Genomic DNA, 57,052 nt, shown 5'->3' on the forward strand with positions numbered 1-57,052 from the left:
AAATTGTCGACGAGCATGAAGTGCTGGTGCACCATGCCGATGCCCAGCGCGAGGGCGTGGCGGCTGTCCGTAATGGCGTGGGGCTGGCCATTGACGCGGATGGTGCCGCTGTCTGCAGTGTAAAAACCATAAAGAATGGACATCAGCGTGGATTTGCCTGCGCCGTTCTCGCCCACGATGCCGTGGATGGTGCCGCGCTGGACTTTGAGGTCGATGTCCTTATTGGCGTGAACCGCGCCAAATCGCTTGTTTATCTTTTCAAGCTCGATCGCCCAGCCGGACGCCGGGGCAGATGCAGCGGCCGTTTCCGGCCGCTGCGGGTTCATGGGGCCACCTTGGCTCATACGTGCCGCTTAGAACGGGCACTTGGAGTCGGTGGTGTAGTCGTGGACGACGATGTCGCCGGCGATGATCTTTGCCTTGTAGTCTTCGGCGGCCGCCGTCATTTCTGGGGTGATCAGGTCCTTGTTGTACTCGTCAACTGCATAGCCGACGCCGTCCTGGGCAAGACCGAGAACGGTCAGGCCTGGCTTGAAGGTGGCATCGTCTGCCGCTTCGGTCAGAGCGTTCTTGACGGCGAGGTCAACGCGCTTGACCATTGAGGTCAGCACCGAGCCTGGCTGCATGTAGTTCTGGTTGCTGTCGACGCCGATGGAGTACTTGCCGGCATCCTTGGCGGCCTGCAGCACACCAATGCCCGAGCCACCAGCAGCAGCGAAGATCACGTCGGCGCCAGCATCGATGGCAGCCTTGGTCAGCTCACCTGCGGTCACTGGATCGTTCCAGGCGGCAGGGGTGGTGCCGGTGTAGTTTTCGATCAGCTTGACGTCTGGGTTTGCCGCCTTGGCGCCCTGGGCGTAGCCGCAATAGAACTTGTGGATCAGCGGAACGTCCATGCCGCCGACGAAGGCGACAGTGCCGGTCTGCGACTTGAGGGCAGCGAGCGCGCCGACGAGGAACGAGCCGGTATGCTCGTCAAACAGGATCGACTGCACGTTTGGCGCATCGACGACGGTGTCGAGCACGACGAAATTGGTATCAGGGAATTCTGGAGCAACGGCGGTGAGCGCTGCAGTCCAGGAGAAACCAGCCATCACGATAGGATTTGCACCCTGACCGGCAAAGCGGCGAAGGGCCTGCTCGCGCTGCGCATCGTTCTGGAGTTCGAGATCCGCGAAATTACCGCCGGTTTCGGCCTTCCAGGCCTGGCCACCATTATAGGCAGCTTCGTTGAACGACTTGTCGAACTTGCCGCCCAGATCGTAGATCAGAGCAGGATCTGCAAAGGCTGCGCCGGTGAGGACCGCGGAAAGTGCGATGCCGCCAGCGATGGCCTTGGTGAACGTGGTGAGTTTCATTGATTAGTCTCCCTGTTCGCACTGAAGCTTGCCTTCCAACGGACAATCTTAGTGCGCTAACAGGGGATACAATCGTGCAAACGGTGCGCCTGCAAGAGGGAATCGCGGATATTTTTCCGGTTGGTCAAAATTTGACCGACCCGCTCACAGGCGCGGCACGGCTTGCCCAAGGCTTGGGCGCCCGCTTACCAATGCGCGAGAATCATTGTGAATATGTGCCCCAGATCAGCGTCGGCATAAAGCACGGCGAGCACGGCCAGCGAAGCGATGGCGAACAGGGCGATGGTGTCGCGGGTGTGGGTGGTCATGGGTAAAATTCAATTCAAAATGGCGGGATGACGTTGGCCATTTCCTAACCCAGGAACGGGGCTCCGATTGTGATGCTTTCAGGGCAGAGAGGGGCGTGGTTAGCGAAGGGTTAAGGGGGGATTGTGCCACGCCCTCGTGGTTCGAGGGTCGCTGCGCTCCCACCTCACCATGAGGGCTACTATTGGTGTGGTGATACAGTAGCCCTCATGGTGAGGAGGGAGTTCTTCACGACCCTCGAACCACGAGGGCGTGGCACTAACCCTCGGCAGCCAGCGGGGTCACCCCTGCCCCCATGGCGTCGCCAAAACGCTCGAAGAAGCCGTCGATGACCTTCTGGGCGGAGTTGCCGATAATGGCTTTGCCCAGTTTCATGATCTGTCCGGAGGCGCCGCCCTGGGCGATGAAGACGAGGAGCGTTTCATCTCCCTGATCGGTCAGGACGATGTCAGCCGACCCCTCGGCCAGACCCAGCAATCCGCCTTTGCCTTTGCCAGTGAGGGTATAGCGGTCAGCGGGTTCGATATTGGAGAGGGTCAGGTCGCCCCGGAAGATGGGATGCATGACGCCCAGATTGACCTTGATCTCGAGATCGAGCGCATTTTCGCCGGACCATTCGATCTTGTGACAGCCCGGAATGGCGGCTTTGAGCACGTCGGCGTCGTTGAGTGCGGCCCACACCGAAAGGCGTGGTGCAGCGATGATGTAGCGGCCCCCGAAGTCCATCAGCGATGCCCGCCGGAAATCATCGGCGAGATCGCCGCATTACGGCCTTGTTGGGCCAACAAACAATTGCCTGCCATGCTGCATTGCTCCGCTCTTTACGTGCGGCTTTTTCGCACCAATATGCTCTAAATAGTTGCCTTGGCGCACTGTTGCAATTGTCAGGGAGCCGGTCAGCAGCGATCTATAGCGCAACACGCGCATCCGCCGGTTCGGCGTCAATATATTGGGAGCGAATAATGGCCAATGAAGTGACCAATGCACCGGCAACCGAAGTGGCGCCAGCCGCTATCGCTGAACGGCCGCTCCAGTATCTCGACAAGGCCGTCACGGCCATTCGCAACCTCGGCGTATGGCCCGAACAGCAGGGCGAACAGCCTATTACCGGGCTTTTGAGCCAGATCACAGAATTGGACGAAACCCGCGTCATTCTGATCGGTCGCACCCTCAGCCAGGCCAGTGCCTTCAATGAAGTGGTGCGCGAGCAGATCGCCGCCATGAAGATCGGCGAGCGCTACGAGGAAATCACCAAGGGTTTCGATTCTATCCGCGACGACGCCAAGATGATGGTCGACCAGCTGGCCGACAACAAGCTCGACATGATGGAGCGCGTCTCCAATGTGTGGATGAAGGTCAGCCGCGGCGATATCGCAACGCGCTTCAACAAAATCCGCGACACCTACCTTGATGTCACCAAGGACACCAAGGACCAGATCGACCGCGAGCAGATCATTCTCGAGGCCTATCGCGATTTCCGTGGCGCGCTCAAGCAGTCCGAAGTGATGGCGCTTGAAGTGCTGCAGACGGCCGAAAAGCGTCTGGAAGAGAAAAAGAACATCCTCAACGCCTCCTCGGCTGCGGTTGCGGCCTATGCCGGCGGCACGCCAGCCGATCGCGCCCGCCTCGAAATGGATCGCGACGAAAAGCTGCGCGACATGCAAAACGAGGAAAAGCGCTACCAGATCGCCAAGGACCTCTCGGACAACCTGACCATTTCCTACAATACGTCGGAAGTGGTGATGGCGCGTCTGATGCAGACGACCAATGCCAAGGAACGTGTCTATCAGCAGTCGATCTCGTTCTTTTCGACCAACGAAACCGTGCTAACCGCCCTTTCGGCTTCGTTCACCGGCATGTTTGGCCTGCATGAATCCACCCAGACGCTGAACGCCATGAAGGAAGGGATGAGCAAGAGCCTCGAAACCCTGTCCGAAATTGGCGACCGGGTGCAGGAAGAAGCCGTCAAAGCTGGCTATGGCCCCACGGTGCGCGCCGATGCGGTCAAGAAGCTGGTCGACTCGGTGGTCAACTTCCAGGAAAAGAGCCGCACGATCATCAACGAGATGCGCGTCGCCTCGACCAAGAATTCCGCCGAAATCCGCGATGCCGTCGAAGATGGCAAGCGTCGCCTGGCAGCGCTGGCCGCTGACGGCAATGCATTGCTGCTCGAAACGAAGAACTGAGAGGCTGATAGAACCACGGGTGATCGCCAACAATGAGTGACGTGACAGCGAAGCCCGCTGCGCCCCTGGATGAGGTCATGCTGGCGATGGATGTGGTGGATACGCTCCGCCATCGGCAGGACCTTGCGACGCGCGAACTCGCGGGGGTGACCCGCGAGCAGCAACTCATCGAGAAGCTGCGCGACATCTATCATCAGCAAGGCATCGACGTGCCCGACCATATCCTCAAAGAGGGTGTGGAAGCGCTGGCCGAGAGCCGTTTTGTCTATGATCCACCAAAGCCCAGCTTTGGCACCAGCGTCGCCCGGCTCTATGTCAGCCGCAAGCGCTGGGGCAAACCTGTCAGCGCCGTGCTGCTGGCGCTGCTGGTGGTGGCCGTTGGCTATTTCGGCGTCTGGCGCCCCTATCAGAACAATCAGGCCGCACAGGCGCGTCTTGAGCTGGCCGAGGGTCTGCCGGCGCAGATGGATGCGCTGTACCAGACCATTTACGAGGAAACCAAGGTTCAGCAGGCGGTGGTGGAAGCCGAAGCGCTGCGCACCCGTGGGCAGACCTTTGCGGCTGAAGGCAATCGCACTGCGGCAGAGGCCGCCGTGCGCAACCTCACCGCGCTGCGCGACCAGTTGCGGCAGGTCTATACTGTGCGCGTGGTCAATCGACCCGATGTGCGGTCCGGGTTCTGGACCTTCCCCGAGGTCAATACCGAGGCGACCAATTACTACGTCGTCGTCGAAGCGATTTCGCCTGACGGCCAGACCCTGTCGCTGCCCATTCTCAATGAAGAAAACGGCCAGACCGAAGTGGTCAACATGTGGGGCGTCCGCGTCCCCGAAAGCGTCTATGACGCGGTGTCTGCCGACAAGCGCGACGATGGCATCATTCAGGGCAATGAGGTGGGTCGGAAGTCGGACGGTTTCCTCGACGTTGAATATAGCATGCCGGTTCTCGGCGGCGCAGTGACCCGGTGGTAGAGCAATGAGCATCCGTGGACCTGAAGCGCTGGCCAGTCTCGACGAGGCGATGCGCGACATTCGGCGCGAGGAAGAAGACATTTCCAAGCGCCTGGCGCGTTCGGCCGAAAAGCTGGGCAAAATCCGCGAGAACGAGGCGGAACTGTTTCGTCAGCTGGCGCGGCTGCGGCTCGATCCGAGCGTGCAGGCCGAACTGGATGGACGCATTTTCGCGGCAGAGGGCAAGGCGCGCGATTTGCTCAAGGCCCATGCCAAGGACCTGAGCAAGGCCGAGCGGGACGCGGCGGCGATCGACGCCAAGCTGGTGCAGTTGACCACCGACCGCACCGAGGCGCTCAAGATTTTCGAGCAGCATCAGGGTGAACTCAAGACGCTTGCCGCCAAGCTGGGCGCCACCATTGCGCGCGACCCCACCTTTGCCGCCAAGCGCAGCGAAGCGACCGAACTGGCGGAAGTCGCCAACCAGTCGATGCGCAAGACCGAGCAGGCCGAAGGCGACCGAGAGCAGAAGGGCAAGCCCTACCGCGACGATCCGCTGTTCATGTATTTGTGGGAAGCCGGCTACGGCACGGCCAGCTATCGCGCCAACAACCTGTTCCGCTATTTCGATAGTCTGGTGGCCAACCTCGTTGGCTTCCAGAAAGCGCGGCCAAACTTTGCCATGCTGAACGAAATTCCGCTGCGCCTGCGCGAGCATGCCGAACGGCAGATCGAAAATGCAAAGGCGGCCGAACTCGAGCTGGATATGCTCGAAACCGAGGCCATCGACAATGCGGGCGGCAAGCCGATCCGCGAGGCGATGGACGTCAGCCAGAAGCAGATCGACGCGGTCGATGCGCAGATCGTCGCCACCGAAGACCAACGCGACGCGACCGCCAAGACGCTCGGACAGTTGTCGCAGGGCGGCAATCCGGCCTTTGAGAGCGCGCTGTCCGAACTGGCGGCGGCTTTGGGCCGGGAGGATATCCAGACGCTGCTGGCCGAAGCACGGCGGACCCGCACCGGGCAGGACGACACGATCGTGGCCCAGATCGATGAAACACGCGTAAGGGCTCGCGAGGAAGAGAACGAAACCCGCGAGCAGAATGAACGGCTCAAGACGCTCGCAACGCGCCGGCGCGAGCTTGAGGACATTCAGTGGGAATTCAAGAAGCAGCGCTTTGACGATCCGCGCTCGACCTTCCGTGAAGACAAACTGGTCGGCGATCTGCTCAATGACTTTTTGCGCGGCGGCATTTCGGCCGCATCCTATTGGGACCAGTGGCGCGGCAGCCAGAACTGGACCGCCGGCACCAGCGACTGGGGCGGCGGCGTCGGCTTGCCAAACAATGGCCGTCAGCGCGCCAGTTCGCCGTGGCCCGATCGTGGTGGCAGCAATATGAGCTGGCCGGACTCGAGCTTTGGTGGCGGCAATTCGGGCAGCGGGAAATCCAAGGGCCGTAGCGGCGGCGGTTTTGGTGGTGGCTGGACCGGTGGGTCGAGCGGCAGTAGCTCGGGCAGCGGTGGCGGGTTCTCGCGGCCACGCACAGGGTCAAGCGGTACGCGCAAGACCGGCGGGTTTAAGACCGGCGGCGGGTTTTAGCTCTTGTCAACTTCGCCTTCCCTTCGCCCCTTAGGGGAGAAGGTGGCCCGCAGGGCCGGATGAGGGGTGAAGTCATAGGGTTTTGCGGAGGGGTTTGCCCCCTCACCCCACCCCTCTCCCCGGAGGGCGAGGGGGCGATAGAGCCAGACGCCTGGCTTTTGCGGCCTGTCCCTATTGCTTGGCCAGCACCGCGAGGAATGCATCGCCGTAGCGGTCGAGTTTGGCTTGGCCGACGCCGGGGAGGTTCAGCATGTCGTGGGGGTGCTTGGGCTGGGCCAGGGCCATGGCGCGCAGGGTGTTATCGTGGAAGATGACATAGGGCGGGACGCCCTGCGCCTTGGCGAGGCGGGTGCGCTCTTCACGCAGGGCTTCGAAAAGCGGCCGCGCATGTTCGGGGATGTTGGCGACGCGTTCGAGCGAGCGGCGGACTTCCACCGATTTGCGCGGACGATCCTTGCGCAGGATGACCGTGCGCTCGTGCTTGAACACGGCGTGGGCGCTCTCGGCAAGCGTGAGCGCGCCGTGATTGGCGTGGTCGACGACAATCAGGCCCAAGGCGGTCAGCTGGCGGATGACCGACTGCCAGACCTTGGCATCGAGATCGGCGCCCTGCCCGAAGACCTTCTGGTGTTGGTGGCCGAAGCGCTCGACCTTTTCGGTCGCTTTGCCCATCAGCACGTCGATGACGTGGGCCGCGCCGAAGCGCATGCCCGTGCGGTAGATAGCGGCCAGCGCCTTGATGGCGGCTTCGGTGCCGTCCCAGCTTTCGACCGGGGACCGACAAGTATCGCAATTGCCGCATTTGCCGTCATAGGCTTCGCCGAAATGGCTGAGGATGGCCTTGCGACGGCATTCGGCGGTTTCACAGACGCCAAGCAATGCGTTGAGCTTGCCGTGTTCGACGCGTTTGATTTCGTCGGGGGCATTGCCCTCGTCGATCATGCGGCGGCGCTGCACCACGTCGGCCATGCCATAGCTCATCCAGGCATCGGCGGGCTGGCCGTCGCGGCCGGCGCGGCCGGTTTCCTGATAGTAGGCTTCGATCGAGGCCGGCAGGTCCATGTGGGCGACATAGCGCACGTCGGGCTTATCGATGCCCATGCCGAAGGCGACCGTGGCCACCATGCAGATGTTTTCTTCCTTGAGGAAGGCATCCTGATTGGCGGCGCGCGTCTCGGCCGGCAGGCCCGCGTGATAGGGCAAGGCGGGTATGCCTTTGCCCGAGAGCCAGTCGGCAACATCTTCGACCTTGGCGCGGGAGAGGCAATAGACGATGCCGGAGCTGCCCTTATGTGCTGCGAGAAAGCTCAACAGCTGATCGCGGGCCTTGTCGCGCTCAACGATGGAATAGGAAATATTGGGGCGGTCGAAACTGGTGGTGAAGACCTTGGCCTGTTCGAGCCCCAGACGCTCAATGATGTCTTCGCGCGTCGTCGGATCGGCCGTTGCGGTCAGGGCAATGCGCGGCACGCCGGGGAACAGTTCGACCAGCTTGATCAGCTCGCGATATTCCGGGCGGAAATCATGGCCCCACTGGCTCACGCAATGGGCTTCGTCGATGGCGAACAGCGCGATGTCGATGCCCGATAACATGTTGGCAAAGCCCGGCGTCGCCACGCGTTCGGGCGCCACATAGAGCAGATCGAGCTGGCCATTGCGCAGCTTGCGGCGGACTTCGGCGGATTCGTCTTGCGACAGCGATGAATTGAGCGCTGCGGCTTCGACGCCGGCTTGCTTGAGCGCTTCGACCTGATCGCGCATCAGGGCGATCAAAGGCGAAATGACGATGCCGACGCCCGGACGGCAGATGGCCGGGATCTGGTAGCACATGGATTTCCCGGCGCCGGTCGGGAAAAGAACCACCGCATCGCCGCCGCCGACGACGTGTTCGACGACGTCAGCCTGCTGGCCCCGGAAGCTTTTGTGACCGAAAACGTCGCGCAGCACGGTCAGCGGATCGCGCGGCGATGCCACGGTGCCGCTGCTGAACATATCCCATGCCGATTCAAGTGTGCTCACCCCGTCCTTGAATCACAGGGTGGGGGTGAGCCGCAAGGCGGCAGAGGTCACCTATCGGTGCTATCCACCGGCTAAGGGCACGGCGTGTTGCGGACTTGGCGCGCCGGTGCGGTTTGGCGGCGCTATTTCAGCGGTTTGCTGAGATAGGGCGAGCCGCGTCGGGCGAAGCGCCAGGGCGTTTCGACGCCTTTGGTGAGGCCGATGCGCGGGCCGGTGCCGATATCGTGAACCATGTCGGCGGCCGTCAGCGTGAACGGCTCGGCGTCGAGCGGCAGGCCGTTTTGCGCAATGGTGACGCCCAGCGCCTGGCAGAGTTTGCCGGGACCGGAGCACAATTGTTTAGCCGCGACGCCACCGCGCCGGTCATGCATGAGGTCGACGCCATGGGTCGGCTCAAGCGCGCGGATCAGCACGGCGCTGCCGGTCTGGCAGACGAAGTTGAGGCACCAGTGGATGCCGTAGATTTTGTAGACATAGGCGTGGCCGGGCGGGCCGAACATGGCGGCATTGCGCGGGGTCGGGCCATTAAAGCTATGCGAGGCCGGATCGCTGGGCTCGTAGGCTTCGACCTCGACTAAGGGGCCGCCGACGCCGTCGACGAGCAGGGTTGCGCCGATCAGGTCGCGGGCGACGTCAAGCACGGGACGGTCAAAGAAGGCGCGGGTGAGTGGCTCGGGCATGGTCGTGATCTCGCTCAGGCGGGCGGCACCCAGTCGCGCATTTGCAGCACATTGCCGCCGAGCTTGGAGAATGCGCGCTGACGGCAGGAGAAGACGAGGATTTGCTGATCCCGCGATTGCTGGTGCAAAGCGTCGAACATGCGCTCAATGCGGTCATCGTCGGAATAGACCAAGGCGTCATCGAGGATGACCGGCGCGGGGCGCCCATCGCGCGCCAGCAGGCGGGCGAAGGCGAGGCGGGTGAGGATCGACAATTGCTCGCGCATGCCGCCGCTGAGGCGATCAACATCCTCGTCCTGCCCCTTGCGACGCACGGTTTGGGGCAGCAGCGTATCCTCGTCAAAGACGATGGAAATGTCGTCAAACAACAGGCCAAGCAGCGGGCGCAGCTCGGTGACGACGGGCTTGAGATAAAGGTCGCGGGCGGCAGAGCGGGCGGCGACGAGGCCCCGGCGCAAACGGTCCAGCACGGCGACTTCGGTTTCAAAGCGCGCAACGGCAGACGATGCGGCGGCGAGCAGATCGACGGTTTCCTGCCAGACTTCTTCCACCGCGCCATCGGCACGGGCGCTGATGGCGCCATTGAGGTCAGCCAGCGTTTCGCGCAGCTGACCGGCTTCCTGCATGGCGGCATCCTGCACCGAGCGAACGCGGCGCAAGGCGGCTTCGGCGGCAGCAAGATCGTGGGCAGACTGGCGCAGTTCAAGGGCGCGCGCGACGGCCGCGCTGTGGTGGGCGTGACGATCGGCCTGGTCTTGCGTGAGGCCTGCCTGTCGGGCGGCACGGTCGGGCTTGGGGCCAAGCGTCGCGTCGAGGCCGGCCAGTTCGGAGACCAGCGCGGCAAGCGCGGTTTCAGTTTCGACCACGGCGCTTGATGCCTGATCGAGCAGTGGCTGCAGTTCGCGGGCGCTGTTGCGGGTGGTCAGCATGGCCTGTTCGGCAGCGGCGTGGGCCTGCCGGACCTGAGAGGGATCGCCCTTGAGTTCGAGGCCGTCGCCGGTCGCCGTGACAAGCTGCGCGATCTCGGCCTGCAGGCGGGCGACGCCTTCGGGGGCAAGGTCGGCAAGGCGTTGGCGGGCGAGGTCGAGCTCTGCGGATTTGGCCTGGGTCTCGGCCTGTCGCTGGCGGGCGGCGGCAAGACTTTCGACGCCCATGCTAGCCAGCAATTTGGCGTGGCGGGCATCGGCCTGTTCGATGGCGGCATCGGCCTGTGCGGGACGATTGGAGCGCAGGGTGAGCGTACCGACGCCAGCGATATCGAGGCGCAAGGCATTGGCAAAGCTGAGGTCTTTGCCGCCATCAAGCGCTGTTCCCGCGGCGCTGATCGCGACAGGGGAACCGGGTTCGTAGTCGACGCGCACGGTCGGCAGCGTTGCGGCCTGGGCGGCGCGGAGGCGGACCAGCTCGACTTCGAGGGCCTGCAACTTGTCGATCTCGGCGGCGGGGATGGCGTTGGCCGCCAAGGCCGCCTGACCATCTTCGACGCTGGCACGAGCAAGTTCGGCCTTATCCAGCCGGGCACGGAGTTGGGCGAGTTTTTCGGCGGCATCGCGGGAGCGGAGGGCGGCGTCGAGGCGGGCCAGCAGGTCGCGCTGCTCGCGTTCATTGGCTTCGGCGGCCTCAATGGCGGTGCGGGCCTGTTGGCTATCGGCGACGAGCGCGGTGCGGCGCTGCAAGGCCACGTCACGCCGTTGCTGGGCGTCGCCGAGACGGAGTTCGAGTGCGTGATGGCGTTGCGTGGCAGCAGTGTAGTCGTCCAAGGCGGTTTTGGCCGCGTCATGGCGATGCAGCGCGAGGGCCGCTTCGGCCTCGGCGATCTTGAGGGCGTCGCTGTGGGTTTTGGCGGACTCAAAGGCGGCTTCAGCGCCAGCAATGGCGGCCTTGCGCGCGGCCTGTTCGTCGGCCTGCTCGATTTCGGCGAGCCGGGCGCGAACCAGACGGCGCTTGTCCAGCGCGGCGCGGAGGCCTTCGACTTCAGCCTTGAGCCTGGCTTCCTCGGCAGATAGCCGTTCGCGTTCCTCGATGGCGGCTGCATAGCGGCCACCGGCCTTGGGGCGCAGGGTGGCAGTGACCAGACGGAACAGTTCTTCTTCGCAGGCGGCGAGGATCTCGGCCATGCGGCGGCCGCCGGTGAGGGCTTCAACTTCCCCCTGCACCGAGGTCAACAGGGTTTCGCGGACGCGCTTGTCGCTTTCTTCTTCGCTATTGCTGCGGCGCTCCATGCCGGTAACGCCCTGGCGCACCCAGAGCAGGCCGGCCGGCCCCGCGCTGCCGCCGCGCGTCAATTCGCTGATAAAAGCTTCGGCTTCGTCGGCCTGCGCCACGAGGCGACCGCTGGCCAGATCAAGCACGCTGGCGCGCTTGCCGCCATAGAATTGCTTGGTCAACCGGAAGGCGCCCGCATCGGTGACAATATCGGCCTCGACCAGCGGATTGCCGCCGCTATAGGGGCGCAGCAATTGCACGATTTTGGACGTGCTGGTGTGGGGCTGAAAGAACAGGGCGTGCAGCGCTTCAAAGGATGTGGACTTGCCGTGTTCGTTGGCGGCCGTCAGCACATTGACGCCTTCGCCAATGCCTTCAATGGCGACGCCGCGTCCGCCGAAGCGTTTGACATTGTGGAGGCGCAGCGCAGTGAGTTTCATGGCGCCACTTTCTCGCAATAGCTGAACAGCCGCACCAGTGCTTCGCGGGCGATGTCACGTTCGTCGGCGGAACGGTAGGCGTCGTCGCTTTCGGCCAGTAGGGCGTCTGCGGTGTCGCGCAGGGCACCGGCACGGTCGATCAAGTCCAGATCGCTGATTTCGCAGTCGGTGGCGAGGTCGGTGGTGTTGAGTTCGAGGTGGGCAAAGTCGTGTGACAGATGCTCGATGGCCGAAACCAGCGCCGTGTGTCCGGCAAGGCGGGCGCGGCCACTGGCCACGACCTGCAGCAGGGTCTGGCGGCGCTGCAGCGCGGGCGGCAACAGGGCATCGAGATTGGCGACGCCATCTTCTGTCGAAAGCAGATCCAGCGGCAGGGTGCGCCAAACAAAGCTGGCGGTTTCGACGGGTGTTACCTGTGGTGGCGCGCCGGGGCCGTCGAAGGTGACCAACAGGGCCGAGCCGGGCTTGTCATGCTTGAAACGGTCGGGTTCGGGCGCGCCGCTATACCAGGTGCGGTCGTTGACGGCGATCTGGCCATGCCAATCGCCCAGCGCCAGATAGTCGAGCCCGGCCAGCGTGGCGCGGTTGGGCGCGATGACGTCGGAGGCGGCGGCGTCTTCGCTAAATTGCTGGATCGCGCCATGGGCGAGGCCAATGCGCAGCGAACCGGCGGGTGTGGCGGCTCCGTCCATCCAGGCGGTCAGGTCGCGGCCGGGGCGACGGGCGGTGCAGGGCGCGGGCAAGAGCACAACGCCGGGGGCGAGGTCGATCAGGTCGGTATTGGTGGCGAGGATCACATTGGGCGGCAGCGTGGCGCGGGCAGCGTCCCAGAGTTGGTCGGCCAGGAGGCTATCGTGATTGCCGGGCAGGATGACCCAGAGCAGCGGTGCGTGATGGCCCATTTCGGCCAAAGCCTGCCGCAGGATTGTCGGGGTCGGGGTTTCGGTATCGAAAGTGTCGCCGGCCACTAGGATGACGGTGGCGCCGTGTGTTCGCGCCTGCGCCGCAATGCGGGTGATGGAGCCATGGCGCGCCTCGCGCAGACGGCCGCGCAAATCTTCAGGCAGATTGCCGAAGCGTTTTCCCAGATGCAAATCAGAGGTGTGAACAAAACGGAACATTGCACCACCCAAACCTCAGTCGCCGCACAAATGCAACTGCGGTGCGTGGTGAGGCCTCCAAATGAAGGATGCGGGCGGGGCGAAGAAAGCTCATGCTGAACTCTCCATTCAGTGGCGGTTCATCGTCAGGATGGTGATTATGACTGCACAAACAACAGGAGCCGCGACCGATGCCTTCCTCGTTTTCCCACCTGCTGGCCGGAACGTCCCTTATGGTATCTGTCGCCCTGTTTTCGGGCGCGGCGCTGGCCGACCCCATCGATGACAGGGCGCTGGCCTTTGTCAGCACCGAGCATGCCGAAGTGCTGCCGCTGCAATATATCAATGAGGCGCTGGACGACATGGTGGATGCCGATCCCACCGCCATGATCCCGGCCGATGCCGACATTTCGCCGATCGAAAAAGCGCTGCTGCTGATCGATACACAGGAAGAACCCCTACCCCGGGCGCGCTATGTGCTGCGTTATAATCGGGAGATCGTGGACGGGGTGGAACTGTCGCTGGTTGCCATCGATCGCTACAATCTTGGGCCGGCTATTCGCGCGGAAACGGCACTGTCCTATGGCGAGGAAAACACCGCAAACGCCGAGGAATTCGGCATTGGACCGCATGTGCGCTGGCGCTTTGCGACACAACCAACGGCCAAACTCGCCGCGCTTTTGCTGGCTGCAAGCCGCGAGGAAATCAGCGAAAAGCAGGCCAAGCGCGGCAATTGTTTTGGCCGCACCTGCCTGTCGCTTGATCCGCTTGATGTGGTGGCGGACTGGGCCGAGTGGACGCAGTATGAAACGCCCCTGCCCGAGGTCGTTTACCCCACCGTTCTGAGCAACCTGTTCAATGGCGAAGCGACTGAACTGGCGCCAGCTTTGGTGGCGCTCGAAACGGCGCAGGCGGCTGGGCTGGCGGATGGATTGGCCTGGACCCTGCCCGAAAAGCAGGGGGGCGACAACGACACGCCGTTCATCGTCGTCATCGTCGACCGGAATCTGGGACAGGAAGTGATGTCGGACGTGGCGCTGGGCGTCGCCAAGATGGGGCTGGATAGCGAGGAACACTGGACCCGCATTTCGGGCGGGATTTTCGATGGCGTGCCCACCCAAAACCTCACTACCGCGGAAGGACCGCTGAAATGAAAACCACAGCTCGGACGTTTCTTATCGCATTGGCCGGCCTGGGGCTGGCTGGCTCGGCACTGGCTCAGACTTTCCCGGTACCGAGCGTCGATCCCCATGCGTCGGCCTGGGGCGTGCGCGGCTCGTTCACGCTCTACTATTATGGCCAGCTCAAGGATGGCACCGCCTGCCCGGCGTCGCCCAATGCGCTGCAATATGCCATTGTCGAGGGTGACGGAGAGCTGGAGTATCTGCACAATTACGGCCTGCGGCCAGACGTCGATCCGGCGCTCGCGCAGGCCTTTGAAAAGGGGACGTTCTGTTCGCTGGCCTTTGATGGCGAGGCCCGTTTTCTGTTCCATCACGGCAAGGTGGCGACGCTCGCGCCGACTGCCGTTTCGCCGCCCGAGCCGACGCCGTGGAGCGCGACACAGTTCGAAGGGCAGATCAAAATTGGCTACGCCCCGATCAATTGCATCCAGGCGCCCTGCATCGGAGGGAGCTACAGATTCAGCATCGATGGCGAGCAGGTGGGCGCGAGTGGGTCGCTGACCGTGGTCAATGGAGCGGGCGGAACACCGCTGGTTTACAATGGCGAAATGCCACCCTTCGACACGCTTTCGGGCACGTTGCGGATTGATGGTTTCCAGGCGGTCATCACCGCTCGGTGAGGCGCATAAATCTTGACGATTTTGCGTTCGGGACCAAGCGCTTATGGGGCTTTTGGCATTGCGCCCCCGATGGCCCGATCATAGACTAATCGGGCGCCTGAACGGGGCGTGCTCGCAAGAGCTGACTGGTCACAAGAACCAGCACCTGAGGAGGACCTATGGCGACCACCACAAAGCCGCTGATCATCAGCGCGCCTGAGCCGCGCAGCATTGATCTGATCTTCACCGACGTAGCCAAAGAGGCGCTCTACGACCGCTATCGGATCGTTGAAGTCGAGCAGCACAAGGTCGACGAACTGCCCGAGGAAACGCTGGCGGAAGCGCGCTATATTCTGGGCCAGCCACCGTTATCGCCTGAGCTTTTGGCTCGGCTGCAAAACCTGCGCTGCGTGCTCAATGTCGAGAGTAACCTGATCAACAACATGCCCTATGAGACGTTGTTTCAGCGCGGCATTCATGTGGTGACGACGGGCGCGGTGTTTGCCGAACCGGTAGCCGAGATCGGGCTGGGCATGGCGCTCGATCTGGCGCGCGGCATCAGCCAGTCGGACGCGGCGTTTCGTACCGGCACCGAACTGTGGGGCGGCGATGGCAATAGCACGGCGCGACTGCTGAGCGGGGCCGAGGTTGGCATTATCGGCTTTGGCGATCTGGGGCGGACGCTCAACCGATTGCTCACCGGCTTCCGTTGCACCATCCGCGTGTTCGACCCCTGGTTGCCACCGAGCATTTTGACCGATCATGGCGTTGTTCCGTCGTCGCTGGACACGGTGCTCACCCAGAGCGACTTCATCTTCGTAATGGCGGCGGTGACGGCGGAGAACAAGTCGTTCCTCGATGCCGAGGCCTTTGCCAGCATGCGGAAGGGCGCCAATTTCATCCTGCTCAGCCGGGCCGATGTGGTGGATTTCGATGCGCTGCTGGCGGCGGTGCGGAGTGGCCATATTCAGGCGGCGACCGACGTATTTCCCGAGGAACCGCTGGCGGCAGATCATCCGGCGCGCAGCGTGCCGGGCTTGTTGCTGTCGGCGCATCGGGCAGGTGCGCTTGATATCGCGTTCAAGCGGATGGGCGACATGGTGCTCGAAGACATGACGCTGATGGATCGCGGTCTGCCGCCGATGCGCTGCAAGCGGGCCGAGCGCGAAACCGTGGCGCGGATGCGCTCGAAACCGGTCGATCGCAATTGATCAGGCAGGGTGCGCGATGAACCCAACGGAGTCGCGCACCATCAATTCGGGCGGCAGCTGAACCGCCTTGGGCAGCGGCGTGTTGGCCTCGAGATGGCTGATGATGGCCTCCGCAGCACGCCCGCCCATATCGACCGATGGCTGGCAGATGGTGGTCAGCGGCGGCAGGGTATGCGCGGCAAAAGCGATATCGTCATAGCCCACCACCGACACATCTTCGGGCACGCGCAGACCCGCCTCATGCAGACCATGCAGCACGCCGATGGCCATGATGTCGCTGAGGGCAAAGATGGCCTGCGGGCGCGGCCGCCCCGATGACAGAATGGCGCGGGTGGCTTCGAGTCCGCCGTCCATGCTGATATCGGTACGCACCATCCAGCCGGGCGGCAGCGCGATGGCGCGTTCGGCGAGCGCAGCCTGAAAACCGGTCAGGCGATCACGCATGCGGGGGTGCTGTTCGGGTCCGGTGACGACAGCGATATTGGTGAAACCACGGTCGGCGAGGAATTCGGCAACGATGCGGCCACCGGCGATAGAATCGTCGGAAAACACCGAGCCGACAGAGCCGGGCGGCGCATCGATGGCGACCAGCGGCACGCGCTTGACCTGCCCGACATGATCGAAAAACTCTGGGCTGGCGTTGGAGGTCATCACCACGATGGCGTCAACACGCTTGATCAAGAGGGCCTGCAGATAGACCACCAACTGGCTGGCCACATCATCTGTATTGCAGATCATCAGCGCATAGCCATGCTTGAAGCAGACGCGCTCGACACCCCGGATGACCTCGCCGAAAAACGGGTTGGTCGTGGTGGTGACGATCATGCCGATGGTGCGCGTGCGGTTCGATTGCAGCGCCCGCGCCACGCCGGACGGCACATAGCCCAGCTCGGCAATGGCGGCGAAGACGCGCTCGGCAGTTTCTTCGCTGACAGGGCGCGACTTGTTGATGACGTGCGAGACGGTGGTGAAGGACACCTCGGCCCGGCGCGCGACGTCCTTGATGGTGACCATCGATAGTGACCGGGCGTGTTTCTCAGGTGCCCGCTTTTGACTTCAGCCAGCGGTCGAATGCAACGGCTATGATCAGGATCAGGCCAATGACAATGCTCTGGGTGTAGGAGGAGACATTGTTGAACTGCAGCCCGTTTTGCAACACGCCGATCAGCGCAGCGCCAACCACGGTGCCGCCGACGCTGCCAATGCCGCCAAACAGCGATGTGCCGCCGATGACCACAGCCGAGATGACTGTCAGCTCATAGCCCATGCCCGCCACCGCTTCTGCAGAATTGAGCCGTGCGGCGAGGACGAAAGCTGCAAGACCGGCGAAAAAGCCGACGATGACATAGACCGAGACCAGGATGCGGTCGACGCGAATCCCAGACAGACGCGCGGCCTCGGCATTGCCGCCCACCGCATAAACGGCGCGGCCATAGCGCGTGTAGCGCAGCACGATGTGGCAGAGCACGGCGGCGACGGCGAAGATGATGACCGGCACCGGCACCGGGCCAATAAGGCCCGTACCGAACCAGCGCATTGAGGCATCGAAACCCGAGATCGGGCCGCCATTGGACAGCGTCAGCGTCAGGCCGCGCCAGATGGTGAGACCGCCCAGCGTCACGACGAATGGCGGCACCTTGAGTCGGGTGATGGCGACGCCCTGTGCGCCGCCGGCGATAGCGCCGACGACGACAGCTGCCAACAGCGCGGCGAACCAGCCAAAGCCCTGCCCTGCACCGGCCGATAGCGACATGGAGTTTGCCGTGCCGCCCTTGGCGACGATGGCCGCAACCATGCCGCAGAAGGCGAGCAGCGAGCCGACGCTGAGATCAATGCCGGCGGTCAGAATGACGAAGGTCATGCCCAACGCGATCAGCCCAGTGATCGAAATCTGGCGCATGATGTTGAAGACGTTGATCGGGTCGATGAAGGTGGGCTTTAGGGCCGTGAAGATGACGATCAGAGCCAGAAGGAAGATCAGCGGCGCAAAGCGCTGCACCAGTGTGAACAGGCCCGGATTGCGCTTGGTGGTGGTCGGGGTGGTGCTCATGCCAATTCTTCCTGCTTTTGTCCAAGTGCCATCAATGCCATCAACCTTTCCTGTGTCGCCTCCTGTGCCGGAACCTCGCCGGTTAACCGCCCTTCGCGCATGGTGACGATGCGATCGCTGACCGCCAGAACCTCGGGGAGTTCGGATGAAATCACGATGATCGCGATGCCGCGTGAGGCGAGTTCGACAAGGATCTGGTGGACCTCGGCCTTGGCGCCAACATCGACACCGCGCGTGGGCTCATCGACGATCAGAAGCTTTGGATCGCGCGCCAGCCATCGGGCCAGAATGACCTTTTGCTGATTGCCGCCCGAGAGGCCATCGATGCGCTGTTCCTGGGTGGCGAGGCGGATGCTGAGCTGGCGTTTGTAGTCTTCCAGATCGTCGCGCTCCTGCCGCTCATTCATGAAGCCAACGCCGTTGGACAGTTTCTTGAGGATCGCCGAGGAGAAATTGCTGCGAATGCTGAGTGCCGGGAAAATCGCCTGATGCTTGCGGTCTTCGGGGACAAGGCCAATGCCCGCTTCGATGGCGTCGGCAGGACCAGCGGGCGCATAGGCGGCACCATCGAGTGTCATAGTTCCGGCGGCAATGGTATCGGCGCCGAAGATGGCACGGGCCAGTTCGGTTCGACCGGAGCCGACCAGTCCAGCAATGCCGAGGATTTCGCCGCGGCGTACATCGAGATCAATACCCTGCAGAACGATGGCATGGGGCGCGTCTGGATCGGGCGTGGTGCGCAGGCCGCGAATGGTCAGCAGCACTTCGCCGGCCTGATGAATGTCGGTGGTGCGGGAATAGAGATCGGAAGCGGCGCGACCCACCATCATTTCAATGATCGGGGGAATGGGAATGCCATTTTCCTGCCGCGTCAGCGAACCGACCAGCTTGCCGTCGCGCAGCACCGTCACCCGATCGCAGACCGCCGAGGCTTCTTCGAGCCGATGGGTCACGAACATGATCGAGACGCCTTCGCTGCGCAGCTGCTGCATGATGCCGAGCAATTGCTGCACTTCGGTCTCGGTGAGCGCCGAGGTGGGCTCATCCATAATGATGAGGCGGCTTTCGAGCGACAGGGCGCGCGCGATTTCGACCAGTTGCTGTTCGGCCACCGAGAGCGCGGACACCGGCGTATCGGTGGGGATGTTGAGATTGACGCGGCCGATAATGGTGGCGGCCTGTTCGCGCATGGCGCGCCAATCGACAAAGCCCAGGCCATTGAGCGGCGCGCGGCCGATAAAGATGTTTTCAGCCACCGTCAGGGTCGGGATCAGGCTGAGTTCCTGATAGATGGTGACGATTCCCGCCGCCTTGGCCGCGTTGGGGCTGGTGGGGCTATAGGGCTCGCCGCCAAAGGTGATGGTGCCGCTCGACGGCGGCTGCACGCCGGAGAGGATTTTGAGCAGCGTGGATTTGCCAGCGCCGTTCTCGCCGAGCAGGCCGAGGATTTCGCCGCGCCGCACGTCGAGCGTGACGTCGCTGAGGGCGGTGACGCCGGAAAAGTGTTTTGAGACGCCCGTGACTTCCAACAGCTTCTGGCTATCGGACACGACGGTTCCGCTGGAGACGACCATGCGCTCCTCCCGGTTACGAGATGGCAGGATGGGTGCGGTCGGCCGCGCGGGCGGCCAACCGCTATGTCCTCAGGACTAGCCGGCTTCGCCGATGCGTTCGGCCTTGTCGAGATTGTCCTTGCTGATGACGATTGGCGTCAGCAGCACGAGTGGCTCGGCAGGCTTGGTGCCATTGCGGGCAAAGTCGAGCGCGATGCGAACGGCGGTACGGGCCTGTTCGCCGGGGAACTGCTCGACCGTGCCGGCCAGAAGGCCATCGCGAACAGCGGCCAAAGCTTCTGGCAGGGCGTCAAAGCCATAGATCTTGACGTCGGTAAAGCCACGCGCGGCGCAGGCTTCGGCAGCGCCGAGGGCCATATCGTCATTGGCGCAGATGATGGCGTCCGGCTTGCCGGCAGACGCCAGGCCCGCCTCGGTGACCGAAAGGGCTTCAGCGCGGGCGAAGTTTGCCGTCTGTTCGAAGACGATCTGGTACTTGTCCTTGATCGGGTCGATGACGTTGTGGACGCCGAGGTTGCGGTCGATGGCGGGACCGGCGCCGGGCTGGCCCTGCAGGTGGAACACCTTGGCGCCATTGGGGAAAGCATCTACCACGGCCTGGGCCTCGGCTTCGCCGCCCTTGACGTTGTCGGCGCCCACATGGGCGAGCACGCCTTCGACACCATCGACGCGACGGTCAACCGTGACCACGGGAATACCGGCCTGCACAGCCTGTTCGACGGCTGGCGCCAGCGCGTTCACATCGAGCGGCGCGATGACGATGGCATTGACCTTCTGCACGATGGCCGCTTCGACGTCGGCGGTCTGCTTGGGTGCGGAGTTCTGACCGTCGCTCTCGATCAGGTTGACGTCTTGGGTGGCTGCCTCGTCCTTGATCTGGTTGAGCATGTGGACGAAGAACGGGAAGCCAAGGCTCGGCACCGAGCCCAGGATCGTTAGTTTGTCCTGTGCCAGGGCAGCAGGCGCGGCAACGGCAAGCGCACCAAGCGCCACCGTAGACATCAGAAAACTGCGTCTATCCATGGGGTTCCTCCTCAGGAAACGATATCGCGCGACCCTCGCATTTTCTGCTTTTTTGGCCTGCGCAAAAAGTAGCCTAGCCCGAGGCAAACGTTTGCGCAACAGGGTAGGTGGGGTGGGAGAAGACGAGAGGTGCCGCCCTGAGAAATCGGTGCTTCCCCAAAGGTCGCAATGGATACGGGCTAGGTGCGATGCGTTTCCAAGCTGATTGCCTTGGCATGCGCTGACGCACCTCAACTCCCCACAAAATTGCCTCTGCCGATTTTTCGACCGGCGGGCTATGGCAACTTTGTGGATGGCATCCGTCGCCATGCCATGGTCAGTTGCTGGCGACTCACGACAAGTGCCGGGGCTATCCATCTTGGTGCGTGAGCTTTCCAAGACCTGTGGCACTTTGCCTTCACACTCGAGAACCTGCGCGGAACAATGTCGGATTACTTTCAGAACGCCAGCAGTCTGCACACTCATCTGCTCAATGAGATCGGCAAGGCCATTGCCACCGGGGCTTATCCGGAGGGGACCGTGCTACCGCGCGAGGCGGAGTTGCAGGAGCAGTTTCAGGCGAGCAGGCAGACGGTGCGCGAGGCGATCAAGGTGCTGTCGGCCAAGGGCATGGTTTATGCCCGCAAGCGTGCCGGCACCTTTGTGCAGCAGCGGGACAAGTGGAACCTGCTCGATCCAGACGTGCTGGGCTGGCACGCAACTGGGGCCATTCCGCACGAAATACTGGCCGATTTCGTCGAGATGCGCCGCCTGATCGAACCGGCTGCGGCGCGATTGGCAGCGCAGCATGCGACCGATGGCGATGTGGAGCGAATCCGCGTTGCGCTCAAGGACATGCAAGATTTTGTGTCGGACACCGAGCACTTTTATGAGGCCGACATCGAGTTCCATATGGCTATTTTTTCGGCCAGCAAGAACCGTGTCATCGACAGGATCAGCGCCATTCTGCGGCCGCTGCTGGAGGCCAGCTTCAAGCTGCAGAGCGAAGCCAATCGGTCCGAGGGGCTCGATGCGGGCTATGATCTGCACGAGGCGGTCTATCTCGCGATCTCGGCCCATGATGGCGAAAAGGCGCGATCAGCCATGGAGCATCTGCTTGAGCGCGCCATGAAGGAAATTTAGCGCAGGTATCTTGCGCGATCTGAAATGCCTCCATAATATGTCCGACATATTATTTGACTCAACGGCGGACGCAGATCTGCCTTAGTCGGGAGGTCGGCATGGAAAAAGCTCCAGCCCCGCGATTGCCAAATCAGAGTATCGGCTCCGTCGTCACCGCTATTGGACCGGTCTGGGTTGCAGTTATCGCCCTCTATGTGATCTCGGCGATTATCTCACCGGCAATGTTCCAACCGTCGCAGGTGATGAACATCTTGCAGGTTGCCGCCTTTGTTGGGCTGATTGCATGCGGCCAGACGCTTGTATTGCTGATTGGCGGCATCGACATGTCGCAGGCCGGCGTCGTCACCCTGATCAACATCATCGCGACCTCGATGATGATGGGCAGCGATGCCAATATCGGCTTTGCCGTCGTCGCCTGCCTCGGGCTGGCGTTGGCCATTGGCGCGGCCAATGCGTTCCTGATCGTCATGCTGCGCATCACGCCGCTGATCGCGACACTGAGCACCAATTCGATCCTGTTCGGCATCGCGCTGATCTATACTGGCGGCGCCCCGCACGGCTCGTCGGCCCCGTCGTTCAACTGGCTCGGTCAGGGCAATATCGCAGGCTTTCCGGTCTCGGCCCTGTGCTGGCTGGCAGTCGCGCTGATGCTGGCCTGGGTGACGCGCGCTACGGTCTATGGCCGCTGGCTTTATGCGACCGGCGCGAACCCAGTCGCAGCCCGCATGATGGGCATTCCGACCCGTGCCGTGCAGGCGTCAGGCTACATTGTCAGCGCGCTGACGGCGGCGCTCGGCTCGCTGTTGCTGACGGCCTATGTGGGTTCGCCCAGCCTAGGCATCGGCAATCAATTCATGTTCACGGCCGTCGCGGCCGTGGTGGTGGGCGGCACGGCGCTCAGTGGTGGCATTGGCGGCGTCATGGCGACCGTTGGCGGCGCCATTTTCATCACCGAGCTCAACAGTTTCACCAACATTATCCGCATCAACACCGGCACCCAGATGGTGCTTCAGGGCGCGATCATCGTGGCCAGTGTGGTGCTGTATCGAGCGGTCGCACAGAAGCGCCGCTAACCGTAAGCCAAGCTTACATTTGTGGAGGAAGTAACATGCAGTCGTTTGATATCGGCCTCACCCGTCGCAGGCTGTTGAAGTATGGCATGGCAGGTCTTGGCCTTGCCGCCACCACGCCATTCTTCGGCGCTCTGGCCGACACGATCAGTGACGCCACCCAGACGTTCTCGGGTCCGCTGATTTCGGGCAAGAAGAAAGACGGCCCCTATCGCATCGGTTTTGCCAATGGTTTTTCCGGCAATAGCTGGCGCGCCATGGCGATCCGCGCGCTCGAGCTGGAAGCCGCGCAGCACCCAGACATTGCAGAGCTGATCGTGGTCGATGGCCAGAACGACATCACCAAGCAGGTCAACGATATTGAATCGCTGATCAGCCAGCAGGTCGATGCGATCCTGGTCATCGCCAATTCGGGCGCGGCCGTTGTTCCCGCGCTTAACAATGCGCGTCAGGAAGGCATCATCGTTGCGCCGTTCAACCTGCCAATCGATGGCGAAGGGTACGACGTTTACGTCGGCACCAATCCAGAGATCAAAGGGCAGTCGTCGGGCACTTGGCTGCGCAATGCGCTGGGTGGCAAGGGCAAGATCGTGGCGCTGGGCGGCATTGCTGGCAACTCCTACACGGCAGCCGGTTGGGCTGGCGCGCAGAAGGCGTTTGAAGGCAGCGAAATCGAAGTGCTGGCCTATCGCGACACCGACTGGTCGGAAGACAAGGCCAAGGTAGTCATGAGCGATCTGATCGCGGCCTATCCTGAAATCGACGGCATCTGGGCCGATGGCGGGCAGGTGACGGCAGGCGCGTCCAACGCGCTGCTGGCTGCTGGTCGTCCGCTCGTTCCCGTGACCGGCGATGACTATAACGGCCTGCTCAAGCTCTATGCCGCGCAGAAGGACAGCCAGCCCAAGTTCGATATCGGCCTGATCTCCGAGCCGACATGGGAAGGCGTTGTGGCGCTTCGCAATTCGTTGGCGCTGCTGCGCGGCGAAGAACTGCAGCGCGATCTGGTGATCACGCCAAAGCTGATCACCAAAGACAATTACACGTCCTACATCCGCCCAGAACTGGCTGATGGCGTGTTTGTCGATACGAACCTGTCCACCGAAGAACTCGAAAAGATCTTCGGCTGAACCTAGCGGCGGCGGACCATGGCACAGCAACAGCAATTGCCCCTCGCGGTTGAGGGCATCGTTAAAACCTTTCCAGGCGTGAAGGCCTTGGGCGGCGTGTCGTTTGACTGCCGTCCAGGGGAAATCCACGCGCTGGTGGGCGAGAATGGTGCCGGCAAGTCGACGCTGATGCGCGTTCTGACCGGGGTCTATCGCCCCGATGCGGGGACCATTCTGATCGACGGCAAGCCCGTCACGCTGACCGGACCCGCCGACTCCGCCGATCACGGCATCGCCATGGTCTATCAGGACACCAATCTGGTGCCCGACCTCGACGCCGTGCAGAACATCTTCCTCGGGCGCGAGCCCGGGGGAGCCATCATCGATTACGCTGCCATGCGCGAAGCAGCGCGCAGCGTTCTGGCGCGGCTGGGTGAAGACATCGACCTGCGTGAGCGGGTTGGCGACAAGCCGCTGGCGGAAAAACAGATCATCGAACTGGCGCGCGGCCTGTCGCGCAATGCGCGGGTTCTGATCCTTGACGAACCCACCTCGGCGCTGACGCCGCGCGAAGTCGACAAGCTATTTGCCATCCTGCGCACGCTGCGGGCCCAAGGCACGTCGATCATCTTTATCTCCCACCGCCTGCCCGAGATTTTCGCGATTGCTGACCGCATCACCGTCCTCAAGGATGGGCAGATGGTAGGATCGGTCGATGCAGCCACCACGAGTGCCGACCAGATTGTCACCATGATGGTTGGGCGCGAGCTATCTCTGACCTATCCGCCGCGCGCCACGAGCGTCGGGGAAACCGTGCTTGGCGTCTCGCACATTTCCGGCGTTGGCGCGTTCAAGGATGTGAGCTTTGAGGTGCATGCCGGCGAAATCGTCGGCCTGGGCGGCATTGCCGGCAGCGGTCAGCAGGACATCGTGCGCAGCATTTTCGGCCTGACGCCGGCGAGCGGCAGCATCACCATCAATGGCGTCAAACAGAGCTATTCGACACCCTCCGATGCCATCAAGGCCGGCGTGGTCTACCTGCCGTCGGATCGGCGTGGCGAGGGCATGTTCCTTCCGCATTCCATTTCCAGCAATATCGTTCTGCCGCATATCAAAGACTGGTCGCGCTTTGGCGTGCTCGACAATGCCCGCGAGCGCGAGGCCGTCGCGGCGCAAGTCGCTGCGCTGCGGGTCAAGACCCCAAATGTGCAGCAGCCAGTGGAGCTGCTGTCAGGCGGCAACCAGCAGAAGGTGACCTTTGCGCGCTGGCTGCTGGCCAATCCGAAAATCTGCATTTTCGACGAGCCAACGCAGGGCGTCGATGTCGGCACCAAGGCCGAGATTTACACCCTGATGCGCCAGCTGGCGCAGCGCGGGATTGCGATCATCGTGGTGTCGTCCGACGTGCAGGAACTGATCGGGATTTCCGACCGTATTCTGGTGGTCGCCAATGGTAGCATTGTCGATGAAGTGCCCGGCGCCACGGCGACGGAAGAACGTATCATTGGCAGCGCCGTCAAATCGGTCGAGGCTGGCGTCGTGCCGGAGAAGCCGGTCTCCATCCGCAAGCCACCGGCAACGCCGGCTGCGCGCCTGTTCGGGCGCTATGGTGCGACGTTGCTGCTGCTCGCCATCACCGTTGGCCTTTGTGCCTATGCATCGCTGGCCACGCCCTATTTCCTGACACCGCGCAACTTCGCATCGCTCGCCGTGCAGATCGCGCCGCTGGTGTTTGTTGCACTGGGGCAGTTTGCCGTAATCGCGCTGGGCGGCATCGACCTTTCGGCGGGCCCCAATATCAGCCTCTCGACCGCCATCGCCTCGTTCCTCTTGGTGGCAGGCGCGCCATTTGGTCTGGCTGGCGGGCTGGTCATCGTGCTGGCGGCAGGACTGCTGGTGGGGCTGCTCAATGCCATCCTCATTCAGGGGTTGAAACTGCCCGATCTGGTGGCAACGCTCGCCACCTATTCGGTGGTAGCGGGTCTGGCGCTGATCGTGCGCCCGGCCCCCGGCGGGCTGCTCGATTCCAGCTTTACCGATCTGGTGCTCATACGCGTAGGCAATGTGCCGGTGGTGTTCATCGTCGCGGTGCTGGCCGTGCTGGCCTTTGAATTATTGCTGCTGCGCGGCAAGCTGGGTCTGCGCCTGATGGCGACCGGTTCCAATGCCAATGCGGCCTATGTCGCCGGTGTCAAAACCGGTCGCGTGCGCCTGGCCGCCTATATGTTCTGCGGCTTCATGGCGGCCGTCGCGGGCGTCATCATCGCGTCGCGCATCGGTAGCGGCGATCCGCAGGCGGGCACCGTTTTTACGCTGATGTCGGTGACGGCCGTGGTGCTTGGCGGCACCAGCGTGTTTGGCGGCAAGGGCACGGCGCTCGGCGTGTTCGTCGCCGCCTGCCTGCTGATGGTCATCCAGAACGCCATGAACCACCTGCAGATTTCGGCCTATTGGCAATATGTGCTGACCGGTGGCCTGACGCTTGCAGCTGTCGCGATCTATGCGGCCCGCAGCGATGGCAAATGGCGCGACTGGCTGACGACCTTCGCCCGTCTCAAGCGGACAGATTAGGAGCTCGCCATGACCGATGTCGTGCGCTGCGTGGTCGACGCTGCCAACATACTCGGCGAAGTGCCCGTCTGGGACGTGACCGAGCAAGCGCTTTATTGGGTCGATATCGAAGGCAAATTGCTGCAACGGTTGACGCCGGCCACCGGCAAAGTCGATCGCTGGGAAACGCCCGAGCGCATCTGCAGCGTTGCAGTGCGCGAGCAAGGTGGCCTGATCGTCGCCTTCGCCTCCGGGCTTGCCTTTTATGATCCAGATAGCGGCGCTATCGAGTGGATCGCGCGCCCCGAAGCCCATCTGCCGGGCAACCGTTTCAACGAGGGCAAGGTCGACCGGCGTGGTCGCCTCTGGGCCGGCACGATGGACGATAGCCTGACCAGCCACACGGCAGGGCTGTATCGGCTCGACCCGGACAAGAGCCTGCACAAAGTGCTGGGCGATGTCGGGATTTCCAACTGCTTTGTCTGGTCCGCCGACAATACAAAATTCTGGTTTGCCGACACGCTCGACAAGCAGATTTCGCGCTTTGACTACGACCATGCCACGGGCGCGCTGTCTAATCGGCAGGTGTTCGCCGACACCACGGGCACCGGCTATGGCCCCGATGGCGGCGCGATGGATGTCGAAGGCTATCTCTGGGTCGCGATGTGGGATGGCTGGAAGGTCACCCGCTTTGCCCCCGATGGCAGCATTGACCGCGAGGTCAAACTGCCAGTGTCCAAGCCCACCAGCTGCATGTTTGGCGGGCCAGACCTCAAAACCCTCTACGTCACCAGTGCGGTGTGGGACCTCAAGGGCGACGCCCTTGCTGCCCAGCCGCTGGCTGGTGGGCTTTTTGCCATCGACGTCGGCGTCGCTGGCCTCCCCGAAACGCGCTTCGGCGGCTGACTTCCTCTCTTTCCTTCCGAGATCCGCATGAAAATCACAGCTATCAAGACAGTCGTCGTCAACGCAGAAATGCGCAACTGGGTCTTCGTCAAAGTGGAGACCGATGTGCCCGGCCTTTATGGCTGGGGCGAGTCGACGCTGGAGTGGAAGACGCGCGCCGTAGTTGGCGCCGTGGCCGATCTAGAGCCATTGCTGGTGGGCCGTGATCCACGCGATATCGAGCAGGCCGTGCGCATCATGCACAAGCATGGCTTCTGGAAGATGGGCTCGATCGGCGCCTCGGCCATTTCGGGCATCGAAGTGGCGTTGTGGGATATTCTGGGCAAGGATCTGGGCGTGCCGGTGTGGCGTCTGCTCGGTGGCAAGACGCGCGAGAAGGTGCCGGTCTATACCCATCTGGGCCTTGGCGACATGAAGTCAGTCTATGAGACCATGCAGGTCGAGCAGCTCAAGGATCGGGCGCTCGAAGTGGTCGAGAAGGGTTATAACGCGCTCAAGGTCGTGTTCATCCCCTATACCCATTACACGACCACCATTCGCGCTGTGGACCATGTCCAAAAGCTGATGATGGGTCTGCGTGAAGCGGTTGGCGACGATGTCGAGATCATGGTCGATTTCCATGGCCGCCCCGCTTCGGCTTCGGCAGCGCTCGATTACATCAACGCTCTGGCGCCCGGCCGTCCGCTGTTCGTGGAAGAACCCGTCCCACCATACGATCCGCTGCTGATGGCCGAGGTCACCGCGCGCTCGCCGGTGCCAATAGCGACCGGCGAACGCCTGATAGGGCGGGCTGAGTTTGATCCGCTGTTCCGCGCCCGCGCGCTCCATATCGCCCAGCCCGACATTGCCCATACCGGTGGCCTCAGCGAAGCGCGCAAGATTGCCGCGGCCGCGGAGACCGCAGGCGTTGGCATTGCGCCGCACAACCCGCTCGGCCCGATTGCTGGCGTCACCGCGCTGCACTTTGACATCGCGACACCGAACTTTGTGATCCAGGAAGAAATGACGGGTGCCGTGCCGTGGTACGATGAGGTGGTCGATAGCCCGATCCGCCGCGTCGATGGCGCCTGGCAGATCCCGGAGCGCCCGGGCCTTGGCATCGAAGTCAACGAAGCGCTTGCCGCCAAGCACCCCTTCGAGCAGGAAGTGTTCCACACGCTCAATGCGGTGCTGCCGGACGGGACCATCGTCGACTGGTAGGCCGCAAATCTGTCAGCGTGGCCACGGGCTGGTCACGCTGATGCCCGCCCGCAAAACGTCATGCAATAGCCGCCTGAGCGGCCCCCAAACACCCCATTGCCAGTGCCCCGTAGCGGGAGCATACTCGGCATAGTTTAGATATGAACTGTATTGCTGGGACCGAAATTGGCTCAGGTGGCAGACGGCTTCACTGCAGGGAATACCGAGCGTCCGCTCGCCAATTTCGCACGCTTTTCAACGACTGATGTGGACGATGCCCGCGAGCGCGTGGCGCGGGTTTATTGCGACCATCGGCTGGAGCTTTCTGGCGGTGGGCGCAAGCTCGATGCCTGGCAGAATATGGTTAGGCTGGGCTCCATCTCGGTCGGTGCGATGGGCTATGGCGCCGATGTCGTGATCGATCCGGGTGCGCTGGGCGAATTCTACCTTCTCATGCTGCCCTATTCGGGCAAGGCGAGCATTACTCATGGCCGCGATGCCATGGTGAGCGATGCGCAATCGGCCTCGGTACTGGGGCCTGAAGCCAGCACGCTGATGGATTGGTCCGCCGATTGCTGCAAGACCATGGTGCGCATCGACAAGGCGGCGCTCGAACAACAGCTATCGCGCATGCTGGGCGGCGCGCCGGCGCAGCATCTGACCTTTGATCTGGCCATGCCACAGGTTGGTGCGGCAAGCCGCTGGTGGCGCACGCTGCGGCTGTTGATCGAAGAGATCGAGGCCGATGGCGATGCGCGCGAGGGCATTGCGACCAACCTGCATGAAACGCTGCTGCTGGTGAGCCTGTTGGAACATCAGCCCAACAATTTCAGCGCACGGCTGGCCTGCCGCCATGGCGCCATTGCCCCGCGCCATGTGCGCAATGTGGAGGCCTATATCGAGGCCAACGCCGACAAAGCGCTGACGCTCGACGATCTGGTCGAAGTCAGTGGCGTTAGCGGCCGGGCCTTGTTTGAAGGGTTCCGCCGGTTTCGCGGCACGTCGCCACTGGCCTATGTCCGCACGGTGCGGATGGGCAAGGTGCGCGACGGATTGCTGGCCGCCGAGGACGGGGATAGCGTTACCTCCATCGCCACCCATTGGGGCTTTTATCAGCTCGGGCGCTTTGCGGCGCAGTACAAGGTGATGTTCGGCGAAGCGCCGTCTGAAACCTTGCGTCGTCGCTAGGAACCGGGCGCAGTTTGCGCCCGGATCAGTGCTTGGATCAGCGCACGCTGGCGCTGCCACCGGTCAGTTCGGCAATCGCCTGTCCCGCCTGTTCAGGGCCCATGGCGGTATAGCCGCCGTCGACCTTGAGTTCGGAGCCAGTGGTGAAGCTGGCATAGTCGGAGCACAGGAACAGCACGCCATTGGCGACTTCCTGGCCCCTGCCGACGCGGCCGAGCAGGTGATATTGACCGCCAACGCGGTCGGCCTTTTCCTTGTCATTGCCCGATAGACCCGCAATCGGATCACTCCAGGTCCAGCCCGCGATCAGGCTATTGGAGCGGATCCCGTCCGGGGCGTAATCGAGCGCCTGGCTGTGTGTCAGGTGCAGAATGGCGGCTTTGGACACCGGATAGGTCCAGCGACCCGATTGGGCGGCATAAGCGCTGATGCTCGAAATATTGACGATGGCGCCCTTGGTCTTGGCCAGATGCGGCCGGGCTTTTTCGCTGAGCAGCGCGCTGGAGACCAGATTGGTATCGAGCGTGTTGAGCCAGGATTGCCGATTAGTAGCCGGGCCATTGTCGTCATAGACGGCGGCGTTGTTGACCACGAAATCGAGCCGTCCAAGCGCTACCGCCGCGGCAACCAGCGCGTCGAGATCTTCGTCCTTGCGGATGTCGGCGCTGACATAGCGCACCTTGTCGCCGAACTGTTTGACTGCGGCTTCACCGGCCTCGCGACTGCGGGCGCCGATGATGACCGTTGTGCCCGCTTCGACAAAGACGCGGGTGATATCGAGGCCGATGCTGGCCGCGCCGCCGGTGACGATGGCGACCTTTCCCTCTAGGCCCTTCATGAACAGGCTCCCATGACTTCGGGTTGATGAAGATGTTTGTAGCCGCCGCCGAAATAGAGCAGCGGTTCGCCGGCGTCCCGGCGATGGTGGGTGACTTCGCCGATAAAGATCAGGTGGTCGCCGGCATTGGTGGACTGAACGATGCGGCAGGAGAACTGCGCCAGCGCGCCGCCGATCACCGGTACATCGCCCAGCTCATCGAATGGCACGTCCATCTCGCCCCCCTTGCGGGAGGAAAAATGGCGCGAAAGATGCTGCTGGCCATTGTGGAGGACCGACAGGCCGTAGTGGCCGGAATCTTCGAGCGCCTGCCGCATGCTGGCGCGGTGATCGATGCAGATCAGCACCAGCGGCGGCGACAGCGACACCGAGGTGAAGGAATTGGCCGTCATGCCGTGGATGCGCTCCCCCCAGCGCGTGGTGACGATGAGCACGCCCGTAGCGAACATGCCCAAAGTCTGCCGGAACGCCATTGGATCGGGCGTGGTGGCGTCGGTGGTCATGCCGCCTCTCCCAGGAAAGCGTCGGTCAGCGCCGGGTCGGTGATGGTGGGGAAGTACGTCCGTGGGTCATTGAAGCCGTTGACGAACCAATGGGCGACGCGCGGGCTGCCCTGGGCCGTGCCGAGGAGCTTGAGCATGTGCTCTGGCGGCGGCAGCAGCATGTTGTTGGTCCAGCCGACGACGAACTGGGCATAGTCCCAATAGGTCTCGAACGTGGCCTGCATGAAGGCTGCGTCGAACGGACGATCGCCATGGGCCAGGATTGCGGCGAGATAGGTCGCGGCGCAATGGCTGGCATTGTTGGAGCCTTGGCCCGTGATCGGATCGTTGAGACAGACCGAGTCCCCCATGCCCAGCGCCAAAGCGCCCGATGGCAGGGTCAGGATGGGCTTGCGGACGGTTGGCGCGAAACGCCCCGCCAGCACGCCGAGATCATCGGTCAGCACGCAATCCTTGGAGCGGGCATATTCCTTGGGCACGAAGGTCTTGAGGATATCGAGGCTCTTGGCCAGATGCTCCTGCGGGGTCTTGGCTTCGGCCCAGGTATCCATCGGGCCGCCGGGCACGCCCTCGAACACCATGATTTCGCAGGGGCCGGAAAGGGTCAGCGCGGGGAAGACGAAATATTCGCCGACACCGGGAATGAGATTGAAATTGACCGCCGAATGCTCGGCGCGAGGCGTCATGCCATGCACATAGGTCAGGGCCAGCGCGCGCATCGGCTTGTCGAATGGCGAACGGCTTTCGTCGCGCTGGAACAGTTTGCCGATTTCGCCTTTGCCGGACGCAACGATGACAAGATCGCATTCCTGCTGCAGCGCTTCGAGCTCAGGGATACCGACATCTTCGATGCGCAGATCGCCGCCCGCATCGGAGAATTCTTTCATCCATACCGGCATCTTAACGCGCTGGTCGATGGACTGGGCGGGCTTGTCGAGACGCGACGACCATTCGATGGGGCTGGTGCCATCAGGGGCACACACGGCAAACTGGATGCCTTCGACCTTGGGCGCGTCGTCCCAGAAATTGATGCCGAGGTCGCGCTCGTTCTGGCGCGCCCGATCAAACATGCACTGGCTGGAGGTGACTCGCCCGTTGCGGATCTGCTCGCCCGTCAGGTTCGAGCTGATCACCGCCTGATAACCCTTGGCGAGCAGGCCAAGGCCCAGCTGCAACCCGGCCTGGCCGGCGCCGACAATACCTATCTTTCTCATTTCCAACTCCCTGGAATTTCCGTTCCTCGGGGGTCAGTGTTGGAGAGATGGCGGGCCGCCGCTATGCAGCCGGCGCGGCCATTGTGCAGGCAGCGCGGATTTCTGCTCCCCGCGTCGACAGGACGCGGAGAGCGGGTTGGTTCAGGCGCGCATCTTCTCGCGCGAGGTGGTCTTGGAACGCAGGCCTGGCAGGCCCAGCGTCACCAGCACAAACAGCGCCGTAGCCAGTTTGAGGTCGCTTGGCTGGAGGCCAATCGAGAGGCCCAGCGAAACGAGCTGGTAATAGACGAAGGCGCCGATCACAGGGGCCAGCAGCTGGCGGGTGACAGTATGCTTGCCGACAATGGTCTCGCCGATCACCAGCGAGGCAAGGCCGTTGATCAGCACGCCCAGACCCATGCCGATATCGGCATAGCCCTGCAACTGCACGATCAGCGCGCCGCCCAGTGCCGTCATGGCATTGGCAATGGCAAGGCCGGCAATGGTGTAGGTCCACACATTGATGCCCAGCGATGGCGCGAGATCGGGATTGACGCCAACGACGCGCAAAGCAGCACCGGCCTGCGTGGTGAGGAACCAGCGCAGCGCCAGCAGCGTCAGAACCACCAGCACGCCGAACACCACGATCTGCATCCAGACTGTCGTAACAATACCGGGGTGGATCATGTCAAAGACATTGTCGGCGTTGAACAGCGCGGCGTTGGACTTGCCCAGGATGCGCAGGTTGATGCTGTAAAGGCCGGTGAAAACGAGAATACCGGCCAGCAGCGAATTGATGCCGAAGCGCAGATGGATCAGCGCGGTTGCAGCGCCGGCCAAACCACCGGCGGCAATCGCCACCAGCGTCGCAAGGATCGGGTTGTAGCCCGCCAGCAGCAGCGCCGCGCAGACGCAGCCGCCCAGTGGAAACGAGCCTTCGCTGGTCAGATCGGGAAAGCTGATCAGCCGGAACGGGATCATGATGCCCAGAACCAGGAACGAATAGACCAGGCTCTGCGAGAAGGTGACGGGCACCAGATTGAAATAAGCCGAGAGAATTTCCATTGGCACCTAGACTCCGAGCAACATGCGGTCGTTGTCGATCTTGAATTTTTCAACCAGATCGGCGGGCGTGAGGCTCTGCTTTTCGGCCCCGGAGATATCGAGCTTGATCTTGCCGGCATCCATCATGATGAGCCGGTTTCCGGTCTCGATGGCCTGCCGCATATTGTGCGTGACCATCAGCGTGGTGAGGCCATTGGCGGCCACGGTGCGCAGGGTCGCTTCCATGACGCGATCGGCGGTGCGCGGATCGAGCGCTGCAGTGTGCTCGTCGAGCAGCAGCAGCTTTGGCTTGGAGAGCGCAGCCATCACCAGCGACAGCGCCTGACGCTGGCCACCGGAGAGGCTCGCGACAACGGTTTCCAGACGATCTTCAAGCCCGAGCTGCAGTTCGGCCAGCTGGGTACGGTAGAAGTCACGGCGCGATGCGGCGATCAGTTGGGCAAAGCCGTGCCCCTTGCCGCGCCGTTCGGCCAGAGCGAGGTTTTCCTTGATGGTCATGGCGGCGGCGGTGCCCAGCATCGGGTCCTGGAACACGCGGGTCACAAGGCCTGCGCGCTTGTGTGGCGCCAGCTTGGTAATGTCTTTTCCATCCAGAACGATGGTGCCGGAATCGACGGGGAAAGCCCCGGCAATCGCATTGAGCAGGGTCGATTTACCCGCGCCATTGCTACCAATGACAACGATGAAATCGCCTTTTGCAAAGGTCACGTCGATGCCGTCGAGCGCGGGGCGTCCACCGGGCAGGCCGGTGGCAAAGGTCTTGCGGAGCCCGGTGCAGGTCAGCAGAGGCGCGGATGTCCGCGCCTCCGTTCCATGAGCGGTCGCTTGGCTCACTTGATGATCCATGGGCTGTCTTTGAGCGCCTCTGGCAGGGTCAGGCCAACTGCTTCGAGACCCTTGACGCTGACCAGCGATTCAAAATCGTCGGGCTGGGGCACATAGGTCGCGATATCGGCAGGCTTTTCGCCCTTGAGGATACGGTCGGCGATGTCGGCCGCGTGCTCGCCATTCTTCTTGTAGGAAATGGCGTGGAAGCCAGCCAGCTGGTCCTTGAGTTCGGCGGAATAGACCGAGTTGAACAGCGGCAGCTTGATGCGCTGGGCGGTCTGGGCCACCACGGGCACGGCGGTCTGGACGATGTTGGACTGGATCAGGAAGATCGCATCGACCTTGCCGGCAAAGCTCTGCACGCGCTGTGGCAGGTCATTGGCGTTATCGACCGGCACAGCAACGATCTCGATACCGGCTTCGGCAGCGGCTTCGTTGATCAGCTTGATATTGGTCGCGTCATTGTCTTCGCCTGGGTTGAACAGGGTGCCGACGGTCTTGAGGTTTGGGATGACGGCCTTGAGGAAAGCTAGCGATGCCTTGAAGTCTGGCAGCATGGCAGCGCCGGTGCTGAATGCGGAACCGTGTTCCCAATCGGGCACGATACCGGCAACGACGGGGTCAACCACAGCGCCGAACACGATCGGGATGGACTTGTCGGTGATGCCGCGCACGGCAGCCTGATTGAGGCCGGTGGTGATTGCAAAGATCAGGTCGGGATGCTTGGCTTCGACCTGCTGCAGCACCTGTGGAATGAGGCTGCGGTCGAAATTGGCATGCTGGAAGTCATAGGTGACATCGGTGCCTTCGACATAACCGAGTTCGGTCATGCGGTCCTTGAAGCCCTGGGCGGTTTCCATCAGGGCAGGATGTTCGCCAAAGCTGGCGATAGCGATGCTTTTTTTGGCTGAGCGAGGGCCATGGTGGTGCCCGCAGCCAGCGCGACGGCAGTCAGAAGCAGTCTCTTGAGCAGCATTTTTAAGGTATCCGGAGGGTTTCTAGTCAGACGTCTGGCGCAGAGCGCCAGTTGGCACGGGCTACGCGCAGGAAGTTTTCTCCCAGCACGCCCTTTATGGAGCTGTCGTCATAGCCAAGGCGGATCAGCGCCTCGACCAGATCAGGCAGGATTTCGGGTTTGACGTCGTCCCAGGGCGGACGCGGATAACCGCGCTGCGCCATCATCGGGCCGGAGTCGTAAAGCTTGGTCATGAAGGCTTGGTAGAACACCACATCGAGCCCCAGCCCGACATGATCGGGACCGACCAGCTGGACGGCATGATCGATATGGCGGACCAGCGGTTCGAGCCCCGAGCTGTTGTCGTCGGAGAGGAATGCGCCAATCGAATTGATGCCCACCACACCACCGCGCTCGGCCAGAGCCTTGACCTGTTCGTCGGTGACATTGCGCTCGTGATCCTTGAGCGCCCGCATGCTGGAATGGGAAATGACGATCGGCTTTTCCGACAGCGCAATCATATCGAGGCTGGTGCGGATTCCGGCATGGGAGGCATCGAGCAGCATGCCGCAGCGATTGGCTTCGGCCACAAAGGCGCGGCCCAGCATGGAGAGACCCGCGTCAGACGGTTCGTGGCACCCATCACCGAGCGGATTGCGGCTGTTATAGGCCAGGATCAGCCAGCGGATGCCCAGCCGATACCAGCTGTCGATCAGCGCGGGCTCATAGCCGAGCGGCCCTGCCCCTTGCAGGTGAAAGCTGATGGCCATCTTGCCCTCGGTCTTGATACGGGCAATGTCATCGACCGTATCGACGATGCCATAGCGGTCCGACTGGCGTTCGATCCAGCGGCGCTGCTGGGCAAAATGCTTGAGCGTTGGTTCGGGCTTGTCCCAGTCGGCGCCGATGGTCAGCGAGGTGAAGGAAAAGCCTGACGCCTTGAAGCGCTCCAGCATTTGCGGGCCTTCATCGAGGCATTCGGGCGTCCAGCCAACAACACTTTCCCAGACGATGGACTGTTCGATCAGATCTTTGGCGGACATGTCTCAGGCTCCAATGGCAAAGCGCGACAGGGAAAAGGCGGATAGGTCGATATCGCTCTTGCCAGCCGTCATGCACTGCGCGGCGGCCTCGCCGATGGCGGCCGAATGCTTGAAGCCATGGCCCGAGCATGGCGAGACGATCAGGATGCGATCATCGTCGGGGTGCCAATCGATGACAAAGGCGCTGTCTGGCGTCGCGGTATAGATGCAGGTCACGGCCTGTCGGCGTTGCGCCGAAATGCCCTTGATGCGCGGCTCAAGATGGCGGGCGAACTTGGCGGCCGAGAATTCTTCGGGCACGACACGATCCATGGTGTCAGGATCAATCGCTGCGCCATAATTCTCGTCGGCAATCTTGATCGCGCCCAGCCCACCGATTTCGGGGAAGCCATAAAAGAAGTCGTCTGCGCTTTCGCCATGCGGCCAGATAAAGCAGGGGCCATTGGCCCAGGTCTTGTTCCACTCCGGTTCGATATCGAACCAGTGCATGGTCTGGCGCGTCGGCTGCAGGATCGGGGTAAACCGTTCATCAAGCAGGCCAGCCGCACCGGCGCCTGCCGCAAGGATCAGCTTTTTGGCGCGGATCTCGCCGGTCTCGGTGCGCAGGGTAATGCCGTCGGCATCGCGCTCGATGGACAGCACATTGGTATTGCGCGCGATGTGGCCGCCCAGTTCTTCGCCCAGCTTCAACTGCGCCGACACGCAGCGCTCGGGTTCGACATAACCGGCGCCCGGCTCGAAATAGCCGATCTCGTCATCGCTGACGCCAAACTGAGGAAAGCGCGCACGAATGGCTTCGGCGGACAGCACTTCGTGGGGAATACCGAAACGTTCAGCAGCAGCGCGGGTACGCTGGATAAAGCCGGTGCGACCGGGCCGTTCCACCGCATCGTCTTCGCGTGAGATGATCAGGCACCCGACCTCATGCAATAGGCTCGTATCGGTACTCGTCTCAAGCTCGCGCCAGATGGCGTGGCTGCGCTGCACCAGCGGCACATAGGCCATGCCTTCGCCAATCGCCTGACGGGTGATACGGCTTTCGCCATGGGTCGAGCCAAGGGCGTGTGGCGGGTCATAGCGGTCGATACCGATGACGTTCACGCCGCGCTGAGCCAGTTGATAAAACGCAGCGCTGCCCATCGCGCCGAGCCCCAGCACGGCCGTTTCGAACACACCCATCATAGTCCCCTATTCACGGTGCCCCAGCGCCGAAATGCGGCTGCAACATAGAGAGCACCATGGCCGTTGGTATAGGTCTAAAGTTTCAACTTACGCTCTGAATAGAGATGAAAATTCCAACCAAGCCCAACGCCCCTCCGGCCCATATCGCGCCACAGGAAACGGAAAACGTCAATAGTATTTTTTAGCGTGAATTTTTAAGTGCGAAGCAATTCGTACTATTTTTGAGCCACAAAATAGTACGAATTGCTACATATTGCAGTTTGTGCGAATTCTACTCACAACGCCCATTTCAGCGGCAATCTCAGCCCGGGATAGTCCAACGCTCTCAAAGCGCACTCTGGCACCACCGGCGTGAGACCGAGCCAGCCCCTTTTCCTATGGCAACGGCGAGACCTTTTTCGAGCAACCGATTCACCCCTGCCAAGCGTCAGCCAAGACGCGCAAGCACACAGCGTCCGCTTTCGAGGTTATAGCACTTCCAACACCCGACCCAACGCTTAGCAAAGAATGTCCGTCGAAACACCTCATCGGAGTCGAATGCTCTTGAGTGGCGGGGTGGGCGAAACGGATTTCTCTCTGCGCTTGCTGGCTGGGAAGATGATCTAATCTCGACAATTTCAGTCGCGGATTACATAGAATATATTTCCAACTTATCTTTGATTGAGCAGGACCGCTTTTGACCGCCGCACTTATTTCCTTGAACAAGGCCACGAAATCCTTTGGGCAGGGGGAGGCGCGCATAGCAGCGGTCGACCATGTCGATCTGTCCGTTGAACGCGGGCAGATTTTTGGCGTGATCGGTCACAGCGGGGCGGGCAAGAGCACACTGATCCGCCTGCTCAACGGGCTGGAGCGCGCCGATAGCGGCGAAGTGCGGGTCGCCGGGCTCGATCTTTCCAGCATCGATCAGGCTGCCTTGCGAAAGGCGCGGCTCAAGATCGGCATGATCTTCCAGCATTTCAATCTCCTCTGGTCGCGTACCGTCGCGCAGAACATTGCCTTTGCGCTCGAAATTGCGGGCATCGACAAGGCGACCATCAAGACCCGCGTCAGCGAACTGATCGGCCTTGTTGGCCTTGAAGGCCGCGAACATGCCTATCCGTCACAATTGAGCGGCGGCCAGAAGCAGCGCGTCGGCATTGCCCGCGCCTTGGCCAATCATCCAGACGTGCTGCTCTGCGATGAGGCCACTTCGGCGCTCGATCCGGAAACCACCGACGCGATCCTCGACCTGCTGTCCGACATCAATCGGCGGCTGGGCCTCACCATCGTGCTGATCACCCATGAAATGCATGTGGTGCGCCGCATTTGCGATCAGGTGGCGGTGATGGAAGTGGGCAAGGTGGTCGAAACCGGCCCGGCCAAGGCCGTGTTCGCCCAGCCGCAGGCTGAAGTCACCAAGCGCTTCGTGCGCCAGATTTCGAGCGCCGACAGCATTGATGGCGCCTTCGATCCGTCCGAAGTCGGCTCTGTCGATGGCACGCTGATCAAGCTGGTCTATGTCGGCCCGCTGGCGCGCCAGCCTGTGCTGGCCGATGCCATTCGCCATTTCGATCTGCCGATCAACATCGTGCATGGCCGCGTCAGCCGCACCCGCGATGCCGCCATTGGCGAGCTCTATGTCGAAGTCCCCGCCGAAGGCGAAGCGCTCGATGCGCTGCTGGCCTATCTGGGCGAACGCGACATTGTCTCCGAGATTATCCGTGGAGGGAGCGCATCATGATCGAACTGCTGTTCCCAAACCTGCGCCTTGAGCAATTCTGGAAAGCCACGATCGACACGCTCTATATGGCGGGTCTCGCAGGCACCGCGACCTTTGTCCTGGGCCTTCTGATCGGCACGGTGCTGTTCCTCACCAGCCCCGGCCAGCTGCTGGCCAACAGGCTGGTTTATGGCGCGCTGTCGCTCGCTACCAATATCTTCAGGTCGATCCCCTTCATCATTCTGATCGTGCTGCTGATCCCGGTCACGCGCTTCCTGGTCGGCCGCATGCTGGGCGTCAATGCCGCCCTGCCCGCGCTCGTCGTCGGCGCCGCGCCCTTTTATGCCCGCCTTGTGGAAATCGCGTTCCGCGAAGTGTCCAAGGGCGTCATCGAAGCCACCCGTTCGATGGGCGGTGGCATCGGCACGATCATCTTCAAGGTTCTCATTCCTGAAGCGGGCCCCGGCCTTGCTTCCGGTCTCACCGTCACCCTGATTTCCCTTGTCGGCTACACAGCCATGGCAGGAGTGATCGGCGCCGGTGGGCTTGGCCATCTGGCCTATCTCGAAGGCTTCCAGCGCAACAATGGCGACGTCACGCTGGCAGCCACCGGAATGGTTCTCGTCATCGTCTTTGCGATTCAGTTCGTGGGCGACCTGGCGACCCGAAAACTCGACAAACGTTAAAACCTGAAGGAGCCACTCATGGCAAAGACGACTATTCTCACAGCGGCGCTGCTTGCCTCGACCCTGCTGGCCGCACCCGCTTTCGCTCAGACCAAGCTGGTCGTTGGCGCATCCTATGTGCCGCATGCCGAAATTCTCGAGCAGGCGGCGCCGATCCTGGCCAAGGAAGGCATCGAGCTCGAAATCATTCCATTCCAGGACTATATCCTGCCAAACACCGCGCTGGCTTCGGGCGAACTGGACGCGAACTATTTCCAGCACGTGCCATATCTGAACGAAGTTCTGAAAGACAATCCTGACTACCATTTCGTCAGCGCCGGCGCGATCCATGTCGAGCCAATCGGCCTTTACTCCAAGCGTTGGGACAGCCTGCAGGACCTGCCAGACAATGGCGAAGTGATCCTGCGTGACTCGGTTGCCGAAGAAGGCCGTATCCTGGCAATCTTCGTGCGCGAAGGCGTCGTCACCCTGCCAGAAGGCAAGGACGTTTACACCGCACGCGTCAGCGACATTGCCGGCAATCCAAAGAACCTGACGTTCAAGGCCGACGTTGAAGCCGCGCTTCTCGCCCAGGTGTACCTCAATGACGAAGCCGACGCCGTCGTCATCAATGCCAACTACGCGCTCGATGCCGGTCTTAACCCAGTGACCGACCCGATCGCCGTCGAAAGCGCCGAGAATAACCCCTACGCCAACATCATCACCGTACGCGAAGGCGACGAAACCCGCCCAGAAATCGTCCGTCTGGTCGAAGTCCTGAAGTCCGAGCCAATCCGCAAGTTCATCGAAGAAAAGTACAAGGGCGCTGTGGTGCCCGTGGCCGAGTAAGAATGTGGGCATGGGCCGGTGTCACAACCGGCCCATGGTTACGGCCGCGAGGATCGCGCTTCTCTAGGAAGTAGTGAAAATCAGCAACTGCTTTATGTGGCAGCTGTTTGGCGCAAGGTTATTAGACAGGGCGCCTAAAAAACTCACTAGGCATCCACTACGGTCCACACATGCCAGGCAATAACTCAAGAGAATCTAACCACCGCCATTTCTACGCGCTCCTGCCGCGCAATCTGGTTCGCTTAAGCAGAGGCATGGTTGGTAAAAAATGCCGCGCCAATCCCGCTCTCAACGCCAGCGATGCCGATCGCAAGTAGACTTGTTCAATCGCGCTGTCGGCCATCAAGGTCTAGATCCAGGTGCTCGCGACAGTTCCGAACGCGTTAAGGCACAATGCAGATACGGGCCATGAAGCGCCCCAAACCTGACAATTTGAACATGGGGCTTATCCGCTAGATAGTTTGACATTCTATCAAATATCCAAGCAGGTTACGCCATCAACAGGGCCTTGCCCTGCGATCTAACGCAGGGCGTCTACTACTGGTCGGCGATAGATGATCAGGGCTGGTACCACGGCGAGGAGCAGGCCGAGGGTGACGAGAGTTCCGACCAATGACAGTTCGCGTGTGCCGATTTCGGCGCGCATGGCAACGCCGGTGGATTGCGCCAGAAGGTCCGAGACCAGTGTTGCCGCGCCCCAACCGAGGACAAGACCCATCAAGGCGCCGGTGACGACGATGGCGGCGACATAGATCCAGACGGTGGTGAAGACAAACAGCGGCGATGCCCCGAGCGCGCGCAGCACCGCAAAGCGCTGGCGTTGCAGATCGAGGATGGCGACGACACCGGCCAGGATTGCGGCAACCACCAGCGCCTGGGCCGCGAGCGTCAGCGCACTCATGATGGCCGTTGCATCGCCCAGAAGGGCGTACAGCCCAATGAGCACTTCGGCCGGAAAGAAAGCGGTCGATTGCGGCGTGCGATAGGCGGCGCGTAGGCCATAGGCGGCGGAGATGTCCTTTGCTTTGACGACTACCGCTGGCAGACCGGGCAAAGCGTCGGCATCGAAAGGCGTACCGATATGGCTGTCTTGCGGTCGATGGCCGGTGCCCAAGCCATGCGCCAGCCAGTTGTATTCGATGGGAACGACAATTGCGCGGTCCCAGGGCGTGCCAGTGGGCTGCATGCGGCCCACGACATGCAGATGGGCGTGCTCATGTTCGCCCTGCACGGCTTCACCGGCCTCGAGCGCATCCGCAGCAGCGTCGGCATCGGCGTCAGTCGCGCCGCCATGGCCGTGCGATACTTCGAGTTCGTCGCCGACTTTGTGCGGCGATAGCGCTCCGACCACTGCCTCATCGAGCGCCTCAAACAGCCGTCCTTCGGCGAGGCCGCCGGAGAGGTGATCGACAAAAGGCGCGATGGTGCCGACGACGGGATCGGTGCCGATGGCATCGCCAAAGCCGATCGGGGCAACGAAATCGGCTTCCGGCTCATCAAGCAAAAGGCGCGCTATCGCCGGATCGAGCAGCTGGACAGCGGTCGGGTCGAGATAGACGGTCGAAAACAATACGTCGTTGTGGCTGCCGGGTGCGGCAATAATCAGATCGAACTTGTCCGCCGCACGTGCGGAGCCAACGCGCAGGGCTCGCTCCTGCGCAGAAATGGCGATACCGAGCGCAACCGCCAATGCCACGATCACCAGGAACAGGAAAGCGGTGAAGCTGTTACGGCGCAGCGCCGCCAAAGCGATGGGGAACGGGTTCATGCCGACTTCTCCCGACGTCCATGGTCGAGCAGCAAGGATTGGTCCGCCAGTGTCTTGAGCGCTGGATCGTGGGTAGCAACGAGCACGGTGCGGCCCTCGTCGTGCGCAAGGCGTTGCAGGATGGCGGCGACGGTTTCGCCCGCTGCCGTATCGAGGCTGGCCGTCGGCTCATCGGCAAAGATGATCGACGGGTCGCCAATCAGCGCCCGGGCGATGGCGACCCGCTGCTGCTGGCCGCGCGAGAGCTTGGCGACACTATCGCGCTCGGTTGGCACCTCGAGCTGGTGCAACAGCCCCATCGCCCGCTGCCGTTTCGATGCTGCGGAAAAACGGTCGAGCCAGACCGGCACGAGTACATTGTCCACCGGGCTCATTTCTTCGATGAGATGAAAATTCTGGAAGATGAAACCGGCCTGCTTACGGCGCCAGCTGTCGCGTTGGCGTTCGCCCAGTTTGGCGATGTCGGTCTCAGCCCAGATTATGGTTCCCGCATCGGGGCGCAGCAGGCCTGACAGCAGATAGAGCAGAGTGGATTTGCCCGAGCCGGAGGCGCCTGAGAGGACGGTCAGCGAGCCCGGCGCTATGGCAAGGGCTGGCAGGTCGATGACGTCGACACCGGCCAAGGCCAAGCGCAGGCCGGAAACGGCGAGAGATAGTCCCGGCATGGCTGGCTCAGAGAATGGTGTAGCTGGTGTCGAGCAGGCGCACCTTGCTGACAAAACCAGTGGGCTCATCGGTCTCGATGCCCGTGTCGAACGTGCCCTCTACCCGGATGAGATTGGAGAAGCGGGTGAACCTGGTCTCACCGGAGAAATAGGAGAGCACGATGTCGTTGGGCCAATCCGTCGCGTCATCGCAAAACGGGCACGTCGCCATGGGTGTCTTGGTGAGGACGAAGAAGTTGATCTCGGGCTTGAGGGGCGGCGCCATATAGCCGGTCATCACGATGCGCTGGCCCTGCAGGGCCAGGGCGGCATCGGACAGGTCCTTGCCGCGCGAATACATGTCGCGGAAGCGCAGGGACGGAATGTCGGCAAAGGCGGGCGTGGCAAGTCCGAAGGCACCGGCCAGCGTTCCTGTGGCGGCAATGCCAAGAAAATTGCGTCTGTCCATGATGATCGTCCTTTTCGGTTTTGCAGCACAGCTGCGGCACTCGGGTCCTGCGGGATTGATGACTGACGCATGTGCCAGTCGCCGCCTCGTCAAAGACGTGGGCCGCCAGCAGCACCGGCGGCCCGTATCAGGTTAGCAAACCTTACTTTGCGGCGTTGAACTCGAGAGCCTTGGCCATCACGTGGTAGATCATGTTCTGCTCGATGACTCCGTCGAACAGGTAAGCCTGCGGGCCCTGGGCGAAGACGGCAACGTCGTCACCGGCATGGCTTTCCGAACCCATCGGGATCAGCGCCTGCTGCAGGTAGTCGATGTCGGTGGTGTCGACTGCGGTGAGGTCGGCGCGCTGCAGGGCGGCGCGAACGTCTTCACCCGACATGGTCGAAATGTCGGCACCTTCTTCGAGCGTCTTGGCGCCGGGGCCATTGTGGTAGCCCAGCGTGGTGTATGGCAGGCCATCGTCGCCCGTACCGGCAATGCCCAGGATCGGGTTGTTGCGGGTCGGGTAGCCGGCGATGGTGAAGACGTGGCTGTGGTCGGCGGTGAGCAGGATGAGGGTTTCTTCCGGGTTCACGGCGTCAAAGGCAGCCTGAACGGCTTCGGAAACAGCAATCGCATCGGTCAAGGCGCGGGCAGCGTTACCGGCGTGGTGAGCGTGATCGACGCGGCCACCCTCAACCATCAGGATGTAGCCGTTTTCGTTCTTTTCGAGGATCTCGATGGCCTTGGTGGTCATTTCCGAGATCGATGGCTCGCCGCCGGCATCGCTTTTGCGGTCGACTTCATACTGCATGTGCGAGCCGTTAAAGAGGCCGAGAACGCGGGTCGTGTCGGCGCCCAGGGCGTCGAAGCCTTCCTTGTTCCAGATATACTGGCCGTCATTGTACTTGGCCTGCCAGTCTGCGATCAGGTCGCGGTCCTTGCGGGCGCCGGACTTGGTCTCGTCTTCCGGGTCCTTCTGAGTGTCGAGCATGAAATTGGCACGGCCGCCGCCGAAGACGACTTCAAAGCCATTGCCGAACGACCAGTCGACGAGCTGGGCCGCGATGTCGGCACACTTGCCGACAGCGTCAGCTGGCAGCTTGGTATCGGTTTCCCAATCGCGACCGACAGTGTGCGCATAGGCAGCAGCGGGAGTCGCGTGGGTGATGCGGGCGGTGGAAACGACGCCGGTGGCAAGACCGGCTTCTTCGGCCTGCTCGAAAATCGACATTGTGGTCGACCCGGCCTGGGTGGAGCAATCTTCGAGCACGGCGTTCTGGTCGACACCGATGGTGCCGTTGAGCGACTTCACGCCCGAGGTGATGGCGGTTGCCGTTGGGGCCGAGTCGGCCACCTGGCTGTCATGGGTATAGGTCTTGACCAAAGCCGTGTGCGGCAAAAGCTGCTCGAAGGCGAGGCTGTGGGACTCTCCGTCAACACCGGCCAGCTGGCCTTCGTGGATACGGGCAGCGGTGATGGTTGGGATGGACAGACCATCGACCACGAAAAGGATGACGTTCTTGGCCTTGCCGGTATTGGGCTGGATGGCTTCCTTGGCGGCAAGCTGTTCCTGAGCGGCCAAGAAATAGCTGTCATTGGCCTGCGGAAGAGCGGTCTGCGCCAGCGCCGGAAGGGTAAGGGATAGCGTCGACACGCCAGCGAAAAGGGCTCGGGAGAGCTTGACCATGAGATGAACCTATCTGTTGAGGCGACCCGCAGGAGCGACGGGCAGCGGGCAGGCCGAGCCATAGAGCGGTCATATGACAGGGGTGTGTAATTGAGCAGTTTTGGCCGCCTTGTGACCTTGCCCCAGAGGGCAGCGTGGCAGCCCTGGCGCTGTCATCGGTCAGTCACGCCGCTGTGATGTGCGTGACATCACCGCTGGTTAGGGCAGTGCGTCCATTATTCCTCTGGAGACTACCATGCTCAAAGCTCTCGCCCTTGGCGTCAGCCTCAGCCTCCTCGCAACCCTCGCGATGGCTCAAGATACCACTTCTGGCCCGGCAAAGTTCGACGCCATGCTGAAGGCCCATGCCGAGCTGCCCGCACAGACCTTCCTTCCGGCTCCAGCGGACGCGCCCGCCGGCCTGCAGATGTCGGGCCGCTTCACCTCTGGCACTCGCGTCGAGACCCCTTATGGCTGGGCCAACCCTGCTTCGGGTATTGCCATGCCATTCCCTGGCCAGCCCCTCCAGGGCATGAGCGGCGTTCGTTCGCTGGGCGACGACCGCTTCCTGTTTCTGACGGACAATGGCTATGGCACCAAGGCCAACTCGTCCGACGCCATGCTGATGTTCAATGTCCTCAAAATGGACTGGACCACGGGCAAGGTTGGTATCGAAAAGACCACCTTCCTCAAGGATCCAAACCGCGTCGTGCCATTCCCGATCATCACCGAGCATAGCGAAAGCCGCTACCTCACCGGCGCCGATTTCGACCCTGAATCGATCCAGCCCGTTGGCGACAACTTCTGGATCGGCGAAGAATTCGGTCCATGGCTGATCGAAGTCGACGCCGATGGCGTCGTGCTGCAGGTGGTCAAGTCCAATCCAGGCGGCGTCGACTACAAGTCGCCCGACAACCAGTTCACCGTGCAGCCAGCTGCCGGTTCGGTCGTCACCGGCATCAATACCGGCCGCTCGGGCGGTTATGAAGGCATGGCGCTTTCGCTCGATGGCAAGACGCTTTACCCGTTGCTCGAAAAGCCCTTCTTCGACGAAGCCGCTGGTGCACTCGAAACCGTTGATGGCAAGCCAGTCATCCGCATGCTGGAATTTGACGTCGCCGGCTCGGCCTGGAGCGACAAGATCCGCTACTATCCCCTCGACGACGCTGGCCACGCCATCGGTGACTTCAACATTTTCGAAGGCACACGCGGCCTGATCATCGAGCGTGACAACAATGAAGGCGACGACGGTCGCGAAAAGGCCGCGGCCTTCAAGCGCATCTACCTGGTTGATCTGGAACGTGCCGACGAAAACGGCGTGCTCGAAAAGATCGCCTATATCGACCTGATGGCCATCAAGGACCCCGACGGGATCGCTCCACGCGGCTCCAAGGACGGCGTTTTCACCTTCCCGTTCGTGACCATCGAAAACGTTGACGTGGTCAATCCAACCACCATCGTCGTCGCTAACGACAACAACTATCCCGGCTCCACTGGCCGCCAGGCCGGTCGCGCCGACGACAACGAGTTCATCCTGCTCGACGTCGCCGACTTCCTCAAAGCCGAATAATCGGGACCAAAACCAGAGAAGGGGCCTCGCGGCCCCTCCTCCACTGCCATCGCCGCTCCGCTAAGCTGCCGCCGCAGCGGGTGTCCGCCAGCCTCTTGGCCATTCCACGAGACGCTGGACAATGCGGCACCCGCCGACGCTTACTTCGGCAGAGCCGCTGCCGTCATCGACCACCGTCACAGGATCAATCGCCCGTCCAGCATTGCCGTTTGATGTATCCCCTAAACGCCGCATAGCACCAATGCAAAGACGGGCAGCGCTCTCTTTTAATCAAAGCACCAATCTGTGCCAAAGCACATGACGGAGGACAATCAAAGATTGCACACGACGTTTAGAGCTTCTCTTGCAGCCCGATCCAGAGCTCCCACTTGTGACGATATATGGTTCCGCTGCACATTTAGTCTCCGTCTCAAGCACTGTCGCGGCTCAGGATTTCGAAGCCTAGTCGGATCGAGCGCGTCTTGTAGGGCTTACCCTGCAGCCGTCCCAGCATCAATTTACCCGCTTCGATGCCATTTTCTCGTACGGGGAATCTGACCGTTGTTAGCGATGGGGTGATCCATTTCGCGATTGGGGAGTCACCAAATGCCGAAATAGCCAGCTGCTCCGGCACCCCGATGCCTACGTCTACCGAGTAGCGGATGGCGCCGACCGCGACCTGATGGCCCGCGAACACCACCGCGTCGATCTCCGGCACCTCGCGCAGGATGGTGCCGACAACCTCCCCCCCCGTCCCCGTCCCCGGGTCACTCGAAATCTCATAATGACGTGGTGGCGCAAGCCCTGCTCCCTCGCAGACTTTGCTCAATCCCTGAAAGCGGGCGATCATGCGGCTGTCGTCCAGCCCGGTATGTCCGACATAGGCGAAGTGCCGCCGTCCACGCGCGATAAGATATTGCCCCAAGGATGCGCCCGCATCGAAGTTGGACGAGCCGACCGCCATGTCAGGCGGCTCCGGATTGAAGTCGAACATCTCGACCATTGGCGTGCGCGAGCGAGCCAGCAATTCCAGGCATTCGTCGGAATGATCGCGTCCGGTCAACAAGATGCCATCAACCCTATGGCCGAGGAATGTACGCACAAGTTCGAGTTCGCTCTTTTTGGAAAAGTGCGAATTGCCCAGCAGAACCTGATAGCCGGCAGGCTCCAGAATGTCCGTTGCTCCCTGCAGCACCATGCCGTGTATGGGATTGGCAATGGTAGGCACGACAACGCCAATCACCATCGACCGCGCCGAGGCCAAACTCGATGCCAGCCGGTTCGGAATGTAGCCCATGCGGTCGGCAATTCTGAGGACGTGCTCACGGGTTTTTTCAGAAACGCGCGCAGGGTTATTGATGCAGCGCGATACGGTGATGGTCGACACCCCAGCCGCCTCGGCAACTTCCTGCAGGCGAACCGACGACGATTCAGCTTCGAAATCGGCCATCTCGGCATCTCTTGACGAATGATCGGTCATGGTGGTACTCGGTTTGTGGACAGCGCTATCCATGCGCCATCCACTTCCTTGTACGACACGATACAAGCCTTCGCAACGGCCGCATCGTTGAACTACACGGGTTCTGCGAATCGGCAGGCTATGAACTGCCAAAACATGGACAGCGCTAACATGCGCAACGAGGGGGCAGACATGACAGAGAAACGCTTGCGCGCTGCCGTCATCGGGGCCGGCTGGTATGCCGCCCAAAACCACATCCCCGCGCTTGCCACCCGCAGCGAAATCGAACTCGACGGCATTTGCAGGTTGGGCTCAGACGAACTCGAGCGTGCGAGGGCCCATTTCGGTTTCGCATTCGCCTCTGAGGATTTCACAGCGGTTCTGGCTCGGAAGCCTGACCTCGTCGTCATTGCGTCCCCACACCACCTCCATTTCGAGCAGGCCCGCATGGCGCTCGAAGGCGGCGCACATGTGCTTTGCGAAAAGCCGATGACCATCAACCCAGAGCACGCCTGGGAGCTGGTCCGCATCGCCCGGACCCATGACAGGCACCTCGTATTGGCCAATGGCTACAACTACCTCGATCAGGTGAACGCACTGCGCCAACGCATAGAACATGGCGCCATCGGCCGCATAGAGCATGTGATGACCACCTTCATCTCTGCCACGCGCGACGTATTTGCCGGGGATCACGGCCTCGACGCCTGGCAGACTTCGTTCTTCCGGCCAGACCGATCCACTTGGCAAGACCCATTGCAGGGCGGCGGATTTGCCTATGGCCAGCTCTCCCATTCGCTAGCGCTCCTCTACTTCCTCACCGGACTCAGCCCGGAAACCGTGTCGGCCCATAGCGCTATGCATGAAGGCGTCGATCTGGCCAATGCGGCCACCATTCGGCTTGGCAATGGCGCCGTCGCCTCCATTTCGGGCGCTGCGGCCATGCCGCAGGGTGCGCGCGGCCTCATGCGTCTGTTCCTCACCGGCACCGAGGGGATGATGACGGTCGAGTTCGACCGCGATTTTTGCGAGATCCGCCGTCATGACGGGCGCAACGAGGTGCTCGATATTGCGCCCGGCGCCTGGATCTACAATTGCAAGGGTCCGGTTAATGCCTTGGTCGACCTCGCCCTGGGGCGGGGTGAGAACCTGTCGCCGGCCCATATCGGCGCCCGTACCACTGCAACCATCGCGGCCATGCTCTCCTCAAGCAAGGCAAATGGCTCTGCCGTCCCCATCATACAAGGAGTCGTGTGATGGACGATTGGACAAGCCTTCACAGCCAGGCCTTCATCCTGACCATCCGCCCTGGCCAGGTCGCAGAATATCGTCGCCGCCATGACGAAATCTGGCCCGAAATGCTTGCGGCGCTCAGGGCCTCAGGGATCGTCCACTACGAGATTTTCCTGCATGAACCGAGCCATTGCGTATTCGGTCACATGCTCCGCACGCACGCGCCTGACCCTGCCGCTCCCGTCGATCCGGTGATGCTGCGCTGGCGGGAGTTCATGGCCGACGTCCTCGAAATGGAGGACGACCAGCCGCGGCGCGAGGCTATCGAGAGAGTTTTTCATCTGACTGCCTGAAGCCATTCAGCTCCGGGCCAAGCTGCACCCGCATGGGCACGACGAAGGCCCAATGCACCAACTGGGAGGATATTTTGAAGACGACACTACATTTCGGACGGCAACTGTTCAGGCTCGCCGTCGCCACCGCCCTTGCCGGGCTGATGATCGGCACCAGCCTTGCGACGGCACAGTCCATTCCCGACGTCCCGCGCAACCGGACACTGATCAGCCAGGGTTGGGATTTCCACAATCAGGTCCCAGCGCCCGACAATTTCAACCCGTATGCGGGCGTCCTGCTGCACCAGCGCAACAGCCTGCACTACACGGTCAACGAAGCGCTGTTTTATACCAACCACAACACCAATGAACTGATCCCCTGGCAGGCCGAGGGATACACCTACAACGACGATTTCACCGAGATCACCATCAAGCTGCGCGATGGCGTAAAGTGGAGCGATGGCGAGGCATTCGATGCCGAGGACGTCGCCTTCACTTTCGGCATGCTGAAGGCAGCTGCGCCCGACCTGATGTTCTCCTCCGCTATCGCCGAGTGGGTCAAATCTGCCGAGATCGTCGACCCACTGACGGTCAAGGTGACCTTGACCAAGGCCGGCCCACGCTGGGCCGCCGACTTCCTGGCCACCGGTCAGTCAACGCGTTTCGTGGTCGTGCCCAAGCATATCTGGGAAGGCCAGGACCCGATGACATTCGGCAATTTCGATCTGGCCAAGGGCTGGCCGGTCGGGACCGGGCCGTTCAAGCTGGTCAAGACCGACTCCAGCTCCGTCATTTATGACCTGCGCGACAGCTGGTGGGCGGCCGATGCCGGTGTCGCCAAGGCCCTGCCCCAAGTGCAGCGCGTTGTCTACGTTCCCGCTACCCAGGAGGCGATGCCACAACTGTTCGCCGGCAACCAGATCGACATGGGCCGCTCCATCCAGCCAGGTCAGTTCGAAGCCATCCGTTTCCAGAACCAGGGCCTCGTTTCCTGGAACACCGATGGTCCGGTCTGGGGGGCGCCTGATGGCTGCACCTTCGCAATACGCTTCAATACCCAGAAGGCACCATTCGACAATGTCGCCCTGCGCCAGGCAATAAACGCAGCAATCGACCGCAACCAGGTGGTCAACCTGGCCTATGAGGGGTCCGTCACCCAGGCCGTCCTGCCTGTTTCGTCCTACCAGGGCCTTCTCGACTATGTCGATCAGCTGAGCGACGTTCCGGGTGTGGCCGAACTCGCCGCCCACAGCCCTGAAAGGGTCGCTGCTCTGCTGGAAGGCGCCGGCTTCACCAAGAACGGCGACGGCAAGTGGGCCAATGCCGATGGCAGCCCGCTGCAGATCGAACTGCAGGTCGCCCAGGGCGATCCGATCGGTCCGGTCCTGTCCCAGCAACTGCAGAACGCCGGCTTTGACTCGCTGCTGTCGGTGCAACAGGGCACTGCGCTCACCGAAGCCATGGTTGCCGGCAACTTCCAGATGAATGTCGGGCCCCATTGTGGCAGCCTCTACGACCCGTGGCAGACTCTGGAGCATTTCCACTCCAAATATGCGGCTGCCGAAGGCGAAAGCTCCAAGAACCTGCGCGCGCCGACCCGCTACGCCAATCCAGAACTCGACGCCATTCTCGACCGGATGGAGCAGATGCAGCCCTCTCCGGCAAACGCCGAATATGTCGAACTGGTCAAGCAGGCCACCGCAATCTTTGCCCGGGACCTGCCTGAAATCTCGCTGGCAGAAGAATTCCACACACTGGTGTTCAACGCGACCTACTGGACCGGCTATCCAAACGCCGAGAACCCCTATGTTGCGCCCTATCTGCCATGGGAAGGCTTCGCCATGGTGGTGCACAACCTGACGCCCACCCAGCCCTGAGAGACCATCGAGGGGGCGGTCCGCCGTCCCCTTATCCTCTTCGCATCGTCCGAACACGTTTGAGAGTCCGCCTTGATGGCCAAGATCCAGAACATCCAAGCCTTTGCCATCCGCAACGAGATGGTCGGCGCCCTTTACAAGGGCGATCTCGGCACAGAAAGAACGACACCGAAGCGCCCTCCCTGGACGAGCGGGGCGGAGGTTGCAGGACCAATGTCGGGCTATGAGCGCTTCAAAAAGCTGCGCTCCACCTGGCGCTTCGACGGCGCTGTAGGATGCCTGATCACAGCCGACGACGGCACGACCGGCTTTGGAGTCACGCGAAACGGCCAGCCCGTCATCAGCCTCATCAACGAGCATTTCGCGCCGCTGCTTATCGGCGAGAACGCCATGGCGAGCGACCGCGTCTGGGACATGATGATGCGCATGTCCATGCCCTATGGCTCGGGTGGCCTGACCTCCTATGCCATAAGCGCCGTCGACCTGGCCATGTGGGACCTCAAGGGCAAACTGCTCAAGACGCCGGTCTATGAACTTGCCGGCGGGCCCGCACGCGAGAGCCAGTTCTGCTATGCCACCGGAAATGACACCGAGTGGCACATGGAACTCGGCTTCGAGGCAACCAAGCTTGCCTGCCCATACGGCCTGTTCGACGGTCTCGACGCGCTTTCCAAGAACGAAGACCTCGTTGCCAAGACTCGCGACCTGATCGGCCCGAACGTCGAGCTCATGCTCGACTGCTGGATGGCCTTTGACGTCGAATTTGCGGTGCGTCTGGCCGAACGTCTGCGCCCCCTTGGTCTGCGCTGGATCGAAGACTGCCTCAACCCCGACAATCTCGATGCGCACGAAACGCTTCGCAGCCGCATCCCCTACATGACCCTTGCAACCGGGGAGCATTGGTACACCCAATACCCCTTTGCCCATGCGGCCAAGCGCGGCCTTGCCGATATCTTCCAGCCCGACATCTGCTGGGTTGGGGGCTTCACGGCGTGTCAGCGCATCAACCACATCGCAGAGGCGTCCGGCATCGAGATGATGCTCCATGCCGGCATGAACACCCCATACGGCCAGCATTTCAGCTATGCCAACGCCAATGTGCGCTGGGGCGAATATTTCGTCGGCGCCGGAGCGGGCGTCCCGCTCAAGGAAACGGTGGTTTTCCCCGGCATGGCCGTGCCGGAAAACGGGCGTCTGGTCCCCAGCGACGCGCCCGGTTTCGGATTGGGCCTCACCGAGGACCTGCTTGAAGCGATGCGAGCCTAGGCGGTCACGATGACATCCAGTTACTGGGACTACGTCGCCCGCCGTTTCGGCATCATGATGCTGGTGGTCTTTCTGGCCGTCTCGATCAACTTTGCCCTGCCCCGCCTGATGCCCGGCGACCCGATCGAGAACCAGCTCAACCAGCTGATGGCCTCGGGCGGCGGCGCAATGGGTGACGTCGGCGCCATGGTTGCGTCATATCGCGCCCGTTTCGGGCTCGACCAGTCCATCCTGACGCAATATCTCGCCTACTGGCAGTCGGTCTTCAGCCTCGACCTTGGCTATTCGCTGACCAACTATCCCGAGCGCGTGGGTGACGCCATTCTGGCGGGCCTGCCCTGGACACTCGGTCTGCTCGGTTTTGCAACTCTGGTCAGCTTCACCATCGGCACCTTGCTGGGCGGCCTGATGGGCTGGCCGCGCAGTCCGCGCTTCCTGAAGACCTTCGGATCGGGCGTGCTTCTGCTGTCGTCAGTCCCCTACTTCCTCATCGGCATGATCCTGCTTTACCTCTTCGCGGTGGTGTTCCGGATTTTCCCGGCAGGGGGCGGCATGCCGTTCGGCATGAGTGCCGGCTTCAACTTCGAAACCTTTCGTGCCATCGCCTGGCACGCCACGTTGCCGCTATTGTCTATCATCATCGCCGAGATCGGTGCCTGGGCCATTGGCATGCGCGGCATGATGGTTTCGGTGCTCGGTGAAGACTATATCGCGCTCGCCGACGCCAAGGGGCTCAAGCCCAAGCGCATCTTCCTGCGCTACGGCATGCGCAACGCGTTGCTGCCGCAGATGACCAAGCTTGCCATGGCGCTGGGCCATATCGTTTCGGGCGCCATTCTGGTGGAGGTCATCTTCTCCTATCCCGGCATTGGCTTCCGGCTCTACCAGGCCATTCAGTCCAAGGACTATTTCGTTATCCAGGGCATCGTGTTGCTGCTTTCGGTGTCGATCGCCGTCGCGATGTTCATCCTTGATTTGATCTATCCACTCATCGATCCCCGGATCGCGAAGGGAAAATGACCATGGGCCGCCTTTCCTTCTTCGCTTCCGAGCTGACCGGCAACAAAACGCTGTTCTTTGGGCTGTCACTCATGCTGATGATCTGCCTGCTGGCTGTTCTCGGCCCGTTATTCGTCGATTTCGCCAATAGCCGCGTCGGCGCGACCATCCCCCGTTCGCCGCCGACGATGGAACACTGGTTCGGCACGGACGGTCAGGGTCGCGACATGTTTACGGTGATGATCCTGGCCATGCCACAAACCTTGCGTATCGGGCTGACGTCCGGGTTGATCAGCCTGTCCGTGGGCGTTGCGCTTGGGTTGATCGCCGGCTTTGTCGGCGGTTGGGTCGACACCGTCATCCGCCTCGCTTCGGACGTGATGATGACCATCCCCGGCATCGCCATCCTCGTACTGGTCGCTGCCAATGTCCGCGAGATGACTGTCGAACTGATGGCCGTGATCGTCGCGACGCTTTCCTGGATGGTCGCCGCACGCACGATAAGGGCGCAGACCCTGTCACTGCGAGAGCGCGGCTATGTGCAAGTGGCTCGCCTGAACGGCACATCCGGGCTCAAGCTGGTGTTTGTCGAGGTGCTGCCGAACCTTTTGCCTTTCATTGCCGCCAGCTTCGTCATCACCGTGTCCAACGCCATGCTCGCAACCGTCGGGCTCGAAGCGCTCGGTCTGGGACCACAGAACGAGCTCACGCTCGGCATGACCATCTATTGGGCCCAGTTCTATGGCGCCATCATTCGCGGGATGTGGTGGTGGTGGGGGCCGCCGATCCTAGCCATCGCAACCATTTTCGTTGGCCTGATGCTGACTTCCGCAGGCATGGATTCCTTCGTCAACAAACGCCTGGGAGCGAGCTCATGAGCGCACCCGTCCTAGAGGTCGACCATCTCGTCATCGACTACGGAACGCGCGGCGGGATCTTTCGCGCCGTCAACGATGTCAGTTTCTCCCTCGCCCCCGGCGAGCGGTTTGGATTGGTGGGAGAGTCTGGATCGGGCAAGTCCACCACTATTCTGGCCCTGATGCGCATGTTGCGTGGAGGAAAGGTCAGCGCCGGTCATATGCGCCTGAATGGACGCGATCTGGCCACGGTTTCTGACGCCGAATATCGTAGTCTGCGCTTCGCCGACATCTCGCTCGTTCCGCAGGGCGCCATGAGTTCGCTCAATCCAGTGCTGCGCATCGGCGAGCAAATGGGCGACATCTTTGACGACCACGACATTCGCCACACCCGACAGCAACGGGCCCAGGTCATCGGCGATCTGCTCACCCATGTGGGACTGTCCCCCGATGTGCGCCTTCGCTATCCGCACGAGCTTTCCGGTGGCATGAAACAGCGCGTTTGCATCGCCATGGCCATCGCCCTCAAGCCCTCGCTGATCCTGGCCGACGAGCCGACCAGTGCGCTTGACGTGATCGTTCAAAAACAGGTGCTCGCCACTCTGGGCCGCGTCCAGCAGGATCTTGGCGCCGCGGTGATCCTGATCGGCCACGACATGGCGCTCATGGCCCATTTCGTGACCCGCATGGGCGTCATGTACAAGGGCAAACTGGTCGAAATAGGCCCGGTTCGCGACCTCTTCGCCAACCCGCAACACGACTATACAAAAATGCTGATCGACTCCCTGCCCTCGTTTGACCGGCTCAAATCGTTCCGTTCGGGCGCTGCACGGCCCGTCCGCCCGGCTGAATTTCAGGAAAGCGTTTGATCATGGCCAAGTTTTTGGAAGTCCGGGAAGCCTCGGTATCGTTCTCTGGCAAACCGGCCCTGTCAAACGTCTCTCTGGCGGTCGGCGGCGCTCACCCCGCCATTACGGCAGTGGTCGGCGAAAGCGGCAGCGGCAAGACGACCCTGATCCGCATGTTGTTGGGGTTCCAGACGCCAACCACCGGCACCGTGATCTATGACGGCCAGCCGCTGCCCAAGATGAGCGGGGCTGCGCAAAAGCTGTTCCGACGCGAGGTCCAGGCGATCTTTCAGGATCCGTTCGACGCCTTCAACCCGTTCTACAAGATCGACCACCCTCTGCTCGCGCCGCTCAAGACGTTTGGCATTTCGGCGTCACGCGATGAATCCTATGACCGGATCGAAAAGACATTGCGCAGTGTCGGCCTCAACCCGGCCCAAACCCTGGGCAAATATCCACACCAGATCTCAGGCGGTCAGCGCCAGCGTGTCATGATCGCGCGTGCCTTGCTGCTGGAGCCCGAAATCATTCTGGCCGACGAACCCGTGTCGATGGTCGATGCATCCCTGCGCTCGACAATCCTCGAGATTCTCTACGAGCTCAATCGCAGCCGGGGCATTTCGCTGATCTACGTGACCCACGATCTGACCACCGCCTATCAGGTTGCCCACTCCATCGTCGTGCTGCATGGCGGCCAGATCATGGAAGTCGGCGCGACAGAACAGGTGATCCACGATCCGGCCCACCTCTATACCCGCTCCCTCATCGAAGCCGTGCCATCGCCAGACCCTGACACGCCGTGGAACCTCGACGTCGCCACGCAGCCATTTGCCCCGCCAAAAGGCCAGGTCCTGCTATACCCGACCGGGCCTGAGCGGGCCGTCGCGGCGCCAGTGCGCCCAGGAGAAGCTGCCGTTACCGCCGCACAGGTCCAGCTTGCCGTCAGCCAGGCGAAAGCGGATGCACTGGCTTCATGACCATCGACGCCCATACCCACATCTGGGAGCGCTGGCCATACCAGCCGGAGGTTCCCGATGCGGAAACGCGGGGGTGTGCCGAACAATTGCTGTTCGAAATGGATCAGCATGCGGTGGAGAAGGCCGTCGTCATCTGTGCACGCATCGGCGGCAATCCCGACAATGTCGACTACGCCTTTGACGCCGCGACGCGCCATCCCCGCCGGCTTATCGTGTTTCCCGACCTCGAATGCCGGTGGGCCTCCGACTTTCGTAAGCCCGGCGCTGTGCAGCGCCTGGAACAGGCGCTCGGACGCTGGGATTTCGTCGGCTTCACTCATTATCTGGACCCCAGCGAAGACGGGAGCTGGCTGACCGGGCCGGAAGGATTACCCTTCATGCAGCTGGCATCCGACAGATCGCTTCTGCTCAGCCTTTCTGCCCTGCCCCACCAAATGGCAGCGATAGGCGCTTTGGCGGCACGACTGCCCAATTTGCAGATCCTGCTGCATCACCTGGCCCATATTGGCGATCGGCACACCAACAATGCCGAAGACGGCGCAGCGATCGTCGCCCTTTCCGGCTACGCCAACATTCACCTGAAGTATTCAGGCATGGGCAACATCACTTCGCCGCAACACGAGTTTCCTTACTCCGACATGCAGCCCTGCTGGTCACCGATCCTTGCGGCATTCGGGGCGGAGCGTATCGTCTG

Annotated in this window: 51 protein-coding genes (2 of these 51 cut by a window edge); 26 read left to right on the forward strand and 25 right to left on the reverse strand. The window is 61.9% G+C overall.

Features of this window, described 5'->3' with window-relative positions:
* From ABIE28_RS15075 to ABIE28_RS15090, 4 genes are all read right to left on the reverse strand, one after another.
* Positions 1-326 carry the beginning of an ABC transporter ATP-binding protein gene (locus tag ABIE28_RS15075; RefSeq protein WP_354064306.1) on the reverse strand. 1,255 nt of this gene lie to the left of the window's left edge, so only the first 326 of its 1,581 coding nucleotides appear in the window; it begins with the start codon at positions 324-326; its stop codon lies beyond the left edge, outside the window.
* A gap of 27 nt (positions 327-353) precedes the next feature.
* Positions 354-1,358, reverse strand: coding sequence for a BMP family lipoprotein (locus ABIE28_RS15080; protein ID WP_354064308.1), 1,005 nt, complete (start codon positions 1,356-1,358; stop codon positions 354-356).
* 185 nt (positions 1,359-1,543) lie between these two features.
* Positions 1,544-1,666 carry a hypothetical protein gene (locus ABIE28_RS15085; RefSeq protein WP_354064310.1) on the reverse strand — a complete coding sequence of 41 codons (123 nt, stop codon included), beginning with the start codon at positions 1,664-1,666 and terminating at the stop codon, positions 1,544-1,546.
* Positions 1,667-1,922: 256 nt separating this feature from the next.
* A complete protein-coding gene (locus tag ABIE28_RS15090) occupies positions 1,923-2,390 on the reverse strand; it encodes an SRPBCC family protein (RefSeq protein WP_354064312.1) in 468 nt (155 codons plus the stop codon).
* A 236-nt stretch (positions 2,391-2,626) separates the two neighbouring features.
* On the opposite strand from ABIE28_RS15090, the gene ABIE28_RS15095 reads away from it, so the two are divergent.
* Genes ABIE28_RS15095 through ABIE28_RS15105 form a run of 3 tightly spaced genes read left to right on the forward strand, consistent with a single transcriptional unit; the run spans position 2,627 to position 6,403 of the window.
* Positions 2,627-3,850, forward strand: coding sequence for a cell surface protein (locus tag ABIE28_RS15095; protein ID WP_354064313.1), 1,224 nt, complete (start codon positions 2,627-2,629; stop codon positions 3,848-3,850).
* A gap of 32 nt (positions 3,851-3,882) precedes the next feature.
* Positions 3,883-4,821, forward strand: coding sequence for a DUF6384 family protein (locus tag ABIE28_RS15100; RefSeq protein ID WP_354064315.1), 939 nt, complete (start codon positions 3,883-3,885; stop codon positions 4,819-4,821).
* Between the two features lie 4 nt (positions 4,822-4,825).
* Positions 4,826-6,403 (forward strand): coiled-coil domain-containing protein, encoded by a 1,578-nt coding sequence (locus ABIE28_RS15105; RefSeq protein WP_354064317.1) that lies wholly within the window; start codon positions 4,826-4,828, stop codon positions 6,401-6,403.
* 171 nt (positions 6,404-6,574) lie between these two features.
* On the opposite strand, the gene recQ is transcribed toward ABIE28_RS15105, so the two are convergent.
* The 4 genes from recQ to ABIE28_RS15125 form a co-directional block, all read right to left on the reverse strand.
* A complete protein-coding gene (gene recQ / locus ABIE28_RS15110; protein WP_354066461.1) occupies positions 6,575-8,395 on the reverse strand; it encodes a DNA helicase RecQ in 1,821 nt (606 codons plus the stop codon).
* Between the two features lie 149 nt (positions 8,396-8,544).
* Complete coding sequence (locus tag ABIE28_RS15115) at positions 8,545-9,102, reverse strand: DNA-3-methyladenine glycosylase (RefSeq protein WP_354064319.1); 558 nt, start codon at positions 9,100-9,102, stop codon at positions 8,545-8,547.
* Positions 9,103-9,116: 14 nt separating this feature from the next.
* Positions 9,117-11,747 (reverse strand): AAA family ATPase, encoded by a 2,631-nt coding sequence (locus tag ABIE28_RS15120; RefSeq protein ID WP_354064320.1) that lies wholly within the window; start codon positions 11,745-11,747, stop codon positions 9,117-9,119.
* Positions 11,744-12,868 carry a metallophosphoesterase family protein gene (locus ABIE28_RS15125; RefSeq protein WP_354064322.1) on the reverse strand — a complete coding sequence of 375 codons (1,125 nt, stop codon included), beginning with the start codon at positions 12,866-12,868 and terminating at the stop codon, positions 11,744-11,746. Before ABIE28_RS15125 ends, ABIE28_RS15120 begins: the two co-directional genes overlap by 4 nt.
* Positions 12,869-13,038: 170 nt before the next feature.
* Between ABIE28_RS15125 and ABIE28_RS15130 the strand changes: the two genes are divergently transcribed.
* The 3 genes from ABIE28_RS15130 to ABIE28_RS15140 all read left to right on the forward strand — a co-directional run bounded on the left by ABIE28_RS15130 (position 13,039) and on the right by ABIE28_RS15140 (position 15,841).
* Entirely contained in the window at positions 13,039-14,001 is a 963-nt protein-coding gene (locus ABIE28_RS15130; protein ID WP_354064324.1) for a hypothetical protein, read from the forward strand.
* Positions 13,998-14,651, forward strand: a complete 654-nt coding sequence (locus ABIE28_RS15135; RefSeq protein ID WP_354064326.1) for a hypothetical protein — start codon at positions 13,998-14,000, stop codon at positions 14,649-14,651. The genes ABIE28_RS15130 and ABIE28_RS15135 overlap by 4 nt, the downstream gene beginning before the upstream one ends.
* Positions 14,652-14,809: 158 nt before the next feature.
* Positions 14,810-15,841, forward strand: coding sequence for a hydroxyacid dehydrogenase (locus tag ABIE28_RS15140; RefSeq protein ID WP_354064327.1), 1,032 nt, complete (start codon positions 14,810-14,812; stop codon positions 15,839-15,841).
* On the opposite strand, the gene ABIE28_RS15145 is transcribed toward ABIE28_RS15140, so the two are convergent.
* From ABIE28_RS15145 to ABIE28_RS15160, 4 genes are all read right to left on the reverse strand, one after another.
* Entirely contained in the window at positions 15,842-16,855 is a 1,014-nt protein-coding gene (locus ABIE28_RS15145; protein ID WP_354064329.1) for a LacI family DNA-binding transcriptional regulator, read from the reverse strand.
* A gap of 22 nt (positions 16,856-16,877) precedes the next feature.
* On the reverse strand, positions 16,878-17,891 hold the full coding sequence (locus tag ABIE28_RS15150; protein ID WP_354064330.1) for an ABC transporter permease: 1,014 nt from the start codon (positions 17,889-17,891) through the stop codon (positions 16,878-16,880).
* Positions 17,888-19,465 (reverse strand): sugar ABC transporter ATP-binding protein, encoded by a 1,578-nt coding sequence (locus ABIE28_RS15155; protein ID WP_354064332.1) that lies wholly within the window; start codon positions 19,463-19,465, stop codon positions 17,888-17,890. Before ABIE28_RS15155 ends, ABIE28_RS15150 begins: the two co-directional genes overlap by 4 nt.
* A gap of 75 nt (positions 19,466-19,540) precedes the next feature.
* Positions 19,541-20,488, reverse strand: coding sequence for a substrate-binding domain-containing protein (locus tag ABIE28_RS15160; protein ID WP_354064334.1), 948 nt, complete (start codon positions 20,486-20,488; stop codon positions 19,541-19,543).
* Positions 20,489-20,911: 423 nt separating this feature from the next.
* On the opposite strand from ABIE28_RS15160, the gene ABIE28_RS15165 reads away from it, so the two are divergent.
* The 7 genes from ABIE28_RS15165 (at position 20,912) to ABIE28_RS15195 (ending at position 29,612) form a co-directional block, all read left to right on the forward strand.
* A complete protein-coding gene (locus ABIE28_RS15165; RefSeq protein WP_354064336.1) occupies positions 20,912-21,610 on the forward strand; it encodes a FadR/GntR family transcriptional regulator in 699 nt (232 codons plus the stop codon).
* A 98-nt stretch (positions 21,611-21,708) separates the two neighbouring features.
* Positions 21,709-22,683: an ABC transporter permease gene (locus ABIE28_RS15170; protein WP_354064338.1), complete on the forward strand. Its 975-nt coding sequence runs from the start codon at positions 21,709-21,711 to the stop codon at positions 22,681-22,683.
* Positions 22,684-22,718: 35 nt separating this feature from the next.
* Positions 22,719-23,810 carry an ABC transporter substrate-binding protein gene (locus tag ABIE28_RS15175; protein ID WP_354064340.1) on the forward strand — a complete coding sequence of 364 codons (1,092 nt, stop codon included), beginning with the start codon at positions 22,719-22,721 and terminating at the stop codon, positions 23,808-23,810.
* A gap of 18 nt (positions 23,811-23,828) precedes the next feature.
* A complete protein-coding gene (locus ABIE28_RS15180) occupies positions 23,829-26,360 on the forward strand; it encodes an ATP-binding cassette domain-containing protein (protein WP_354064342.1) in 2,532 nt (843 codons plus the stop codon).
* Positions 26,361-26,369: 9 nt separating this feature from the next.
* Entirely contained in the window at positions 26,370-27,245 is an 876-nt protein-coding gene (locus tag ABIE28_RS15185; RefSeq protein ID WP_354064344.1) for an SMP-30/gluconolactonase/LRE family protein, read from the forward strand.
* Positions 27,246-27,272: 27 nt separating this feature from the next.
* On the forward strand, positions 27,273-28,445 hold the full coding sequence (gene dgoD / locus ABIE28_RS15190; RefSeq protein ID WP_354064346.1) for a galactonate dehydratase: 1,173 nt from the start codon (positions 27,273-27,275) through the stop codon (positions 28,443-28,445).
* A 174-nt stretch (positions 28,446-28,619) separates the two neighbouring features.
* Positions 28,620-29,612: an AraC family transcriptional regulator gene (locus tag ABIE28_RS15195; RefSeq protein WP_354064348.1), complete on the forward strand. Its 993-nt coding sequence runs from the start codon at positions 28,620-28,622 to the stop codon at positions 29,610-29,612.
* Positions 29,613-29,649: 37 nt separating this feature from the next.
* On the opposite strand, the gene ABIE28_RS15200 is transcribed toward ABIE28_RS15195, so the two are convergent.
* From ABIE28_RS15200 to solA, 8 genes are all read right to left on the reverse strand, one after another.
* Entirely contained in the window at positions 29,650-30,450 is an 801-nt protein-coding gene (locus ABIE28_RS15200; protein WP_354064349.1) for an SDR family oxidoreductase, read from the reverse strand.
* Entirely contained in the window at positions 30,447-30,953 is a 507-nt protein-coding gene (locus ABIE28_RS15205; RefSeq protein WP_354064350.1) for a flavin reductase family protein, read from the reverse strand. Before ABIE28_RS15205 ends, ABIE28_RS15200 begins: the two co-directional genes overlap by 4 nt.
* Positions 30,950-32,167, reverse strand: coding sequence for a styrene monooxygenase/indole monooxygenase family protein (locus ABIE28_RS15210; RefSeq protein ID WP_354064352.1), 1,218 nt, complete (start codon positions 32,165-32,167; stop codon positions 30,950-30,952). The genes ABIE28_RS15205 and ABIE28_RS15210 overlap by 4 nt, the downstream gene beginning before the upstream one ends.
* 141 nt (positions 32,168-32,308) lie before the next feature.
* Positions 32,309-33,211, reverse strand: a complete 903-nt coding sequence (locus tag ABIE28_RS15215; protein ID WP_354064354.1) for an ABC transporter permease — start codon at positions 33,209-33,211, stop codon at positions 32,309-32,311.
* Positions 33,212-33,217: 6 nt separating this feature from the next.
* Positions 33,218-33,997: an ABC transporter ATP-binding protein gene (locus tag ABIE28_RS15220; protein WP_354066462.1), complete on the reverse strand. Its 780-nt coding sequence runs from the start codon at positions 33,995-33,997 to the stop codon at positions 33,218-33,220.
* Positions 33,998-34,041: 44 nt separating this feature from the next.
* Positions 34,042-34,899, reverse strand: coding sequence for an ABC transporter substrate-binding protein (locus ABIE28_RS15225; protein ID WP_354064356.1), 858 nt, complete (start codon positions 34,897-34,899; stop codon positions 34,042-34,044).
* 142 nt (positions 34,900-35,041) lie between these two features.
* The gene (locus ABIE28_RS15230) at positions 35,042-36,037 is read right to left on the reverse strand and encodes a dipeptidase (RefSeq protein ID WP_354064358.1); all 996 of its coding nucleotides are present in this window, start codon (positions 36,035-36,037) and stop codon (positions 35,042-35,044) included.
* 3 nt (positions 36,038-36,040) lie between these two features.
* Positions 36,041-37,216 carry an N-methyl-L-tryptophan oxidase gene (gene solA / locus ABIE28_RS15235; RefSeq protein ID WP_354064360.1) on the reverse strand — a complete coding sequence of 392 codons (1,176 nt, stop codon included), beginning with the start codon at positions 37,214-37,216 and terminating at the stop codon, positions 36,041-36,043.
* Between the two features lie 679 nt (positions 37,217-37,895).
* On the opposite strand from solA, the gene ABIE28_RS15240 reads away from it, so the two are divergent.
* From ABIE28_RS15240 to ABIE28_RS15250, 3 genes are read left to right on the forward strand one after another with little or no spacing between them, the layout of a single operon-like run.
* Positions 37,896-38,942 (forward strand): methionine ABC transporter ATP-binding protein, encoded by a 1,047-nt coding sequence (locus ABIE28_RS15240; RefSeq protein ID WP_354064362.1) that lies wholly within the window; start codon positions 37,896-37,898, stop codon positions 38,940-38,942.
* Positions 38,939-39,607, forward strand: coding sequence for a methionine ABC transporter permease (locus ABIE28_RS15245; protein WP_354064364.1), 669 nt, complete (start codon positions 38,939-38,941; stop codon positions 39,605-39,607). The genes ABIE28_RS15240 and ABIE28_RS15245 overlap by 4 nt, the downstream gene beginning before the upstream one ends.
* 18 nt (positions 39,608-39,625) lie before the next feature.
* A complete protein-coding gene (locus tag ABIE28_RS15250; protein ID WP_354064366.1) occupies positions 39,626-40,435 on the forward strand; it encodes a MetQ/NlpA family ABC transporter substrate-binding protein in 810 nt (269 codons plus the stop codon).
* A gap of 520 nt (positions 40,436-40,955) precedes the next feature.
* Here ABIE28_RS15250 and ABIE28_RS15255 read toward each other — a convergent pair.
* The 4 genes from ABIE28_RS15255 to ABIE28_RS15270 all read right to left on the reverse strand — a co-directional run bounded on the left by ABIE28_RS15255 (position 40,956) and on the right by ABIE28_RS15270 (position 44,985).
* On the reverse strand, positions 40,956-42,203 hold the full coding sequence (locus tag ABIE28_RS15255; RefSeq protein WP_354064368.1) for an FtsX-like permease family protein: 1,248 nt from the start codon (positions 42,201-42,203) through the stop codon (positions 40,956-40,958).
* Positions 42,200-42,868, reverse strand: coding sequence for an ABC transporter ATP-binding protein (locus ABIE28_RS15260; protein ID WP_354064370.1), 669 nt, complete (start codon positions 42,866-42,868; stop codon positions 42,200-42,202). The genes ABIE28_RS15255 and ABIE28_RS15260 overlap by 4 nt, the downstream gene beginning before the upstream one ends.
* A gap of 7 nt (positions 42,869-42,875) precedes the next feature.
* Positions 42,876-43,316: a hypothetical protein gene (locus ABIE28_RS15265; RefSeq protein ID WP_354064372.1), complete on the reverse strand. Its 441-nt coding sequence runs from the start codon at positions 43,314-43,316 to the stop codon at positions 42,876-42,878.
* A 142-nt stretch (positions 43,317-43,458) separates the two neighbouring features.
* Positions 43,459-44,985, reverse strand: a complete 1,527-nt coding sequence (locus tag ABIE28_RS15270; RefSeq protein ID WP_354064374.1) for an alkaline phosphatase — start codon at positions 44,983-44,985, stop codon at positions 43,459-43,461.
* Between the two features lie 235 nt (positions 44,986-45,220).
* On the opposite strand from ABIE28_RS15270, the gene ABIE28_RS15275 reads away from it, so the two are divergent.
* The gene (locus ABIE28_RS15275; protein ID WP_354064376.1) at positions 45,221-46,534 is read left to right on the forward strand and encodes an esterase-like activity of phytase family protein; all 1,314 of its coding nucleotides are present in this window, start codon (positions 45,221-45,223) and stop codon (positions 46,532-46,534) included.
* Between the two features lie 409 nt (positions 46,535-46,943).
* Here ABIE28_RS15275 and ABIE28_RS15280 read toward each other — a convergent pair whose 3' ends face one another.
* Complete coding sequence (locus ABIE28_RS15280) at positions 46,944-47,993, reverse strand: LacI family DNA-binding transcriptional regulator (RefSeq protein WP_354064377.1); 1,050 nt, start codon at positions 47,991-47,993, stop codon at positions 46,944-46,946.
* Between the two features lie 171 nt (positions 47,994-48,164).
* Here ABIE28_RS15280 and ABIE28_RS15285 point away from each other — a divergent pair, with 171 nt between their 5' ends.
* The 9 genes from ABIE28_RS15285 to ABIE28_RS15325 all read left to right on the forward strand — a co-directional run.
* Positions 48,165-49,226 carry a Gfo/Idh/MocA family protein gene (locus ABIE28_RS15285; RefSeq protein WP_354064379.1) on the forward strand — a complete coding sequence of 354 codons (1,062 nt, stop codon included), beginning with the start codon at positions 48,165-48,167 and terminating at the stop codon, positions 49,224-49,226.
* Positions 49,226-49,555, forward strand: coding sequence for an L-rhamnose mutarotase (locus ABIE28_RS15290; protein ID WP_354064381.1), 330 nt, complete (start codon positions 49,226-49,228; stop codon positions 49,553-49,555). The genes ABIE28_RS15285 and ABIE28_RS15290 overlap by 1 nt, the downstream gene beginning before the upstream one ends.
* A 74-nt stretch (positions 49,556-49,629) precedes the next feature.
* Positions 49,630-51,411, forward strand: a complete 1,782-nt coding sequence (locus tag ABIE28_RS15295) for an ABC transporter substrate-binding protein (protein ID WP_354064383.1) — start codon at positions 49,630-49,632, stop codon at positions 51,409-51,411.
* Between the two features lie 75 nt (positions 51,412-51,486).
* Complete coding sequence (locus ABIE28_RS15300) at positions 51,487-52,677, forward strand: enolase C-terminal domain-like protein (RefSeq protein ID WP_354064385.1); 1,191 nt, start codon at positions 51,487-51,489, stop codon at positions 52,675-52,677.
* A 9-nt stretch (positions 52,678-52,686) separates the two neighbouring features.
* Positions 52,687-53,697, forward strand: coding sequence for an ABC transporter permease (locus tag ABIE28_RS15305; RefSeq protein WP_354064386.1), 1,011 nt, complete (start codon positions 52,687-52,689; stop codon positions 53,695-53,697).
* 2 nt (positions 53,698-53,699) lie between these two features.
* Entirely contained in the window at positions 53,700-54,554 is an 855-nt protein-coding gene (locus tag ABIE28_RS15310; RefSeq protein WP_354064388.1) for an ABC transporter permease, read from the forward strand.
* Entirely contained in the window at positions 54,551-55,402 is an 852-nt protein-coding gene (locus ABIE28_RS15315; RefSeq protein ID WP_354064389.1) for an ABC transporter ATP-binding protein, read from the forward strand. The genes ABIE28_RS15310 and ABIE28_RS15315 overlap by 4 nt, the downstream gene beginning before the upstream one ends.
* A gap of 2 nt (positions 55,403-55,404) precedes the next feature.
* Positions 55,405-56,358, forward strand: coding sequence for an ABC transporter ATP-binding protein (locus ABIE28_RS15320; RefSeq protein ID WP_354064390.1), 954 nt, complete (start codon positions 55,405-55,407; stop codon positions 56,356-56,358).
* Positions 56,355-57,052: the 5' portion of an amidohydrolase family protein gene (locus ABIE28_RS15325; protein WP_354064391.1), read on the forward strand. It continues 181 nt past the right edge of the window; only the first 698 of its 879 coding nucleotides appear in the window; it begins with the start codon at positions 56,355-56,357; its stop codon lies off the right edge, out of view. The genes ABIE28_RS15320 and ABIE28_RS15325 overlap by 4 nt, the downstream gene beginning before the upstream one ends.

Source organism: Devosia sp. 2618 (assembly GCF_040546815.1).
Classification (GTDB): domain Bacteria; phylum Pseudomonadota; class Alphaproteobacteria; order Rhizobiales; family Devosiaceae; genus Devosia.

Bases quoted from the DNA above. Each gene is read 5' to 3' on its own strand.
- ABIE28_RS15080 (WP_354064308.1), bottom strand. From the start codon at position 1,358: ATGAAACTCACCACGTTCACCAAGGCCATCGCTGGCGGCATCGCACTT.
- ABIE28_RS15085 (WP_354064310.1), bottom strand. From the start codon at position 1,666: ATGACCACCCACACCCGCGACACCATCGCCCTGTTCGCCATCGCTTCG.
- ABIE28_RS15090 (WP_354064312.1), bottom strand. From the start codon at position 2,390: ATGGACTTCGGGGGCCGCTACATCATCGCTGCACCACGCCTTTCGGTG.
- ABIE28_RS15095 (WP_354064313.1), top strand. From the start codon at position 2,627: ATGGCCAATGAAGTGACCAATGCACCGGCAACCGAAGTGGCGCCAGCC.
- ABIE28_RS15100 (WP_354064315.1), top strand. From the start codon at position 3,883: ATGAGTGACGTGACAGCGAAGCCCGCTGCGCCCCTGGATGAGGTCATG.
- ABIE28_RS15105 (WP_354064317.1), top strand. From the start codon at position 4,826: ATGAGCATCCGTGGACCTGAAGCGCTGGCCAGTCTCGACGAGGCGATG.
- recQ (WP_354066461.1), bottom strand. From the start codon at position 8,395: ATGTTCAGCAGCGGCACCGTGGCATCGCCGCGCGATCCGCTGACCGTG.
- ABIE28_RS15115 (WP_354064319.1), bottom strand. From the start codon at position 9,102: ATGCCCGAGCCACTCACCCGCGCCTTCTTTGACCGTCCCGTGCTTGAC.
- ABIE28_RS15120 (WP_354064320.1), bottom strand. From the start codon at position 11,747: ATGAAACTCACTGCGCTGCGCCTCCACAATGTCAAACGCTTCGGCGGA.
- ABIE28_RS15125 (WP_354064322.1), bottom strand. From the start codon at position 12,868: ATGTTCCGTTTTGTTCACACCTCTGATTTGCATCTGGGAAAACGCTTC.
- ABIE28_RS15130 (WP_354064324.1), top strand. From the start codon at position 13,039: ATGCCTTCCTCGTTTTCCCACCTGCTGGCCGGAACGTCCCTTATGGTA.
- ABIE28_RS15135 (WP_354064326.1), top strand. From the start codon at position 13,998: ATGAAAACCACAGCTCGGACGTTTCTTATCGCATTGGCCGGCCTGGGG.
- ABIE28_RS15140 (WP_354064327.1), top strand. From the start codon at position 14,810: ATGGCGACCACCACAAAGCCGCTGATCATCAGCGCGCCTGAGCCGCGC.
- ABIE28_RS15145 (WP_354064329.1), bottom strand. From the start codon at position 16,855: ATGGTCACCATCAAGGACGTCGCGCGCCGGGCCGAGGTGTCCTTCACC.
- ABIE28_RS15150 (WP_354064330.1), bottom strand. From the start codon at position 17,891: ATGAGCACCACCCCGACCACCACCAAGCGCAATCCGGGCCTGTTCACA.
- ABIE28_RS15155 (WP_354064332.1), bottom strand. From the start codon at position 19,465: ATGGTCGTCTCCAGCGGAACCGTCGTGTCCGATAGCCAGAAGCTGTTG.
- ABIE28_RS15160 (WP_354064334.1), bottom strand. From the start codon at position 20,488: ATGGATAGACGCAGTTTTCTGATGTCTACGGTGGCGCTTGGTGCGCTT.
- ABIE28_RS15165 (WP_354064336.1), top strand. From the start codon at position 20,912: ATGTCGGATTACTTTCAGAACGCCAGCAGTCTGCACACTCATCTGCTC.
- ABIE28_RS15170 (WP_354064338.1), top strand. From the start codon at position 21,709: ATGGAAAAAGCTCCAGCCCCGCGATTGCCAAATCAGAGTATCGGCTCC.
- ABIE28_RS15175 (WP_354064340.1), top strand. From the start codon at position 22,719: ATGCAGTCGTTTGATATCGGCCTCACCCGTCGCAGGCTGTTGAAGTAT.
- ABIE28_RS15180 (WP_354064342.1), top strand. From the start codon at position 23,829: ATGGCACAGCAACAGCAATTGCCCCTCGCGGTTGAGGGCATCGTTAAA.
- ABIE28_RS15185 (WP_354064344.1), top strand. From the start codon at position 26,370: ATGACCGATGTCGTGCGCTGCGTGGTCGACGCTGCCAACATACTCGGC.
- dgoD (WP_354064346.1), top strand. From the start codon at position 27,273: ATGAAAATCACAGCTATCAAGACAGTCGTCGTCAACGCAGAAATGCGC.
- ABIE28_RS15200 (WP_354064349.1), bottom strand. From the start codon at position 30,450: ATGAAGGGCCTAGAGGGAAAGGTCGCCATCGTCACCGGCGGCGCGGCC.
- ABIE28_RS15205 (WP_354064350.1), bottom strand. From the start codon at position 30,953: ATGACCACCGACGCCACCACGCCCGATCCAATGGCGTTCCGGCAGACT.
- ABIE28_RS15210 (WP_354064352.1), bottom strand. From the start codon at position 32,167: ATGAGAAAGATAGGTATTGTCGGCGCCGGCCAGGCCGGGTTGCAGCTG.
- ABIE28_RS15215 (WP_354064354.1), bottom strand. From the start codon at position 33,211: ATGGAAATTCTCTCGGCTTATTTCAATCTGGTGCCCGTCACCTTCTCG.
- ABIE28_RS15225 (WP_354064356.1), bottom strand. From the start codon at position 34,899: ATGGAAACCGCCCAGGGCTTCAAGGACCGCATGACCGAACTCGGTTAT.
- ABIE28_RS15230 (WP_354064358.1), bottom strand. From the start codon at position 36,037: ATGTCCGCCAAAGATCTGATCGAACAGTCCATCGTCTGGGAAAGTGTT.
- solA (WP_354064360.1), bottom strand. From the start codon at position 37,216: ATGGGTGTGTTCGAAACGGCCGTGCTGGGGCTCGGCGCGATGGGCAGC.
- ABIE28_RS15245 (WP_354064364.1), top strand. From the start codon at position 38,939: ATGATCGAACTGCTGTTCCCAAACCTGCGCCTTGAGCAATTCTGGAAA.
- ABIE28_RS15250 (WP_354064366.1), top strand. From the start codon at position 39,626: ATGGCAAAGACGACTATTCTCACAGCGGCGCTGCTTGCCTCGACCCTG.
- ABIE28_RS15255 (WP_354064368.1), bottom strand. From the start codon at position 42,203: ATGAACCCGTTCCCCATCGCTTTGGCGGCGCTGCGCCGTAACAGCTTC.
- ABIE28_RS15260 (WP_354064370.1), bottom strand. From the start codon at position 42,868: ATGCCGGGACTATCTCTCGCCGTTTCCGGCCTGCGCTTGGCCTTGGCC.
- ABIE28_RS15265 (WP_354064372.1), bottom strand. From the start codon at position 43,316: ATGGACAGACGCAATTTTCTTGGCATTGCCGCCACAGGAACGCTGGCC.
- ABIE28_RS15270 (WP_354064374.1), bottom strand. From the start codon at position 44,985: ATGGTCAAGCTCTCCCGAGCCCTTTTCGCTGGCGTGTCGACGCTATCC.
- ABIE28_RS15275 (WP_354064376.1), top strand. From the start codon at position 45,221: ATGCTCAAAGCTCTCGCCCTTGGCGTCAGCCTCAGCCTCCTCGCAACC.
- ABIE28_RS15280 (WP_354064377.1), bottom strand. From the start codon at position 47,993: ATGACCGATCATTCGTCAAGAGATGCCGAGATGGCCGATTTCGAAGCT.
- ABIE28_RS15285 (WP_354064379.1), top strand. From the start codon at position 48,165: ATGACAGAGAAACGCTTGCGCGCTGCCGTCATCGGGGCCGGCTGGTAT.
- ABIE28_RS15290 (WP_354064381.1), top strand. From the start codon at position 49,226: ATGGACGATTGGACAAGCCTTCACAGCCAGGCCTTCATCCTGACCATC.
- ABIE28_RS15300 (WP_354064385.1), top strand. From the start codon at position 51,487: ATGGCCAAGATCCAGAACATCCAAGCCTTTGCCATCCGCAACGAGATG.
- ABIE28_RS15305 (WP_354064386.1), top strand. From the start codon at position 52,687: ATGACATCCAGTTACTGGGACTACGTCGCCCGCCGTTTCGGCATCATG.
- ABIE28_RS15310 (WP_354064388.1), top strand. From the start codon at position 53,700: ATGGGCCGCCTTTCCTTCTTCGCTTCCGAGCTGACCGGCAACAAAACG.
- ABIE28_RS15315 (WP_354064389.1), top strand. From the start codon at position 54,551: ATGAGCGCACCCGTCCTAGAGGTCGACCATCTCGTCATCGACTACGGA.
- ABIE28_RS15320 (WP_354064390.1), top strand. From the start codon at position 55,405: ATGGCCAAGTTTTTGGAAGTCCGGGAAGCCTCGGTATCGTTCTCTGGC.